The sequence below is a fragment of the Magnetospirillum sp. XM-1 genome, assembly GCF_001511835.1.
Taxonomy (GTDB): domain Bacteria; phylum Pseudomonadota; class Alphaproteobacteria; order Rhodospirillales; family Magnetospirillaceae; genus Phaeospirillum.
This window is the reverse complement of the sequence record NZ_LN997848.1, coordinates 2,260,001-2,315,888: the sequence shown is the minus strand read 5'-3', so window position 1 is coordinate 2,315,888 and position 55,888 is coordinate 2,260,001. Positions and strand designations below refer to the sequence as shown.

General features: G+C 59.6%; 53 protein-coding genes, 2 tRNA genes, 2 rRNA genes and 7 pseudogenes (1 of these 64 only partly in view). 29 read left to right on the top strand and 35 right to left on the bottom strand.

The window, feature by feature from the left end:
- Positions 1-283 precede the first annotated feature (283 nt).
- Positions 284-655, top strand: coding sequence for a tol-pal system YbgF family protein (locus tag XM1_RS23230; protein WP_082700456.1), 372 nt, complete (start codon positions 284-286; stop codon positions 653-655).
- Positions 656-942: 287 nt separating this feature from the next.
- A complete protein-coding gene (locus XM1_RS10835) occupies positions 943-1,398 on the top strand; it encodes a biotin/lipoyl-binding protein (RefSeq protein WP_231920769.1) in 456 nt (151 codons plus the stop codon).
- 22 nt (positions 1,399-1,420) lie between these two features.
- On the opposite strand, the gene XM1_RS23970 is transcribed toward XM1_RS10835, so the two are convergent.
- Together XM1_RS23970 and XM1_RS10830 are read right to left on the bottom strand one after the other, a co-directional pair.
- Entirely contained in the window at positions 1,421-1,711 is a 291-nt protein-coding gene (locus XM1_RS23970; RefSeq protein WP_156428700.1) for a hypothetical protein, read from the bottom strand.
- Positions 1,712-2,192: 481 nt separating this feature from the next.
- Positions 2,193-2,543 carry an MbcA/ParS/Xre antitoxin family protein gene (locus XM1_RS10830; RefSeq protein WP_068433398.1) on the bottom strand — a complete coding sequence of 117 codons (351 nt, stop codon included), beginning with the start codon at positions 2,541-2,543 and terminating at the stop codon, positions 2,193-2,195.
- Positions 2,544-2,637: 94 nt separating this feature from the next.
- Here XM1_RS10830 and XM1_RS25275 point away from each other — a divergent pair, with 94 nt between their 5' ends.
- Positions 2,638-3,114, top strand: a complete 477-nt coding sequence (locus tag XM1_RS25275) for a hypothetical protein (protein ID WP_172821912.1) — start codon at positions 2,638-2,640, stop codon at positions 3,112-3,114.
- Between the two features lie 23 nt (positions 3,115-3,137).
- Here the strand turns inward: XM1_RS25275 and XM1_RS25270 are convergent.
- Positions 3,138-3,428: pseudogene (locus XM1_RS25270) on the bottom strand (transposase); the annotation flags it as partial.
- A gap of 248 nt (positions 3,429-3,676) precedes the next feature.
- Between XM1_RS25270 and XM1_RS23215 the strand changes: the two are divergent.
- Positions 3,677-3,963: pseudogene (locus XM1_RS23215) on the top strand (transposase); the annotation flags it as partial.
- On the opposite strand, the pseudogene XM1_RS10815 reads toward XM1_RS23215, so the two are convergent.
- The 3 genes and pseudogenes from XM1_RS10815 to XM1_RS10810 all read right to left on the bottom strand — a co-directional run.
- A pseudogene (locus XM1_RS10815) lies at positions 3,934-4,376 on the bottom strand (IS5 family transposase); the annotation flags it as partial. The pseudogenes XM1_RS23215 and XM1_RS10815 overlap by 30 nt on opposite strands.
- Before the next feature lie 154 nt (positions 4,377-4,530).
- A complete protein-coding gene (locus tag XM1_RS23965) occupies positions 4,531-4,779 on the bottom strand; it encodes a hypothetical protein (protein ID WP_011383368.1) in 249 nt (82 codons plus the stop codon).
- Between the two features lie 59 nt (positions 4,780-4,838).
- Positions 4,839-5,342: pseudogene (locus XM1_RS10810) on the bottom strand (transposase); the annotation flags it as partial.
- Between the two features lie 115 nt (positions 5,343-5,457).
- On the opposite strand from XM1_RS10810, the pseudogene istA reads away from it, so the two are divergent.
- A pseudogene (istA, locus tag XM1_RS10805) lies at positions 5,458-6,177 on the top strand (IS21 family transposase); the annotation flags it as partial.
- Positions 6,158-7,216 carry an HD domain-containing phosphohydrolase gene (locus tag XM1_RS23210; RefSeq protein ID WP_082700453.1) on the top strand — a complete coding sequence of 353 codons (1,059 nt, stop codon included), beginning with the start codon at positions 6,158-6,160 and terminating at the stop codon, positions 7,214-7,216. The pseudogene istA and the gene XM1_RS23210, both read left to right, overlap by 20 nt.
- A 46-nt stretch (positions 7,217-7,262) precedes the next feature.
- Here XM1_RS23210 and XM1_RS25220 read toward each other — a convergent pair whose 3' ends face one another.
- The 3 genes and pseudogenes from XM1_RS25220 to XM1_RS23960 form a co-directional block, all read right to left on the bottom strand.
- Complete coding sequence (locus tag XM1_RS25220; RefSeq protein ID WP_068433396.1) at positions 7,263-8,816, bottom strand: ATP-binding protein; 1,554 nt, start codon at positions 8,814-8,816, stop codon at positions 7,263-7,265.
- Between the two features lie 109 nt (positions 8,817-8,925).
- Positions 8,926-9,339, bottom strand: coding sequence for a PhnD/SsuA/transferrin family substrate-binding protein (locus XM1_RS23205; RefSeq protein WP_082700451.1), 414 nt, complete (start codon positions 9,337-9,339; stop codon positions 8,926-8,928).
- Between the two features lie 311 nt (positions 9,340-9,650).
- Positions 9,651-9,851 (bottom strand): annotated as a pseudogene (locus tag XM1_RS23960) (IS21 family transposase); the annotation flags it as partial.
- Positions 9,852-9,963: 112 nt separating this feature from the next.
- Between XM1_RS23960 and XM1_RS10785 the strand changes: the two are divergent.
- Positions 9,964-10,812 carry an ATP-binding protein gene (locus XM1_RS10785; RefSeq protein ID WP_231920768.1) on the top strand — a complete coding sequence of 283 codons (849 nt, stop codon included), beginning with the start codon at positions 9,964-9,966 and terminating at the stop codon, positions 10,810-10,812.
- Positions 10,813-11,130: 318 nt separating this feature from the next.
- On the opposite strand, the gene XM1_RS10780 is transcribed toward XM1_RS10785, so the two are convergent.
- The gene (locus XM1_RS10780) at positions 11,131-12,588 is read right to left on the bottom strand and encodes an IS4 family transposase (RefSeq protein WP_068433391.1); all 1,458 of its coding nucleotides are present in this window, start codon (positions 12,586-12,588) and stop codon (positions 11,131-11,133) included.
- A gap of 170 nt (positions 12,589-12,758) precedes the next feature.
- Between XM1_RS10780 and XM1_RS25145 the strand changes: the two genes are divergently transcribed.
- The 5 genes from XM1_RS25145 to XM1_RS10760 all read left to right on the top strand — a co-directional run bounded on the left by XM1_RS25145 (position 12,759) and on the right by XM1_RS10760 (position 14,219).
- Complete coding sequence (locus XM1_RS25145; protein WP_082700450.1) at positions 12,759-13,043, top strand: transposase; 285 nt, start codon at positions 12,759-12,761, stop codon at positions 13,041-13,043.
- Positions 12,962-13,141: a hypothetical protein gene (locus XM1_RS23955; RefSeq protein ID WP_156428698.1), complete on the top strand. Its 180-nt coding sequence runs from the start codon at positions 12,962-12,964 to the stop codon at positions 13,139-13,141. Before XM1_RS25145 ends, XM1_RS23955 begins: the two co-directional genes overlap by 82 nt.
- Complete coding sequence (gene tnpB, locus XM1_RS10770; RefSeq protein WP_156428697.1) at positions 13,138-13,395, top strand: IS66 family insertion sequence element accessory protein TnpB; 258 nt, start codon at positions 13,138-13,140, stop codon at positions 13,393-13,395. Before XM1_RS23955 ends, tnpB begins: the two co-directional genes overlap by 4 nt.
- Before the next feature lie 51 nt (positions 13,396-13,446).
- Positions 13,447-13,809: a hypothetical protein gene (locus XM1_RS10765; RefSeq protein WP_068433390.1), complete on the top strand. Its 363-nt coding sequence runs from the start codon at positions 13,447-13,449 to the stop codon at positions 13,807-13,809.
- A 98-nt stretch (positions 13,810-13,907) separates the two neighbouring features.
- The gene (locus XM1_RS10760; protein ID WP_082700448.1) at positions 13,908-14,219 is read left to right on the top strand and encodes a DUF3489 domain-containing protein; all 312 of its coding nucleotides are present in this window, start codon (positions 13,908-13,910) and stop codon (positions 14,217-14,219) included.
- Here XM1_RS10760 and XM1_RS10755 read toward each other — a convergent pair.
- The gene (locus XM1_RS10755) at positions 14,195-14,386 is read right to left on the bottom strand and encodes a hypothetical protein (RefSeq protein ID WP_068433389.1); all 192 of its coding nucleotides are present in this window, start codon (positions 14,384-14,386) and stop codon (positions 14,195-14,197) included. The genes XM1_RS10760 and XM1_RS10755 overlap by 25 nt on opposite strands.
- An 8-nt stretch (positions 14,387-14,394) precedes the next feature.
- Positions 14,395-14,658, bottom strand: coding sequence for an HU family DNA-binding protein (locus XM1_RS10750; protein ID WP_068433387.1), 264 nt, complete (start codon positions 14,656-14,658; stop codon positions 14,395-14,397).
- A gap of 51 nt (positions 14,659-14,709) precedes the next feature.
- On the opposite strand from XM1_RS10750, the gene XM1_RS24520 reads away from it, so the two are divergent.
- Positions 14,710-14,847, top strand: a complete 138-nt coding sequence (locus XM1_RS24520; protein WP_172821871.1) for a hypothetical protein — start codon at positions 14,710-14,712, stop codon at positions 14,845-14,847.
- Positions 14,848-15,046: 199 nt separating this feature from the next.
- Here XM1_RS24520 and XM1_RS10745 read toward each other — a convergent pair whose 3' ends face one another.
- A complete protein-coding gene (locus XM1_RS10745; RefSeq protein ID WP_156428696.1) occupies positions 15,047-15,247 on the bottom strand; it encodes a hypothetical protein in 201 nt (66 codons plus the stop codon).
- A 306-nt stretch (positions 15,248-15,553) separates the two neighbouring features.
- Between XM1_RS10745 and XM1_RS10740 the strand changes: the two genes are divergently transcribed.
- Entirely contained in the window at positions 15,554-17,203 is a 1,650-nt protein-coding gene (locus XM1_RS10740) for a class I adenylate-forming enzyme family protein (protein WP_068433382.1), read from the top strand.
- Between the two features lie 39 nt (positions 17,204-17,242).
- Here the strand turns inward: XM1_RS10740 and XM1_RS10735 are convergent, their stop codons facing one another.
- The 3 genes from XM1_RS10735 to XM1_RS10725 all read right to left on the bottom strand — a co-directional run bounded on the left by XM1_RS10735 (position 17,243) and on the right by XM1_RS10725 (position 19,783).
- A complete protein-coding gene (locus XM1_RS10735) occupies positions 17,243-17,911 on the bottom strand; it encodes a TetR/AcrR family transcriptional regulator (protein ID WP_172821909.1) in 669 nt (222 codons plus the stop codon).
- 124 nt (positions 17,912-18,035) lie between these two features.
- Positions 18,036-19,181, bottom strand: a complete 1,146-nt coding sequence (locus XM1_RS10730) for an ABC transporter substrate-binding protein (protein WP_068433378.1) — start codon at positions 19,179-19,181, stop codon at positions 18,036-18,038.
- A gap of 134 nt (positions 19,182-19,315) precedes the next feature.
- On the bottom strand, positions 19,316-19,783 hold the full coding sequence (locus XM1_RS10725; RefSeq protein WP_068433375.1) for a MaoC family dehydratase: 468 nt from the start codon (positions 19,781-19,783) through the stop codon (positions 19,316-19,318).
- Between the two features lie 195 nt (positions 19,784-19,978).
- Between XM1_RS10725 and had the strand changes: the two genes are divergently transcribed.
- From had to XM1_RS10705, 4 genes are all read left to right on the top strand, one after another.
- Complete coding sequence (had, locus tag XM1_RS10720; protein WP_068433373.1) at positions 19,979-21,046, top strand: 6-hydroxycyclohex-1-ene-1-carbonyl-CoA dehydrogenase; 1,068 nt, start codon at positions 19,979-19,981, stop codon at positions 21,044-21,046.
- Between the two features lie 11 nt (positions 21,047-21,057).
- The gene (gene oah / locus XM1_RS10715) at positions 21,058-22,197 is read left to right on the top strand and encodes a 6-oxocyclohex-1-ene-1-carbonyl-CoA hydratase (protein WP_068433369.1); all 1,140 of its coding nucleotides are present in this window, start codon (positions 21,058-21,060) and stop codon (positions 22,195-22,197) included.
- Complete coding sequence (locus tag XM1_RS10710; protein ID WP_068433367.1) at positions 22,197-22,970, top strand: cyclohexa-1,5-dienecarbonyl-CoA hydratase; 774 nt, start codon at positions 22,197-22,199, stop codon at positions 22,968-22,970. The genes oah and XM1_RS10710 overlap by 1 nt, the downstream gene beginning before the upstream one ends.
- Before the next feature lie 211 nt (positions 22,971-23,181).
- The gene (locus XM1_RS10705; protein WP_172821908.1) at positions 23,182-24,219 is read left to right on the top strand and encodes an acetyl-CoA hydrolase/transferase family protein; all 1,038 of its coding nucleotides are present in this window, start codon (positions 23,182-23,184) and stop codon (positions 24,217-24,219) included.
- Here the strand turns inward: XM1_RS10705 and XM1_RS10700 are convergent.
- The 3 genes from XM1_RS10700 to XM1_RS10690 all read right to left on the bottom strand — a co-directional run bounded on the left by XM1_RS10700 (position 24,203) and on the right by XM1_RS10690 (position 27,063).
- Entirely contained in the window at positions 24,203-24,964 is a 762-nt protein-coding gene (locus tag XM1_RS10700) for an enoyl-CoA hydratase/isomerase family protein (protein ID WP_068433364.1), read from the bottom strand. The genes XM1_RS10705 and XM1_RS10700 overlap by 17 nt on opposite strands.
- 63 nt (positions 24,965-25,027) lie before the next feature.
- The gene (locus XM1_RS10695) at positions 25,028-25,876 is read right to left on the bottom strand and encodes a MaoC/PaaZ C-terminal domain-containing protein (protein WP_068433362.1); all 849 of its coding nucleotides are present in this window, start codon (positions 25,874-25,876) and stop codon (positions 25,028-25,030) included.
- A gap of 20 nt (positions 25,877-25,896) precedes the next feature.
- Positions 25,897-27,063, bottom strand: a complete 1,167-nt coding sequence (locus XM1_RS10690; RefSeq protein ID WP_068433360.1) for an acyl-CoA dehydrogenase family protein — start codon at positions 27,061-27,063, stop codon at positions 25,897-25,899.
- 250 nt (positions 27,064-27,313) lie between these two features.
- Between XM1_RS10690 and XM1_RS10685 the strand changes: the two genes are divergently transcribed.
- On the top strand, positions 27,314-28,015 hold the full coding sequence (locus tag XM1_RS10685; RefSeq protein ID WP_068433358.1) for a CoA transferase subunit A: 702 nt from the start codon (positions 27,314-27,316) through the stop codon (positions 28,013-28,015).
- Positions 28,016-28,031: 16 nt separating this feature from the next.
- Positions 28,032-28,709 carry a 3-oxoacid CoA-transferase subunit B gene (locus tag XM1_RS10680; protein WP_068433356.1) on the top strand — a complete coding sequence of 226 codons (678 nt, stop codon included), beginning with the start codon at positions 28,032-28,034 and terminating at the stop codon, positions 28,707-28,709.
- Between the two features lie 428 nt (positions 28,710-29,137).
- Here XM1_RS10680 and XM1_RS10675 read toward each other — a convergent pair.
- The 9 genes and pseudogenes from XM1_RS10675 to XM1_RS10640 form a co-directional block, all read right to left on the bottom strand.
- Positions 29,138-29,716: pseudogene (locus XM1_RS10675) on the bottom strand (transposase); the annotation flags it as partial.
- 146 nt (positions 29,717-29,862) lie between these two features.
- Positions 29,863-30,756, bottom strand: coding sequence for a tyrosine-type recombinase/integrase (locus tag XM1_RS10670; RefSeq protein WP_369816044.1), 894 nt, complete (start codon positions 30,754-30,756; stop codon positions 29,863-29,865).
- 118 nt (positions 30,757-30,874) lie between these two features.
- Positions 30,875-31,057 carry a transposase family protein gene (locus tag XM1_RS25265; RefSeq protein WP_082700445.1) on the bottom strand — a complete coding sequence of 61 codons (183 nt, stop codon included), beginning with the start codon at positions 31,055-31,057 and terminating at the stop codon, positions 30,875-30,877.
- A 500-nt stretch (positions 31,058-31,557) separates the two neighbouring features.
- Positions 31,558-32,019: a ferritin family protein gene (locus tag XM1_RS10665; RefSeq protein ID WP_068433354.1), complete on the bottom strand. Its 462-nt coding sequence runs from the start codon at positions 32,017-32,019 to the stop codon at positions 31,558-31,560.
- Positions 32,020-32,079: 60 nt separating this feature from the next.
- Entirely contained in the window at positions 32,080-33,213 is a 1,134-nt protein-coding gene (locus tag XM1_RS10660) for an acyl-CoA dehydrogenase family protein (RefSeq protein WP_068433352.1), read from the bottom strand.
- A 1-nt stretch (position 33,214) separates the two neighbouring features.
- On the bottom strand, positions 33,215-34,090 hold the full coding sequence (locus XM1_RS10655) for an acyl-CoA dehydratase activase (RefSeq protein WP_068433350.1): 876 nt from the start codon (positions 34,088-34,090) through the stop codon (positions 33,215-33,217).
- A gap of 3 nt (positions 34,091-34,093) precedes the next feature.
- Positions 34,094-34,903: an acyl-CoA dehydratase activase gene (locus tag XM1_RS10650; protein WP_068433348.1), complete on the bottom strand. Its 810-nt coding sequence runs from the start codon at positions 34,901-34,903 to the stop codon at positions 34,094-34,096.
- 23 nt (positions 34,904-34,926) lie between these two features.
- Positions 34,927-36,099 (bottom strand): 2-hydroxyacyl-CoA dehydratase subunit D, encoded by a 1,173-nt coding sequence (locus XM1_RS10645; RefSeq protein WP_082700444.1) that lies wholly within the window; start codon positions 36,097-36,099, stop codon positions 34,927-34,929.
- Between the two features lie 34 nt (positions 36,100-36,133).
- Positions 36,134-37,486: a 2-hydroxyacyl-CoA dehydratase subunit D gene (locus tag XM1_RS10640; RefSeq protein ID WP_172821907.1), complete on the bottom strand. Its 1,353-nt coding sequence runs from the start codon at positions 37,484-37,486 to the stop codon at positions 36,134-36,136.
- A gap of 465 nt (positions 37,487-37,951) precedes the next feature.
- On the opposite strand from XM1_RS10640, the gene XM1_RS10635 reads away from it, so the two are divergent.
- Both XM1_RS10635 and XM1_RS10630 read left to right on the top strand, forming a co-directional pair.
- Positions 37,952-38,701 carry an electron transfer flavoprotein subunit beta/FixA family protein gene (locus tag XM1_RS10635; protein WP_068433342.1) on the top strand — a complete coding sequence of 250 codons (750 nt, stop codon included), beginning with the start codon at positions 37,952-37,954 and terminating at the stop codon, positions 38,699-38,701.
- Between the two features lie 2 nt (positions 38,702-38,703).
- Positions 38,704-39,642 carry an electron transfer flavoprotein subunit alpha/FixB family protein gene (locus tag XM1_RS10630; RefSeq protein ID WP_068433340.1) on the top strand — a complete coding sequence of 313 codons (939 nt, stop codon included), beginning with the start codon at positions 38,704-38,706 and terminating at the stop codon, positions 39,640-39,642.
- 70 nt (positions 39,643-39,712) lie between these two features.
- Here the strand turns inward: XM1_RS10630 and XM1_RS10625 are convergent, their stop codons facing one another.
- Positions 39,713-40,615 (bottom strand): hydroxymethylglutaryl-CoA lyase, encoded by a 903-nt coding sequence (locus tag XM1_RS10625; protein ID WP_068433338.1) that lies wholly within the window; start codon positions 40,613-40,615, stop codon positions 39,713-39,715.
- A 390-nt stretch (positions 40,616-41,005) separates the two neighbouring features.
- On the opposite strand from XM1_RS10625, the gene XM1_RS10620 reads away from it, so the two are divergent.
- The 5 genes from XM1_RS10620 to XM1_RS10600 all read left to right on the top strand — a co-directional run bounded on the left by XM1_RS10620 (position 41,006) and on the right by XM1_RS10600 (position 45,802).
- Positions 41,006-41,776, top strand: coding sequence for an enoyl-CoA hydratase (locus tag XM1_RS10620; protein ID WP_068433336.1), 771 nt, complete (start codon positions 41,006-41,008; stop codon positions 41,774-41,776).
- A gap of 3 nt (positions 41,777-41,779) precedes the next feature.
- Positions 41,780-43,300, top strand: a complete 1,521-nt coding sequence (locus tag XM1_RS10615; RefSeq protein ID WP_068433335.1) for a 3-hydroxyacyl-CoA dehydrogenase — start codon at positions 41,780-41,782, stop codon at positions 43,298-43,300.
- A 3-nt stretch (positions 43,301-43,303) separates the two neighbouring features.
- The gene (locus tag XM1_RS10610; protein ID WP_068433334.1) at positions 43,304-44,500 is read left to right on the top strand and encodes a 3-oxoadipyl-CoA thiolase; all 1,197 of its coding nucleotides are present in this window, start codon (positions 43,304-43,306) and stop codon (positions 44,498-44,500) included.
- 5 nt (positions 44,501-44,505) lie between these two features.
- Positions 44,506-45,279, top strand: a complete 774-nt coding sequence (locus XM1_RS10605; RefSeq protein ID WP_068433333.1) for an enoyl-CoA hydratase/isomerase family protein — start codon at positions 44,506-44,508, stop codon at positions 45,277-45,279.
- A gap of 76 nt (positions 45,280-45,355) precedes the next feature.
- Positions 45,356-45,802 carry a thioesterase family protein gene (locus XM1_RS10600; protein ID WP_068433332.1) on the top strand — a complete coding sequence of 149 codons (447 nt, stop codon included), beginning with the start codon at positions 45,356-45,358 and terminating at the stop codon, positions 45,800-45,802.
- Positions 45,803-46,088: 286 nt separating this feature from the next.
- Here the strand turns inward: XM1_RS10600 and XM1_RS10595 are convergent, their stop codons facing one another.
- Both XM1_RS10595 and XM1_RS10590 read right to left on the bottom strand, forming a co-directional pair.
- Positions 46,089-46,811, bottom strand: a complete 723-nt coding sequence (locus tag XM1_RS10595) for a hypothetical protein (protein WP_156428695.1) — start codon at positions 46,809-46,811, stop codon at positions 46,089-46,091.
- Between the two features lie 279 nt (positions 46,812-47,090).
- A complete protein-coding gene (locus XM1_RS10590) occupies positions 47,091-49,361 on the bottom strand; it encodes a MobA/MobL family protein (RefSeq protein ID WP_172821906.1) in 2,271 nt (756 codons plus the stop codon).
- A gap of 332 nt (positions 49,362-49,693) precedes the next feature.
- Between XM1_RS10590 and XM1_RS10585 the strand changes: the two genes are divergently transcribed.
- Both XM1_RS10585 and XM1_RS25260 read left to right on the top strand, forming a co-directional pair.
- On the top strand, positions 49,694-50,227 hold the full coding sequence (locus tag XM1_RS10585; RefSeq protein WP_068433328.1) for a hypothetical protein: 534 nt from the start codon (positions 49,694-49,696) through the stop codon (positions 50,225-50,227).
- 597 nt (positions 50,228-50,824) lie between these two features.
- Complete coding sequence (locus XM1_RS25260; RefSeq protein ID WP_369816049.1) at positions 50,825-52,504, top strand: recombinase family protein; 1,680 nt, start codon at positions 50,825-50,827, stop codon at positions 52,502-52,504.
- On the opposite strand, the gene XM1_RS10570 is transcribed toward XM1_RS25260, so the two are convergent.
- The 4 genes from XM1_RS10570 to XM1_RS10555 all read right to left on the bottom strand — a co-directional run.
- A tRNA-Met gene (locus XM1_RS10570) sits at positions 52,461-52,537 on the bottom strand. The two genes, XM1_RS25260 and XM1_RS10570, sit on opposite strands and share 44 nt — an antisense overlap.
- Before the next feature lie 98 nt (positions 52,538-52,635).
- Positions 52,636-52,750: ribosomal RNA gene (gene rrf, locus XM1_RS10565) — 5S ribosomal RNA — on the bottom strand.
- Positions 52,751-52,837: 87 nt separating this feature from the next.
- A 23S ribosomal RNA gene (locus XM1_RS10560) occupies positions 52,838-55,579 on the bottom strand.
- Between the two features lie 242 nt (positions 55,580-55,821).
- Positions 55,822-55,888 (bottom strand) — tRNA-Ala (locus XM1_RS10555); it runs 9 nt beyond the window's last position.

Here is a 55,888-nt window from a genome sequence, read left to right as displayed (position 1 = left end):
CGTAATCGTCTGGGGCCGGCAGGGGGCCATCATTCGCGTCACCCGCCGCACCTTGCTCTACACCGAAACCGCCATGTCCAAGACACATCTCTTGATACCGGCAAAAACAGCATCGACAACAACCGCGACATGACCCGCTCCCACAGCTTCGTCCTCGACATCATACTCAAGAACGATATCTCCAAAGTGGCGCAAACTCCTTCAAAGTCACTCTCAGTCTTGATCACATCCTGGCACGCAAGGCGATCTAATCAGCGCCAAACAACCCTGGAGGACATTTGGCGTGTCGAATGACGGATTTTCGATCTCCGAAATCATAGAAATTTCCGAAAAGGCAGTTAGTGCGGGTGATTTCGTGCGTGCAATTAGACTGTACAGCGCGTGGATCGACATGAATCAATCTGATGATATGTTGTTTCTGGCGCATTTTTATCTTGGCGTTGCATATCGCAAGAATTATCAATTTGAACTTGCCGCCAGTTCGTTCAAAAACTCTTTGGACTTAAACAAAGAATTTATGAATTCTTACATTCTGATGCAATACTGTCAAATAATGGCAACCACCAACGACACACCCACTGGCGGGGTGAGCCAAGTTCCCGCATGCTCTCAAGATAAATTGTTTAAAGATATTGCTAAGTTACGGCGCAAATAAAATCAGAAGCGATAAAGCTCTGGCAGCTCCCGGCACATCGCAAGTCCTGTTAAGGGCTTGCAGCCCCCCCCCAGCCGCGATAAGACGAAGCCGTTTCCTCCCTTCCCGATGACGTCGAATCCCTGCGCCATATCATCGCCGGGCTGACCGGAAAGTTGGCGGCGGCGGCGGTCAGCACCTCTTCATCATCCCGCCCCTGTGGCTCACGTCGCTGTGTCGAGCGTGGCTGTCCCAGCACCAGGCAAGTCCGGCGCTCCTCTTTCTGTGCATTCGAGGCATTGGCGGTCATGGCTGTCCTGGTTTATCACTTCTTCATCAAGGCGGTGGGGATCTTGTTGTTTGCGGTGGAAATAGGATGGTTCGTGTTTCTGCCGTTCTGGAACGAGGCCAAGGAGTGGTGGAAACGTCGCGAAACCATCGGACGGTCACGGCGGTCCTTGCTGCCGGTGGGGTTCTTTGTTGCCACGCTTGTCCTGGCCCTGGTCCCGTGGCGCGCCCATGTCAGCGCGCCTGCCGTCATGAAAGCGGAACGCCATCTGGAGCTTTATGCCGCCAGCCCGGCCCGGATTGAACGCATCTTGATGGTGGAGGGAAGGCAGGTCGCCGAGGGTGAGTCCTTGGCGCTGCTATCCTCCCCCGATCTTGAGTATCGCCTGGCCCAGGTGGAGCGGCGAATCCTGGTCCTGGAATACGAACTGGCGTCGTTCTCATTCGATGCATCGGCCGCGGAAGCCGCAGGATAGTGCTCACCAAACACTCAGCCTATCAGCCGCGACAAATCGTAAGACTCTGGCCGATGGGCGGAAATCCGCTGAATAGCGGCACTTGATAAAATCGGGCATTGCGAACGAGGCGTGTCCAGAACGTCCATTCCATGAGCACCGAGACATTCCCGCCGAACGAGGTCTTGGGCATTATGACGCGAGCCCGCCTCACACACATCAACGCCTTGGCCTTCATGGCCACCCCGGCCGAATAGTAACGCGTTGCCGGCGGCTGCAGATGCAAGTAACGTCGTTGCCATTTGCGGGAAGCCCTGGGGGCATTCTTGGCCATGGCGCTACACAGCCCCCCGTTCCTCGGCACCACAGAAGTGGTGCGCCCTCTGCCTGAGCGTCGCGCCTCACATACAAGGCACGACGCTCGAGATTTCAGCCCGATCATGCCTCGTATGGTCAGCTCACTTTTGACGCGATCCTGGCCACGTGCAGAGTTTTTCGGCACATCACCACAGACAGCCTCATGGCGTTCCGTCTTCCATGGCCTGATGGTCGATTGCGCACTTCATTTATTGTGTGGCGGATGGACGCAATCAATGCATCCCGCAATGGCTTCAATGGTTCTCTCGAGAGAACCGCCATCAAAAGCAATTCCGTCAATTTTTCAAGCTTGTCTGGCGCCTCTATATGTGACAAATGCCTAACTGTATCTACAAAGCATTGATCAAGTGCGCTTTTGGTCTGTTGTGAGTTCGAATTCATGGTCCATTTGTTCGCATTGTTTATTTGATGAGGCCGCGTTTGGCGCGTATTTTTGGTTAATCCTTGAAAATCTGTTCCTCATGGATCCGCCGCAATGCCTCCTCAATATGATCGGCAACGGCGGGATTCTCGGCCAATTGCATCAGAGATTTGCCCCCAAACCTCTCCTGCGGCTCCGTCAACCAGATGCAGGCCTTATCCTCATCGCCGAACACATGGTTCGCCAAAAGGGTTAAACGGTGGGCTCGGCCGACACTGATCCCGGTCAGCACAGGTTGCGGCGGTTCGGGCGTGACTGTCTCAACGATGCCCTGTGGGTCATCTCCGACGAGAATCTGGCGGATCTTGGCGACGATCTCCGCCAGTTTCGCCTCTCGATCAGGTTCGCTATCCACCGTGATCATCATCGTCCAATAGGCTCCAAGCGCGTCTCAAAACCCTTGTTCGTCCAGACTTTCGCATTATCTACTGGGCCGGCCATCAACTGACAAGGTGCTAAGCGTGGACGAAATTGTTACCGCCAACGAACGGGAGGAATTGATGGCCAATTTGGCCATCCAGGTTGCTCTCAGCCACCAGCCCAAGGCCCCGACCACCTGCAGGGAAGCCTTCTTACTGGCCAGCATGCTGGCATATCCGGCGTCACCGGATGTCGGTGCGCCCAAATGGGAATTCCGCGTGGTGAGCCTCAACAAGTGGTCGGCCTCATGGGGCCGTTATAAAAGCCAGGTTCCTCACACACCGGATTTGCCGGTCGGTCACATTTCTTGGATCTCCATGCAACCCTTATCCCAGCCTCAGGTCGCGGGCTGGAATTCCTCATGGCGCCGAAGCATCGCCCATATGATCCGGGCGTTCTTGTTGGCGACGGCGACAATTGCCCGGTTCGCCCCGCGATGCTCTCGCAGCGCATTGATCCATTGGCTGAACGGATCACTCCGTCTCGCGGCCACCCGCACCACGGCTCTCGCGCCATGAACGAGCAAGGTTCGCAGGTGCTGATCGCCGCGCTTGCTGATCCCCATCAGAATCTATCGACTGCCACTGGAATGCTGTCGTGGGACAAGCCCCATCCAAGCGGAAAGGTGTCGGCCATTCTTAAACTCCTTGCCATCTCCGACCGCCGCGATCACGGCGGTGGCCGTTTTGGGGCCGACGCCACAGATGCGGGCGATCCGTTGACAAGCCGCATTCGCGCGGAAGATCTCCCCGATGCGACGGTCGAACGCTTTGATCCGCTGGTCGGTCTGACCAAGAAACTCGTGGAGTTCCGTGATGGTTTCCCGAGCCATGGTGGTCAAACCGTTGTTCGGATCGGAGATGATCTCGGGGATGGCGCGCCGGGCTCGAGTGATCGAAGCACCGATCGCGAAGCCACGGTCCAGCAGGAGGCCGCGCATCGGCATCCGCCCCGTGCAGTTGGAACACGCTCTTCTCCAGATCGATACCCATGTATGTGATCGTCATGATCTCCTCCAACATCTGATGCGCCCCTTTGCAAGCGTTGCCGCTTGGGGGGAGAGACGTCCATCCCATTAAGTGGAAGGCCAAGTATGGCGGGCTCGACGTGTCGGAAGCCCGGCGGCTGAAAGCGCTTGAGGACGAGAACGCCCAGCTGAAGAAGCTGCTGGCGGAATCCATGCTGAACGAGGCCGCGCTCCGCGATCTGCTGGGAAAAAAATGGTGAGGCCCGCCGCCAAGCGAGAAGCTGTCGCCCATCTGCGAAGCCAATTCGAGATGAGCGAGCGTCGGGCCTGTGCGGTGATCGCGGCGGATCGCACCATGATCCGCTACCGTTCGGTTTGGCCCGACGACAAAGCGCAGCGGATTGCCCAAGGCATCGACGATGGCGTGGATCTTGGTGGTCAGCCCGCCGCGCGAACGCCCGATCGCACGAGCTTCAGGCCCCCTTTTTTGCCCGCCGCATGTTGGTGCGCCCGGACGATGGTCGAGTCGATCATGACGTATTCGAAGTCGGGGTCGTCAGCCATCATGGCGAAAAGCCGATCCCATACACCGTCCTTGGACCAGCGGGAAAAACGGATGAACGCGCTGTTCCAATTGCCGAAAAAATTCGGCAGATCACGCCAAGGCGAACCCGTTCGGGCCAGCCATAGCACAGCTTCCAGGAAAAGGCGGTTATCCGCACCAGTCCTGCCGGGATCGCTGCGCTTGCCCGGCAAATGCGGCGCCATCCGATCCCACTGATGATCCTTTAAGATCAAACGGACCCCGCTCATTCAAGCCTCCTTCTCGAAAAGGAGTTTGAATCAGATTTTGGGGGCCGTGGGAATCTGGAGGGTTCTCTGAGCTCCGGCCAAGGAGGCGCCAGCCCCAAAGGAGCCGGACCTCTGAGAAGCCGGATTGAACGAAACCGCGGGACGCGGACGAGGTCTATGGGGATTTGACCATGGCGGTGGGCATGGCTGGCGCCATCCGCGCGGAGAAGCCGGCCGACGGAACGCACACGGGCGTGGTGATCGGTGCTGCAATGGCGACGGCGGTGGCCCGGAGGTGGCGATCAGCGGCAGTCGTGGTCGCCGTGATGGCCGAACGGACGTGAATTGGGCGAGCAGCGGCGACGCCGACGGCCACCGTCGGTGTAATCGCGGTCACGAGGGACGGAAGCAGAGCGACGGTCATGACGTGTCGATCCGGTGGTTGGCATGGCCGGCCGGCGATCGGGGGATGGGTGCGAGCGGCACCATGGTGCCGCCGCAGCATGGGCAGCGGCGGAGGTCGTGGCCAGTGAGACGGTGATGGCGATCACGGTAGTCATCCGGGGTGCCGGCCACCGCGATCGGCGGCGTCGGCACGGCCAGCAGGCGGCGGCAGGTTTCCAGCTTGGCGGCGCGGCGCCCATTGGCGAGAAAGCCGTAATGGCGGATGCGGTGGAAGCCGTCGGGGAGGACGTGGAGCAAGAAGCGGCGGATGAATTCTCCGGGCTTCAGCGTCATCACCTTCTGCTTGTCGTGATGGCGATAGTCCTTCCAGCGGAAGCTGACACCCCCATCCTCGATTCCGCTCAATCGGCTGTTGGCGATGGCAACCCGGTGGGTATAGCGACCGAGATAGGCCAGCACTTGCTCGGGTCCGCCGAACGGGCGCTTGGCGTAAACTACCCAGTTCGCCTTGCGCAGCGGCGCAAGGTAGCGGGTGAAACCGGCGGGTTCGGCGAGGGCAGCGAGGTCGGAGAAGAAGGCGAGTGTGCGCGCCGGAGAGAAAGTAGGCCACGGATCGGCGCCGTTGTGGTGCTGAGGGCGGCGTAAAAGTCGGCCAGTGATATGCCCTTCGTTTCTGATGATGACGAAGGGCGGGAGCATGAAGCCCGTGGATCTTTATCTGTTGGTGCGGCAATCGGTCTTCGTTGAAGGCCGGTCCCGGCGAGAGACTGCGCGTTTATTCGGCATTGCGCGCAAGACGGTAGACAAGATGTGCGCGTTTTCGGTGCCGCCGGGGTATCGGCGGAAGGAGCCAGCCGCACGGCCGAAGCTGGACAGGTTCACCGGGATCATCGACCAAATTCTGGCCAATGACCCCAAGATGCCGGTGAAGCAGCGACATACGGCAAAGCGGATCTTCGAGCGTCTCAAGGCCGAGCACGGGTTCACCGGCGGCTACACCATCATCAAGGAATATGTGGCCGAGCAGCGGCTTCGATCGAAGGAGATGTTCGTGCCGCTATACCATCCGCCCGGCCATGCGCAGGTGGATTTCGGCGAGGCGCTGGCCGTAATCGGCGGGGTGGAGTGCAAGATCCACTTCTTCTGCATGGACCTGCCGCACTCTGATGCGACCTTCGTAAAGGCGTATCCGGCGGAGACCACCGAGGCGTTTCTGGATGGTCACGTGGCCGCGTTCGACCGTTTCGGCGGCCTGCCGGTGTCGATCCTCTACGACAACACGACGCTGGCGGTGGCCAAGATTCTCGGCGACGGCAAGCGGAAGCGGACGAGGGCCTTCACCGAGCTGCAGTCCCACTACCTGTTCACGGATCGCTTCGGCCGTCCCGGCAAGGGCAATGACAAAGGCAAGGTCGAAGCTGACCTCTGATGGCCAGTTCCCCCGTCACTGGCAGTTGGAAATTGCAGCGTCCCTTGCATTGATCGGCCAGCTATCGCTCCCAGTCGAATTGGTTCAAAAGCGGCACGCTGGCCGATCCATGAGCGTTGATGAACAATCAACGTTGGCCAGTGCCCCGGAAATAGCCAGCAACCTCATCACCAATATTCCGCGCTTGGGGAAGGTAGCCGAATCCATTTACCTCCAGGATCGTGGATTTGACGGTAGCGGCTTCCCTGACGGCGGCCCTGTTGGAGCGGATATTCCTCGGGATGCACGGATCCTCAAGGTGCTTAAAGACCTCAGCGAGGCCGTCGATGAGATTGGCGCGCCCAACGAAAAATCTTTTGCCCTTCTAGAGGGCAAGAAGGCGCAATACGACCCCGATATCTTTGATAAAATCCGTAAATGTCTTGAAGTGCCTCTGGCGGAGGGCCAAAACTCTTCCGATGACGATCGCAATCCGACTGCCGATGGCATAGACAGACCGGTAGATGAAGGCTCCGGATCTTCCTTACCAATCAAAAATAAAGCTGCCCGCAATATATCCGGAATCAGCTCTTTTCCCACGACAGAGACCGGCCGCAAAGCCTCATTATCTAGAAAGCGTCGGCGCCACCGCATAATCGCCGTCACTATTGCTTCTATTTTTCTTACCGCCATAGGAAGCATAGCAATCTTGTACGACAAGAGATCATCACCGCCGCTCAACGAGGTCAGTGCATCCGAATTAATCTTGCAAATGCAAATGGCTGCGAAAGGTGATGTTGCTGCTGCGAGCAATGTTTACGGTGGAAAGTTGTTGGTCAAGGACGGCCATATCCAAGTAGATAGTATTCCGCGATCAGCCTGTATTCAGGTCAGTTGGAAGCTTATTAAGACCGGAATGCTTAGCATCAACGGGCTGGTTGCCCAGCGAGTTACAGGCACTTCCATATCAAAGCAGTGCGACTCCCAGAACGCGAACATTTTAGCGTGGACTCCCTACCAGGCCAACGAGAAAGCCGAGGAGGAATGAGGACAAGCCCCCGTCTTTCAATCATTGATTTTCCAACGGTGGAAATCTATGCCACCGGGAGCCGGATTGTGAATACGGCTCCTTCCTCCTTCGAATCTCCGACGATAATTTGGCCGCCGTGCTTAACGACAACTACGTCATAGCAAATTGCCAGCCCCTGACCTGTACCCTTTCCCACGTCCTTGGTGGTGAAGAAAGGGTCAAAAATCCGGTCCTTGATGTCGTCCGGTACACCCGTACCACTGTCGGAAATGCGGACTTCGACAAAATCCCCGAGACTAAGAGTTTCGACGGTAATTTTGCCTGGTTTAAGCCTTCCTGATTCATCGATGGCGTGGGCCGCATTGATGATGAGATTTAAAAACACCTGATTCATCTCGCCGGGATGACAATTAACTCTTGGCAGTTTAGGGTCAAGTCTGGTCTCTAGGTCTGCAATATGTTTCCACGTGTTCCGTGAAACCGTTACGGTATTTTCTAAGGCACGATTGAGATCGACCACTGATTTTTGGGTCGTTCCTGGGTGGGAAAACTCTTTCATGGACAATACGATTCTTGCAACCTGCGCCACTCCCTCCAACGACTGGGAAATTGCGGGGGGCAGCTCATTTATCAAAAAGTCTAGATTGGCCTGTTTAACGCGCTCAAAATACTCCAGGACAAGCGCATCCCGGCTGGAGTAACGCTCCAAATCACTGGCCACTTTCCGTGCCTCGTCCAGAAGGGGGAGAATGTTTTTGGAGGCGTCTTGAATGAAGCTGAGATTGTCGCCGATATACTGGATCGGGGTGTTGATCTCGTGAGCAATACCTGCCGCCAATTGTCCGACACTGGCTAGGCGAGACGCCTGCAAAGCCTCACGCTGGGCTTCCTTGAGAGCGGCAGTCCGTTCCGTTACCAGATGCTCCAGCTCGGCATGCTGGTCGGCCCGGATACGTTCATATTGGCGTCGCTGGGTTAGATCGCCGACGGTTGCCACCACCATCGTCAGACCATCCACCGCCACCCGACTGGCAGTAATCAAGGCGGGAAAGCGGCTCGCATCAAAACGAACAGCCTCGATCTCCACACCTCCCGCCCCCACTATGCCTTCGAACGGGACCAACTGATTTACATCAGACCCAATAGCTCTGCTGGCCGGAACACCGAAAATGCGTTCGGCGGCATTATTGAACGATACAATTCTGCCTTGATCATCCAGCGACAAGATAGCTTCCGCCGAATTGTCGATGACCGCTTCCAACCGCCGCTCGCTTTGCCGAAGCGCTGCTTCGCGACTGCCGACGGCGTCACGCATGATCTGAAAGGCGCGAACCAACTTTCCGACCTCGTCGCCGGACGACATGGGTAAGGCGACATCGTAACTGCCTTCCGAAAGAAGGTGGCTGGCCTTGGCCAGCTTTTTCATCGGCCGGACTACCGAGTTGTTTTGAAGCCACACCACGGCCAAGGTTCCAAGCAACAAGATCAGCGCGACCATAAGTTCAAGCTGCTGCAAAACGGCAAAGGCAGGGGCCACTAGGCTATTTTCCTCAAGATCGACCGTGAGCATTCCCAGTGACCGCCCCGCCCAATCCAGCGGAACGCTAAGCCGGGTCATCGCCTCACTCCGCTCTGGCCTACCCAGGGGATAGAGCTGCCTTCCCGCTGGGGTCGTCAGGGTTAATGACCTCCACCAGGGATGGTTTTGCCTAACTTCGGAGAGCGTCTCATAAATCTTGGCCAGATCGCTGGCTAGAAGGTCCGGAACGATGGCCAGTGCCTTTCGCCACAACAACGACACCATACAGATCGTTTTCCACATCGCGGACAATTGGCTGATATCCCTGGAGGCGATGGGCGACCACGTAATGATAGGGGTTCATATAGGCGAAGTCATAAGCCCCGGCATTGAGGGCTTTTTCAAAGGCAGGTATGGTCGGCTCCATCACTAGTTGAAAGTGAAACCCGGTCATGGGTTCAAGCCGTTCGATAATTGGACGCCAAATGGCCTCGATGCGCCGATGATCGAACTGAGGCACGATCGAGATACTGTATGTCGGAGTATCGCCTGCCCGAGCTTCCGAATACCAGGCCGTCACGGCGAACATCAAGATGGCAACTGCTTTGCGATAACCCGGCATAACCCTCTCCTGACTTAGTTAGCCCTGGGCCTCGAGGCAAAGCGGCGCACCATGATGGGCTCCTTCAGCCGCGCCATCGCGTTGATGTTTTGCAGTCTCAGAAACAGCAGATCACTGATGGTTTCACCGGCGGCAAGTACCAGCCGTCCACTCTCGAGCGTCAGATCGCTTACCAAGACATCACCAGCGCAAATGCCAGTTGCTGGAACGGCAATGCGGATTTCAGCCCCGTCATCAGACTGACCGCTAGGGGTTAAAAGACAGGCCCCAACTGCGGCAAGAACAGCGAGATCATATCCGCCCTCTTTTTCGAGCGCGACAAGGGCCTCCTTGGACGGATTCACCAGCACCTCGCGGTGACCGAACTGGGTCGGCACCGAATAGTCGTTACAGCGGTAGCGCACCAGGCTGAGCGAACTGACCCGGCCGGGGCGTTTGTCGCACGGCTCGAAGGGGGCGGCAGGCAATGGACGGAAGACAGCAAGATCAGCGGCCAGCCGCTCACCTACAGCCCCCAGCGAGGTTATCGCGAATTCAATCACCGCCAAGATTTCTCCAGATGATCTCAGGCTGGCGGTGAGGAGCGGTCAGGATGCCGACAGTGCGATCCGCCGCCTCATCGCCATGATTGCCAAGCGGCAGGTTGTGCCCGATATCACACTTGCCGACCTGGGCGGGATGGAAGAGGCCGTGACCTGGGGAATCTCCTTGGCCAAAGACCTCGCCGAGTATCGCGACGGCATTTTGTCTTGGTCCGAGGTGGATCGTGGGGTGTTGCTGTCTGGCCCGCCTGGGTGCGGCAAGACGACCTTTGCCAGAGCTCTCGCCGGCAGTTGCGGAACGCCGCTGATTGCCTCCAGTCTCGGCGAGTGGCAAGCCGCAGGCCACCTTGGAGATCTCCTTAAGGCTATGCGTCATACGTTTGAACAGGCTCGTGCAGCAGCCCCGGCGATCCTCCTTGTCGATGAAATCGATGGCTTTGGCGATCGGGCAAATCTTAGTTCTGGTCACAAGGACTATTCGGTGCAGGTCATCAATGGGTTCCTTGAACTCCTCGACGGCGTGGTAGCACGGGACGGCATCGTGGTGATTGGCGCAACAAATCACCCCAGTCGCCTTGACCCAGCAATCACCCGTTCGGGGAGGCTGGATCGTCACATTACGATCGGGCTACCCGACGAGAGTGGCCTGACCAAAATCTTGCGCCATCACCTTGGCGATGATCTTCCCGGCGTAGACTTGTCTGCCGCGGCCAAACTCGCACTCGGTGGCACCGGCGCAGATGTGGCCCGCTGGGTCCGAGGCGCAAAACGTCGTGGTCGACAAGGAGCCCGGTCCATGGGCATGGCAGATCTTATTACTGAAATCCGCGGCAATGCACCGGACGTGTGGGCGCCATTTCAAACGGACACGGTACGGACACAGATTTTCACGGACACGGGATCGAGACTCAAAAAGCCCGTAACTTATTGAAGTTACGGGCTTGTTTGGTTGCGGGGGCCTGAATCGCCAGATGGTTGATCTTCCAGAGCCCGCAGAAGTCCTAGACATCACTCTCTAAGGCCACGCCCATCGCATCTCGCCAACGATGTGGGTAATTGGAAGCCGGTGACGGCCGCCTTCTCCGGCTGACGGGAATCGGTGAGACTGGCCCCTCAAATGGCATTGAGCGGGGAGAATGTTTCCACAGATCCAGTTATGGACACAAATTTGAGGGGCGTCGGCTGTAGCTATGCCCATCCGGGATGGCCATGACCTGAAGGGCCATTATCCGTCCGGTGATGCTTCCAATTACCCACATCGTTGGCGAGATGCGACAGAGAAGCCGAAGGTGATGTCCTGGAGGCGGGTGATACCGCGCCAGATGACCATGTTGCCGGGCGGCGGGTCGTGTGCGCGGGCAAGATAGCCGCCGAGCATGGCGATCTGATGGACGTATGCGGCCAGGGTTCGATTGGCGAGGCGGGGAGGTCTGGACCGTGCTGCGTTAATCTGGTCGAGAGCGGCGATTTCGGCCAGGGTCAGGACGGTTTCCGGCTCCGCATCGGGATGGGCGCGTGCGGACATGGTGATCCAGAAGATGCGCCAGACCACCACGGTCATCAGGGCCAACAACTTCACCAATCGTTCGGCGGTGCGTAGTTTGGCATTTTCGGCGCAGAGTCCAGACTTCATGATTTTGTGGAAGACTTCAATTTTCCAGCGGAGGGCATACCAGCCGAGCTTCTCCACTGCCCCGGCGAGATCATCGACCGGCAAGTTGGTGACGAGTTTCCAGTCGATCCGCTCCCGATCAGGGGGGATGGCGTCTTCCTGGGCATGGATGTAGGTCAAGGTTTGCGGACGATACCGCTTTTGCTTGCCGATGGGCGGCAAGGTTTCAATGGAGGCGAATTTCACCTGAAGAGATGCGAACTTTCCGTCTTCCCCATCGACCAAGACCTCATGGCTGCCCGCCCAAGGCACCGTTGCAAGCTGGTTGAATACCCGATGAGCGCCATCGGCGGGCACGGGCTCGGCCCGTGGAGGCTCAGCCAGTCGGTTGGTCTGAACCCGCACGAGAAAGCGCGTTCCAAGGTCCTGGGCGAGACAGAATAACTCATAGATGTCGCTTTCCCGATCCCCGACGTGAACGCAACGCTCTGGTGATCCCAAAAGGTCGATAGATTGGCGCAAATTCTCCAGCCAGCGGTGACTTTCCTTGGTCTCGATCGGCATGCGCGTCTGATTGATCCGCCGCTTGAGCGCGGCAGTGCCCTTAAACTTGGCGCGGGTCCATAATTTGACAGCCGACAAACCCAGAGGGAGGCCTGAAGTGGTAACCGCCACGCTCGAGTGCATCAGCAGCCCGCATAGAGTGCGCATGTTGGGCTGTCCCGCCTTGTACCTGCCGCCATTGATGGTTTTGATAAAGCCAATCTTCTCAGGGGCAGCACGTTGATAGTGGAACTCGGTTGTGTCCTGCAGGAGGAGGATCGGCCCCTCGACACGGCCAAACCGGACCTGTGTCGCAGCGAAATGCCCCGCCAAAACCGCGTGCTCCGTTACCCGGGGATTGTCAAAAAAGCGGTAAGCCGCCTTCGTCGCAGCCCAATCCCCACAGGCGGCCGGGACCGGCTGCCCAGGCGCCGATGAAAATCGATCCAACAACCGGCGCAAGCGCGCGGCCAGACGCTTGTCACGAAGGCCCTGGGCGGCAAGTTCGTCATCCAGCCAAGTGCCCTCGCCAGCCTCCACCCAATCGTTCATTCCCGCCGCTCCTCTGATTCGGAGCCACAGACAGAATCACAGACGATTCAAACCGTTCAAGCCAAATCCTCCAGATGTGGGTAATTGGAAGCCGGTGATGGCCGCCTTGGCGGCATAGGCCTGGGGGCAGACGATGCGACCTTTAGTTCGGACTAAAGGTCGGAGAGTTCATGAAGGTCGAGGTTCTGGCTGGGGTTGAGCACCGTCGCCGCTGGCATTGGGAGGAGAAGACTCGGCTGGTCGAGGAGACTCTGGCGCCGGGAGCGACAGTGGCAGAGGTCGCGCGCCGGCACGGCGTTGCGCCAAGTCTCCTGTTCTACTGGCGGCGCCAGGCACGGGATGGGCTGTGCTTGAGCACCGGATGTCGGCGCCGGTGCTGGTCCCTGTGGAGGTCGCCGACACCGCGCCGTCGGTGGCGATTGCCACCGACAGTCCGGCCCAGCGGCGCGGGCTGATCGAGATCGAGCTTGGTGGTGGCCGGTGCATCCGGGTTGATGCCGACGTCGATGCCGCAGCTTTGCGCCGGGTTCTCGGCGTCCTGGAGCAGCGATGATCCCCATTCCGAGCGGCGTGCGGGTGTGGCTGGCGACCGGGCACACCGACATGCGCAAGGGCTTCGACGGCCTGGCGCTGCTGGTGCAGGAGCGGTTGTCGCGCGATCCCCATTCCGGCCACCTGTTCGTGTTCCGCGGCCGGCGCGGCGACCTGGTCAAGGTGCTGTGGTACGACGGTCAGGGCCTGTGCCTGTTCTGCACCCCCATGATCGAAGCCTTAAAACGAAAGGAAATGATCCGCTATTTCAATTGATGTGCCGGGCCGACAGAGCGATGGATGGTTCCACGAACAGAGGAGATCGCCATGCCCAACACCATCCTCCCCACCGCCAATATTGATTGGGGCTTTTTCGGCACCATGGGCGATCACGCCGACCAGACCGAAGCCTGGAATTTGGCGATGCCTGCGATCCAACTCGCCACCGGCTGCCCCGACACGGCGGTACGCGATTTCCTCGACAGCACCCATGGTCGCCACTTCGCCGACGACGTCGCCAACGGATTATTTCGCGGTCTCGGGCTGGCGGCGGCGATCGATGCGGCGGTGGCCCGCTGGATGGCCTGGACCATCAGCCGCCAGACGGCGCGGGAAACCGGCATCCCGCACGGGCTGCCCTACCTCACCGGCTTCGTTACCCATTTCGAGGTCATGGCCGACATCGCCTGATCAACGGTTCTCCCTCACTGCCCCGACCGGCTCAGCTGGCGGGGCCCAGGGTGGTACAGGCGCGGGATGTCCGCGCCACCAAAACCGAGGGAACCACCATGGCCACGATCCAGCTTTCCGATACCCAGTCCGTCATCCTGTCCGCTGCCTGCGCCCGCGAGGGCGGGCTGGTCCTGCCGATCACCGCATCCTTGAAGCCCCGCGAAGGCACCAAGCAAGAGGCCCTGATCGCCATGCTGAAACGGCCCGAAGGCGCCAGCATTGTCGAGATCATGGAGGCGACGGCATGGCAGGCCCACAGCATTCGGGGCTTCATCGCCGGGGCCTTGAAAAAGAAGCTGGGGCTCAACGTCACCAGCGAGAAGATCGAAGGCCGGGGCCGGGATTACAAATTGGATTCTGCAGTCTGACGGCGCTCGATTTCGCTCAGCACCATCAGCGCCAGATCGAGGGCCGGCATATCACCGGCCCTCGACGCACGTTCAACCTGCTGGCGGGCGACTTCGAGAGCGGTTTGACCGTAGTGATCGATCAGATCGTCCGCGCTGCGCGCCACCTGCACTGGGTCCACCGCCATTCTTCAGCCTACTTCTTCAGTGACGACGACGCCTTGAACTTGATGGTCGAGGACGCCGCGATCTCAATGGTCTTGCCGGTCTGGGGATTGCGGCCCTGCCGGGCCGGGCGCTCGGACTTCGAGAAGGTCCCAAATCCAATCATCCGGAACCGGCCTTCAGTCTTCACGCCATCCAGAATGGTGGACACCAAGGCATCGACAGCTTCGTCGGCCTGGGCAGCGGTGCAGCCGGTGGCAGTGCGAATGGCTTTGGAAATCGCGGTCTTGCTCATGTTTACCCCTCCCGGAAAACTCGGGGGACATACTATGGGCAGGAGCCAAATTTGTCACCGGAGCTGTTCAAAGACCCGCCGCAGGATGAAACCCCGAGCCAAGGACACCACGGCGAACACCAAGCCGATCGCCAGATCATCGGCCAGGGTGACCGCTGGAAGAATCGGCTGAACTTTGAAACCGCATGAAGATAGGATCGTTGGGTCGCTGGCGACAGATTACGGACACTCATGTCCTCGGTCATGCGGCGACGCAGAGGGCTCATATCGGCCATCGGGGCCTCCTGTCCGAAGGGTGGTCGGGAAACCAACCCTGTCAGACGGGAGCCTTCGACGTCACTTCACACACCAATACCGCCGTAGCGGTTTCGTTCAATCCCTTGCCGAGTCAATTCAAGCGGCGAACGGTATTAGCGGCCTGATCCAGACCTTCGCTGGAGCAGCGCGCCACCGCGCTGATGCGATGTTCTTCGCTTTGGGCGAAGAGCTCCGTCAGACGCCCGCCAAAGCGCGACATCAAATCGAGGGCGATTTCAATCCGCGCCTGAGCCCGCGTGGAGCCATCGACGTGAACAAGGATGTCTTTCATGCGCCCCCGTTCGAAGATGAATTGACTGACCAGTCGCTTACCTTGCAATAGGGTATTCCGCACTTCCCCGTTCTGTCAACAGGGAAGAGACAGAACCTATAGCGAGCCCCTTAAAGCCCAAAAGCTACCACCCTCTCTCCCGGATATTTGGCACTCTCGGCGCCACGCGTTCTGCCAGCCCAGCAAACCATCATACTGCCTAGGGAGTTATGGTCTCTTGACGAAAAGGCATCACTCCCCCTAATCTCCGAGCAAAAGTGACCATACAGTCATTTTTCCCGTAAGAAAAAGCTGGGGAGGACATCCATGAACGCACACACCGTAAAGCCGGGGGCACTCAACCTAAGGCCTTCTATTGCCATCGATCCTGCAGAACGCAGAGCCCTCGAGGCCAAAGGAATTTGGGGGGACGACACCCTGTCAGGCTGGATCGCCGATAACGTCACCCGCTCCGGCAACGCTCCCGCCGTGGTAACGAATGATCACACGGCGACGTACCTCAATCTCGCCAACGACATCGAGCGCTTCGCCCGTGGCCTCTACGATCTCGGGGTGCGCACCGGCGACGTCGTATCGGTACAGCTCCCCAATTCGTACGAATTCATCGTCGCGTATTTCGCCATCGCTAGGCTGGGGGGAGTGCTGTCGACGGTCCACATGCCCTATCGCACGGCCGAAATCACGACCTTATTGCGACATGCGGGCAGCGTGGCATTCATCTGCTACGGCGCCGTAAAGGACTTCGCCCCTGCCCACGAGGTCCTAGTGCGAAGAGGCGAACTCCCGGCCCTGGAGCATGTGATTGCCGTGGGAGAACCCGTTGCCGGCACCAGCTCCTTTTCCGAATTGCTGCAGTCCAAAGCTGCTCTGCCTGCCGACATCACCCCGGCGGCGGCCAATCCCTTCCTGTTGCTGTTCACGTCTGGAACCAGCGCCAGCCCGAAAGCGGTCCCCCTCACCTACCAGATGACTCTGGGTAACGCTCGGGCGGGAGCCGTTGAACACGGGCTGTGCCAGGGCGATAAGGTGTTGTCGGTGGCGCCTTTTACTCACCTGCTTGGCCTTTACGCCCTTCACCTGACCACAAAAGTCGCCGGATCGAGCATCCTCTTCCCCGCCTTCACTCCGCCGGATCTCGCCCAAGCCATCACCAAGCATCGCCCCACCGTCCTGGTGTGTGCGCCAGCCCATCTCAACGGCTTGATGATCAGCGGCCTGCTGGAGAACCTCGACCTGTCCTCCATTCGTCTGATCATCACCGCCGGAAGCGCTTTGTCGCCTGACGTTGCCAAAGCCGTCTCCAAGCGCCTCCCCGCCGGCTTCCTGACCAATCTGTGGGGGATGACGGAACTGCAGGCGGGCCTCTATACCAGACCGACCGATTCGTTCGAGATTGCCACCACAACATCAGGCCGCGCCGCGCCGGGGGCCGAGGTCCGCATCGCCGACCACGATGATCATCCCGTCCCCCAAGGCGAGGAGGGAGAACTTCAAATTCGTGGAGGGTTGCTCTTTCGGGGGTATTATAACAATGAAGATGCTACGCGGCAGGCATTCAGCCCAGACCGCTGGTTCCGGACTGGTGACCTGGCCGTAATGGACAAGAGTGGCAACGTCCGCATTACCGGCCGCAAAACCGAGATCATCAACCGAGGAGGCATCAAGTATAATCCGCTCGATATCGAGATCATGCTTGGCAACCATCCGAAGGTGATGGAAGTGGCCATCGTTCCCTATGAGGACACCGTCCTTGGGCAAAAGGCCTGCTGTTTTGTGGTGCCGACAGATGCCTACAAGCCCCCGACGCTCGAGGAATTGTGCGCCCATTTAATCGAAGGCGGTGTATCGAAGGTGAAGCTTCCGGAACGGCTCGAGGTTATCGATGAGATGCCGATCACCCCGACCCGTAAGATCATCAGGGGGCGACTGAAAGCACTACTTGCCCAGAAGCTGTAGCCGCTTCGCCATCGACGAGCGCCGCCAGACCCTCTGCGGTCAGGCGGCGCCGTCGTGAATTTTCTCAAACTCTCGGCGCCCCAAATCGGTCAGAAACGGACGAATTAGTATCTTCTCACCTTCCGCCATGTATTCATCAGGAGAATAGCGATCCCGAAAGGCCCAATTCTTTAGGGCCCACGAATGCCCGAACATAATATACTGAAACGCCATGATATCGGTATTCAGCTCTGACATCATCCCGCCATGAATGCACGCCTCGAGGCACTGACGGATGACTCTGGCAATTTTCGACTCGAGAATCTTAATCTGGCGCCGCTGCTCGGGAAGGAGATCCTTCGTTGAGCAATAAGCCAAGGTGACTTCCTGCGTATGCTCGGTCGCCAATCGACAATGCATTCCCAGGACCTTGATGAGAACATCAAGCGCATTCCCCTTGGGAAGCAATCCTTGAATTTCCTCGAAATTATATTTTTCAATTACGTGACGCAGAACAAAGAATAAAAGATCGTTCTTGTCCTTGAAATACCGATAAACCAGCCCTTTGCTGATGGGAACCGCATTGGCCACATCCTCAATGGTGGTTTGAAAATAGCCCCGCTCGGAAAACAGCCGGATGGCAGCTGCGACAATCTGAGCCCGGCGCTTTTCCGCAACCGTCTGGGGCTCCCAATCTCCATCGTCCTCGACAGCAACCACCTCAGCCACTTCATTCACCTTTACAACCGAACCACCCCGAGATGACCAATGGTCCATCGATATATTTTGGCGGCCTCGGTCTGTCAAGGGTGGCGACCCTGGCGGCCAAGGGCCAACCAGGGTCGCCACCACCTCAGTCGAGCAGAACAAAGTCGCCGTTTTTGACCTCGAACATTTTCAGGCTGTCGATGCTTAGCCCCAAATGGTCGTTAGCGCTCATGTTGAACGTTCCGGCCGTTGCCACCAAGCCTCTGATCCCTTCAATGGCGTCGCGCACCGCCACCCTATCCGCGGAGCCGGCACGCCTGATCCCCTCGAGAGCAACCATCAGCCCATCATAGGCGAGACCCACGAAAACCGAAGCTTCCGCCTTGTGCGCCTCTTCGTAAAATTTTTTGATCTTGCTGACCACCGGCTTTTGCGGATCCGAGGCCGGAATCTGCTCGGCGACCTGCAGAGCGATCCCGGGAAGACGGAAGCCTTCCGCCGCGGGACCAACCAGCTTGAGGAAGTCCTTCGATGAGACACCATGGGATTGGTAGATGGGCAGATTAATCCCCAGCTGGCGAATATTCTTGGTCGCCACGGCCGGGCCGGCGCCCGTCCCGAATACGAACAGCGCCTGAACGCCCGGAGCCCCCCGAATCTTGGTCAACTGGGTGGTGACGTCGGAATCCTTGGGTGAATAGTTCTCATCGGCGACGATCTCGATCCCGTATTTGGGAGCCACCATCAGTGTCTGCTCGCGCCCCGACTTGCCAAAGCCCACATCTTCGGACAGCAGCGCCACCTTGGTGATACCGCGCTTCTTCATATCCATGAAGATACGTTCAGCCACCATACGATCAGTATGAGGAGCCTTGAACACCCACTTCTTGACCGGATCGACAATCGCCACGCCGCCACCGAAGGAGACGTAAGGAATCTCCGCCCTCTCGACGATCGGAATGACGCCCATGCTGGTCGGCGTGCCGCTCCCTCCCATGATAAGATCGACCTTATCCACCTCGATCAGTCGCTTGGCAAAGCCTATGGCCTTGGCCGTGTCGCTCTGGTCGTCATAGATGATCAGCTTGACCGGGCGGCCGAGCACGCCACCTTCCTTGTTTACGACATCAATATAGCTCTCCAGGAATTTCTTCTCCGGATCCCCATTGATGCTCAACCCTCCGGTTGCCGACAGAAACACCCCGATCTTGACGTCTTCCACGGCATACGCCGCACTCGACGCCAGGGTTACGACGGCGAGTGCCGCACACCTCCAAATCCTCCTGAACATGGCTTTCCCTCCACTAAGCTTATCCGTTATTTTATGCCACTTTACGGCACAGGACTGACTAGTCAGTCATCTAAACGCTAAGCCCTGTCGAGATAGAAGTCAACACCACGCCCGCACGGACCGCCCCACCCTGCCTATGGCCGCCGCCTCAACATATTCGCAGCCTTCATACTCATGACCACCTCATCGCTCTGATTCAACACCTCGATGAACGAAGTGACGACGCCGCGATCAGGCTTGGAGCGCGACGGGGTCACGGCAGCTACGGTGACACGAAGGGACAGGCAATTTCCTGGACGAACCGGCCGCGGCCACCGCACCTCATCCAGCCCCGGCGAACCCAAACTGGCTACTTTCGACAGGTAGTGCTCGCAAAACATCCGCATCATAAGCGCAGCTGTATACCACCCGCTCGCGATCAGACCGCCGAATATCGTCTCACGCGCCGCCTCAGGATCCATGTGGAAGACCTGAGGGTCATACCGCGAGGCGAATGCAATCACCTCATCGAACTCGACCGTGATCGCCCCGAACCGATAAACGGCCCCCTGAGGGTAATCCTCGAAATAGCGATCATCGATAGCGCGGCTGAAAACGTCCACATCACCCCCCCACTAACCATAACAATGACCATAAGGTCACCACGATATGCAAACACTACCCCCACCTAACCAGATACGTCAAGCGGCGATAATATATTTCATTATCAATGAGTTATCATGATGCCAAGTTTACTGTTGACACGACGCTGAGAATCGTAGACTGAATGTACGGTCATGTTATTGAAGGTGACTGAAATGACCAGTTCGCATTATCGCTGGCAAATGACCGAAGTCGGCAAACCGATGTCCAAGGTACCCTTTGACCCACAGCCGCTGAGGGATGACGAGGTGCTGGTTCGCGTTGCCGGCTGCGGCATCTGCCATACCGACCTCGGATTTTTCTTCGATGGGGTACGGACCAACAGGGATCTGCCCCTGACCCTTGGGCACGAGATCAGCGGCTATGTCGAAATCGCCGGCGCCGGAGCCACGGCGTGGCTCGGCAAGGCGGTCCTCGTCATCGCTTCGATTCCATGCGGAGAGTGCGATCTCTGCCGCCGTGGCAAGGGAACGATCTGCCGCAATCAGATATTCCTGGGCAGCGATACGGATGGCGGCTTTGCCTCACACATCAAGGTCCCGGCCCGCGGTCTGTGCGCGGTCGATGAACGCGCGCTGAATCTGGCGGGCTTGACGCTTCCGCAGGTGTCGGTGGTCGCCGATGCGGTCACCAGCCCCTTCGAGGCGGTACATCAGTCGGGGCTAGGCGCCGGTGACTTGGCCATCGTCAACGGTGTCGGAGGTGTCGGTGGCTATTGCGCTCAGATCGCCCACGCTTTCGGAGCCGCCGTGGTGGCCATTGACGTGGATCAGGCCAAGCTCGACATGATCGCCGGGTATGGTGCCGATCTGACCATCAATGCCAGAACGGCGGACGGCCGCGAGCAGAAGAAGCTCATCGCGGCCTTCGCCAGGGAACGCGGCCTGCGCTCGACCGAATGGTTCGTTTTCGAATGCTCCGGTACCAAGGCTGGGCAGGAGAACGCCTTCGGCCTGATGGTTCACGGTTCTACCCTGGGTACCGTCGGCTTCACCATGGACAAGGCTGAAGTTCGGCTGTCCAACCTGATGGCGCTGCACGCCCGCGCACTCGGAAACTGGGGCTGCCTACCCGAAAAATACCCCCTGGCTCTCGAACTGGTGCTGTCCGGCAAGGTCAACCTCAAAGACTTCGTCGAGACCCACCCGCTCGAGAACATCAATGAGGTTTTCCACGATATCCACGAACGCCGCCTGACCCGGCGCGCGATCTTGATTCCCTAGGAGTTCGCTCAATGACTACGACTACCGCTTCCATCATCGAGACAACCCGCCCCCACGAACTGCACGACCACAATCTGGTGCCGGAACAGATCGTTCCCGGCATCATCGTCGAGAAGAAGCCGGCCAGGACACCCGACGGCAAGATCGCCGAGGGGCTCTACAATTACTGGATTACTTTCGACAATCAGAAGCAGTTTAATTCGTACACCACCGAGATGGTCAAGGGGGCTATCCTGGCCTTTCGTGCCGCATCGGTGGCACGCGACGTCGTTGCGGTGGTGTTCACCGGCGCCGGCGACAAGGCGTTCTGCTCGGGCGGCAACACCAAGGAATACGCCGAATACTACGCCGGCAATCCGCAGGAATACCGCCAGTATGTGCGACTGTTCAACGATATGGTCTCGGCCATTCTGGGCTGTGACAAGCCGGTGATCTGCCGCGTCAACGGCATGCGCATTGGCGGCGGACAGGAAATCGGCATGGCTGCGGATTTCTCGGTCACCCAGGATCTGGCCCGCTTCGGCCAAGCCGGCCCCAAGCACGGCTCGGCCCCCATCGGCGGCGCCACCGACTTCCTGCCGGTGCTGATCGGCTGCGAGCAGGCGATGATTTCCGGCAGCCTGTGCGAGCCGTGGTCGGCCCACAAGGCCTACCGCCTGGGCATGCTCACCGATATCGTGCCCGCACTCAAGGTGGACGGCAAGTTCGTCGCCAATCCGCTGGTGATCACCGACCGCTATCTCGACGAATATGGCAAAATCATTCACGGCGAGCCGAAAACCGGTGACGAATTGGCCGCCGGTAAGGCTCTGATGGCCAAGGGCACCATCGATCTGTCGCTGCTCGACGCCAAGGTCGAGGAACTGTGCAGCAAGATTCTGCTGACCTTCCCCGAATGTTTCCTCAAGACCATCGAGGAACTCAGGAAGCCCAAGCTGAACGCCTGGAACGCCAACAAGGAGAACAGTCGCGATTGGCTGGCGCTCAACATGATGACGGAGGCCCGCCTCGGCTTCCAGGCCTTCAACGAAGGCACCAAGGACGATCGCGAGGCGGATTTCGTGGGACTGCGCCAAGCTCTGGCCAAAGGGACGCCATGGTCGCCGGAACTGGGACAAAGCCTGATGCCGGCCGCGCGGAGGGGCCAGTAATGACCGCCGCCTCTCCCCTCCGGGTGTGGCGGGAATGCGACGGCAAGCTGCTGCGGCTGCGGCTATCGCGCCCTAAGGCCAACATCGTCGATGCCGAGATGATAGCGGCACTTGACGATGCCCTGGCCGAGGGCATTGCGGATCGCCATTTGTGCGCCGTGCTGCTCGATGCCGAAGGATCGCATTTCAGTTTCGGAGCCTCGGTCCCCGAGCATCTGCCGGAGACCTGCGCTGCCATGATCCGGTCCTTGGACAGGCTTATCCTACGAATGGTCCGCAGCCCCGTCCCGATCCTGGTGGCGGTTCGGGGACAGTGCCTGGGTGGCGGTCTGGAGGTGGCCTGCGGCGGCCACCTCATCTTCGCCACACCTGACAGCCGCTTTGGCCAGCCGGAAATCCAGCTGGGTGTCTTCGCGGCAGCGGCGTCCTGCCTGCTGCCCGAACGCATCGGAAGGCCTCAGGCGGAAGACCTGCTGATCTCCGGACGCTCCATAACCGGTCAGGAAGCGGCGGCGATGCAATTGGTCAACACGGTATCTGATGATCCCGAGGCCGCCGCGCTGGCCTATTTCAACCAGCATATCGCCCCCCGCAGCGCCAGTTCGCTTCGCTTCGCCGTCCGCGCTGCCCGCGTTGGCATGGTCAAGCGGGTCGAGGTCAATTTGGCGGCGGTCGAAGAACTGTATCTGGACGGCCTGATGTCTACCCATGATGCGGTCGAGGGGCTGCGGGCGTTCATCGACAAGCGCCCCCCCCAGTGGCACGACGAGTAGCCCCATGCCGCAGCGGATAGAGCCCAAGGACGTTTGTCGCTACGTCCGCGCCGGAAGCCGGGTCTTCGTACAGGGTGGGGCGGGCGAGCCCACCTCGCTCCTGTCGGCCTTGTGCGAAGCCGGAGGCAGCTGCAGCGATGCTCACTATGTCGGGGTGTTCCCGCCGGGGATCAACCGGTGGGACCCGGCCTCCTTTGCCTTGGGGGCAAGGATGACAGCGTTCTTCGGGACGCCGGAACTGGCTCCTTCCCTGGCGACGGGAGCGACTCGCCTGTTACCGCTCCACTATAGCGGCATCGTCTCATACCTTGAAACCTTCGGGGATTTCGATGTTGCCCTGATCCAAGTATCGCCACCCGATGGTTCGGGAACCTGCAGCCTGGGATTATCGGTGGATTTCGTACCCGCCGCACTGTCGCGGACCAAATGCGTCATCGCTGAAATCAATCATTCGATGCCAGCCCCTCCGGGTAGCCCCAGAATTCCCCTCGATATCATTGACTACATCGCCGAGGTCGATCATCCGCTGGTCGAGCCGTCGGCCGATTCCGAGGATGAGGTCAGCCGCAGGCTGGGGGAGATCGTCGCTTCGCTGGTTCATGACGGCGACACCATACAGATGGGAATGGGGCGTATTCCGACGGCGGTACTGACCGCCCTGCGCACCCGGAACGACCTAGGTTTTCATTCCGGCCTGCTGACCGAACCCGTGCTGGGATTGATCAAGAACGGCAACATCAACGGCGCCAGGAAACCGACGGATACCGGAATCGCCGTCACCGGTATCGCCTTCGGATCACAGCCGTTCTATCAGTCTCTGGGCCAGGAGCCTTGCGTTGCGTTCCGCCCCGCATCCTATACCCACGACCTCGACGTGATTCGCAGCCTCGAAAACTTCGTTGCGATCAATTCGGCCATCGAGATAGACCTCGACGGACAGATCAACGCCGAGTTCATCAGTGGCCGCCAGGTGAGCGGTATCGGCGGCCTGGGAGACTTCATGCGAGGGGCCGGCCTTGCCCGCAACGGCAGGTCGATCATCGCCCTGCCGTCGCGGGCGGGAAAGGGACGGTCGAGAATCGTTTCCCGGGTGGAAAAGGTAACCTGCGCCAGGGTCGATGCCGATATCATCGTCACAGAATACGGTATCGCCGAGCTTCGCAACAAAGCCCCCAACGAGAGAGCTGAGGCACTGACGGCTATCGCAGCACCGGAATTCCGCGATCAATTGATCAAGAGCGTGATTTGATCGCCATGATTCGATCAACAAATTCTGGACGGTCAGCGCAAATCTTGAAGGCTGCCAATTCGGCATCCAATTGCTGATCGAAGGTCCGATCCCAACCTCCGGAAAACAGAGTCTTGGCCTTGCCGACGGCAAGCGGATCCAACCTCGCTAATTGCTCCGCGAACCGAGACGTTTCCGCTTCCAGCGCATCGGCGGATACCACGCGATTGACAAGCCCCAGCCGCAAGGCTTCGGCCGCACCGATCGGGGCATCAACCAGGGCGATCTCAAGAGTCTTTCGCATCCCCACCAGGCGTGGAAGCCGGTAGGACAGGCCACCATCGCAGCTGACGCCAAGCTTTGAATAGGCAAAAATCATCCGGGTATTCTCGGCCGCCACGGCGAGATCACATGCCAAGGCAATCCCCAGGCCGCCACCGGCCACGGCACCGTGCAGGCTGGCGACCACCGGCTTACGCATGGCGGTCAGCGCCCGCATGGTATTCTGGAACCGTTCGACCATGACCGGCACCCGCGAGGGATCAGCGATGAACTCGTCCAGATCACCGCCAGCCGCGAAACTGGGGCCAGCTCCCCGAATAACCACCACCCTCACGTGCTGATCGGCGTCCAGGCTAATCAATGCCTCCTCCAGGCAGAGTGTGAGGTCGTCGTCGATGGCATTCAACTTTGCCGGTCGGTTCAGGACCACCGTGGCCACCGCGTTGGCATGAGACACCAGAACTGGAGGAATGTTTCTCGTCATGGCTCAATGTCCTATTTCTGTTAAGCCGTATTGGCACTTCTCGACCGGCGCCCCAAAGGCTTTTCAGCAAACCGTCGCCTTGCCGTGGTCGAGCACGACCACGGACCGTTCCATGGAATGGGCACGAAAAGCGACATGGCTGCCATCCTTCCACATCTCCATGCGGATGGTCTCACCGGGATAGACGGGGGCTGTAAAGCGGCACTGAAGCGACGCGAGCCGTTCCGGCCAGTTGTCGCAATAGCCAGCCAAAATTCCACGCGCAGCGATTCCGAAGGTACACAACCCATGCAGAATCGGGCCGGAAAACCCTGCCGCCGCCGCCACACGAGGGTCCACATGCAGTGGGTTTTTATCTCCCGACAGTCGGTAGATCAGGGCGGAGCGTGCCGAAGTATGAAAGATGCCGATGGTATCAGCCTTCCGCAAGGGAATGTCGGCCGGTGCCACCGCCATTTCCGAAGGACCGCCGAAACCACCGTCGTCGCGCAAGAGATAGGTGGAATCCATACGGCACAGCACCTCGCCATTCTCGGCATCGCTGACCTCTCGGGTAACGGAAAGCAATGCCCCCCGCCCCACTCCTCGGTCTGCCAAACCGCTGACCCAGGTCCGTCCCTTAACGGTCGCCGCCGGCGGCAGCGGACGAAACATCGTCAGACTTTGATCCCGATGCAGCAGCCTCCGCCAGGTGATGCCGGTGCCGGAATCACGCATCCAGAACCCGGGATGGGCCAGGACCACGGCCATGGTTGGCACCGCCCGCAAGCCGTCCTCGTAAACGAAGGGCAATTCCTCGTCCGTGCCCCCCATCCCGATTCCCAGGGCATAGAGGATCGTGTCATCGGGACTGTAGGCATGTACCCGGTCAGGGAACGGCCATGCCATCAGTGTGTCGTAATTGATTGGCACGGCCGCTCTCCCTCATTCACTCAATACGACTTCGGCAGTCCCAGAACCTTTTCCGCAAGGAACGATAGAACCAGCTCCCGGCTGATGGGGGCCAGCCGCGGGATCATCACCTCGCGAAGATAGCGTTCAACATGATATTCCTTGGCGTACCCCATACCGCCGTGGGTCATGACGGCGGTTTCGCAGGCGCGAAAACCAGCCTCCGCAGCCAGGAACTTAGCCGCATTGGCCTCGGCGCCACAGGGCTTGCCGGCGTCGTAGAGGGCGGCAGCCTTGAAGATCATCAGATTGGCGGCCTCCAGTTCGGCCCAACAGCGTGCCAGAGGATGCTGGATTGCCTGGTTCTGACCGATGGGGCGACCGAACACCACCCGCTCCTTGGCGTACTGGGTAGCCCGCCGGAGAGCGGCCCGGCCAAGCCCAACTGCCTCGGCGGCGATGAGAATCCGTTCGGGGTTGAACCCTTCGAGCAGATAGCGGAAGCCTTTGCCCTCCTGGCCGATACGATGCTCGACAGGCACGCGCAGGTTGTCGATGAACACCATGTTGGAATCCACCGCCTTGCGGCCCATCTTCTCGATCTCCTTGACCTCCATACAACTACGGTCGAGATCGGTATAGAATAGGGTCAGGCCATCGATGGGATTGGGGGTAGTCTCGATGGGAGCAGTCCGTGCCAGCAGCAGTATTTTGTTGGCGGTCTGGGCGGTCGAGGTCCAGATCTTGCCGCCATTCACCACATAAACATCCCCTTGGCGCTCGGCCCGGGTCTGGATATGCGCGGTGTCGAGACCGGCATTGGCCTCGGTGACACCGAAGCAGGCTCTGTCCTTGGCCTGAATGATTGGCGGCAGCCAAGCTTGCTTCTGCTCCTCGGTGCCATGAACCGCAACCGGCTTCAGGCCAAAGATGTTGATATGCACCGAAGAGGCGCCGGTAAAGCCTGCCCCCGATTCGGCGATGGTCATCATCATGATCGACGCCTCTGTGACGCCTAATCCCGCGCCGCCATAGGCTTCCGGAAGCGCGATTCCAAGCCACCCGGCCTCGGCCACGTCCTTGGCGAAATCGTCGGGAAAGCCGCCATGACGGTCCCGCTCGAGCCAGTACTCATCCGGATATTTGCTGCAAATCCGCTGCAGCGACTCTCGGATCTGTGACTGCGTCTCGTCAAAATCGAACTCCATGACGCCTCCTCGTCGTGATTGCCCCCTATTCAAAGAGAGCGACTTCGACCCCAAGGCATTTAAAATGACTTGTTGGTCACTATTGCCGTCGAAAGTACGGCTCGAGCCACCCCGTGTCAAGCGCCAACATTTTAGGCTACTCATGGATTCAATGGGATTGACGGCAGCGCCATTGACAATGTAAATGGTTAGTCAGTCATTTAAAAGAAACGGGTTACACTAGACCCGGCGACAGGGCAGGGGCATCGCAATGGACAAGGTCTGTAAAAGCGCCGCCGAGGCGCTTGAGGGAGTGCTGTTCGACGGGATGACGATCATGGCCGGCGGATTCGGCTTGTGCGGCATCCCCGAGAACCTGATCGCCGCGCTCAAGGAGAGCGGCGTTCAAAATCTCACCGTCATCAGCAACAATGCCGGCATCGACGGTTTTGGCCTGGGAACGCTGCTCGAGACCCGCCAGATCAGGAAGATGGTCTCTTCCTATGTCGGCGAGAACAAGCTGTTCGCCCAGCAATACCTTTCGGGGGAACTAGAACTCGAATTCAATCCGCAGGGAACCCTGGCCGAACGCATCCGGGCGGGCGGAGCTGGTATTCCGGCATTCTTCACCAAGACCGGTGTCGGTACCCAGGTGGCCAATGGCAAGGAAATCAGGGTGTTCAACGGCGAGGCCTATGTGATGGAACTGGCGCTGCAGGCCGATCTGTCAATCGTCAAGGCTTGCCGGGGCGATGCCGAAGGAAACCTGATTTTCCGCAAGACGAGCCGCAACTTCAACCCGATGATGGCGACCGCAGGGAAGGTGACCATCGCCGAAGTCGAGGAATTGGTCCCGAACGGCCAGATCGATCCCGATCATGTGCATACCCCCGGCATCTTCGTGCAGAAGATTCTACAGGGGCACGAATACGAAAAGCGGATCGAGCAACGCACCGTACGCGCACGGACTTGAAGGGAGAGAAAAGAGCATGCCTTGGACTCGCAACCAGATGGCGGAACGTGCCGCCCGTGAACTCCGCGACGGTTTCTACGTCAATCTCGGCATCGGCATTCCAACCCTGGTGGCCAATTACATCCCGCCGGGTGTCAAGGTTGTCCTGCAAAGCGAGAACGGCATGCTGGGCATGGGCCCCTTCCCTCTCGATGGCGACGAGGACCCCGACCTGATCAATGCCGGAAAGCAGACCGTCACCGAGCTTCCGACCACCAGCTATTTCTCGTCGGCGGACAGCTTCGCCATGATCCGGGGCGGCCATATCGACCTCTCCATTCTTGGCGCCATGCAGGTCAGCGGTACCGGAGACCTGGCCAACTGGATGGTTCCCGGCAAGATGGTCAAGGGAATGGGCGGGGCCATGGATCTGGTGGCCGGTGTCAAGAAGGTCGTCGTCGTCATGGAGCACACCGCCAAGGATGGTGAACACAAGATCCTCGAATGGTGCTCTCTGCCGCTGACGGGAGTGGGGGTGGTCGATATGATCATCACCGATCTGGCGGTATTCACCATCGACAAGCAAGGCGGCGGCCTGACGCTGATCGAACTCGCCCCCGACGTCGATATGCACGAGATCACGCAATTGACCGGAGTGGCCTTCGATATCGCACTGGCCGACGGTACCGTGGGGTCGTTCGCGCCATCGGCATGATGGAAGCCCCGGAGAGAGACATGTCAGGTACCGGCTATTGTCGATTGAGCCCGTCCTGAGATTCGCTCATTCTGGCTGGAGGGGAAGGTTCACCGCTTCGAAAGCAGGATCCGTTCCATGCGCGTGTCCCGCATGATCATGGGAATTGTCTGTGGCGCGGTCATAGCTGTTGAAAGGACAGCATGTGGATGACCTACAAGGGGGAAAGACTCTATGGGTAGGCAGATTCTCTTCATCGAGACCTCGAGGCGAAGCCCCGGAGCATTTCTGCTCCGGCTGAAGGACGCGGAGGCGATGGTCATACACGATCCCCACCAAACTTTTAAGGTTCTTCGACGTTCGAAGTGGAATTTGCCGGAATTCTCCGGCCGACCTTGATCAAGGGTGCCACCGTTCTCAGTCCTTTCAAGGGCATGTCGGTGCTGGCGCACCTCGCGGCGACCGGCGGCATTGGCGCCGACCGCGATGATCACCGCCACGCTGACGATACGCCCGTCCTGGCGGACCTTTACATAGGTGGCATCCAGCCAGAGATAGGGCCAGTCACCCTCCAGCGGGCGTTCCAGGAAGGTGGCGATCTTGCCGTCGATCTCGGCGCACAGGCGCGAGACCTGGCTCCTGGAGATGCCGCTCATCCCCATGGCCTTGACCAGGTCATCGACCGAGCGGGTCGAGATACCCTGGACATAGGCCTCCTGGATGACGGCGGTCAAAGCCTTCTCGGCCATGCGGCGCGGCTCCAGGAAGCCGGGGAAATAGCTGCCCTTCCGCAGCTTGGGGATGCGCAGTTCCACCGTCCCGGCCCGGGTCTCCCAGTCTCGCTCGCGGTAGCCGTTGCGCTGGGCCTGCCGGTTGGCAGGACTGCGCTCGCCAAAGCCTGCGCCGGTCAGTGTCGCGACTTCCAATTCCATCAGCCGCTCGGCGGCAAACCCGATCATCTCGCGCAGCAGATCGGCATCGGCGCTCTTTTCCAGCAGCCCGCGAAGGCTCATCATCTCGTTGGTCATCGGTTTGATCCTTGGTTCGGTTGATAAGGTTTGGCGACCAAACCCTACCGAAGATCACCGATGACCTCCCGCGCATCGCGGGCGCGCCGGGGGATGACGCCTTCGGTCGCTACGCTCCCTACGACGTCATCCCCCGGCAAGAACTCCTACACCACTCGGCGGGACACGACCGCTCCGACTGCCGCCGTCATAGATCGCCGCCAGCGCCAACAGACGACGCGTCTGATCGGCATCATCCGAGGCGCGGGCAAGACGGCGAAGAACAGAACCATCAAAGTCCGGACGAAGCGGTATCGGGGCAGCACCTGGATGATGCGGATGTCGGTGCCCGCCTCCAGCAGATGGGTGGCAAAGCTATGGCGCAGGGTATGGACGGTAACGCGCTTGTCGATGCCGGCGGCAGCACAGGCCGAACGGCAGGCGCAATTCAGCACATTCGGCTCGATCGGCTTGTCTTCGCGGCCGGGAAACAGCCAATGCCGGGGGCGTGCCAGCCGCCAATAGGTGCGCAGGATGCCGAGCAACTGCGCTGACAACATAACGTAGCGGTCCTTGCGCCCTTTGCCCTGCTCGACCCGGATCACCATCCGGCTGCTATCGATGTCGGCAAGCTTGAGCGCCACCACTTCCGACACCCGCAGCCCGGTGGCATAGGCCGTAGTCAGTGCCGTGCGATTCTTCAGACTGGGGACCGCTTCCAGGAAGCGCACCACCTCGTCGGCGCTCAGTACCACCGGTAATCGCCGCGGCTGGCGGGCATAGGTGATTCGCTCCGGGATCTCCGGACACCGCATTGTCACCCCGTAGAAGAATCGCAGCGCCGCGACGAACTGGTTGAGGCTGGCCCACGAGATCCCCTGCGACACCAAGTGAACCTGCCAGGTGCGCACGTCGTCAGGATCGAGATGGTCGGGTGACCGCTGGAAGAATCGGCTGAACTTTGAAACCGCATGAAGGTAGGATCGTTGGGTCGCCGGCGACAGATTACGGACACTCATGTCCTCGATCATGCGGCGACGCAGAGGGCTCATCTCGGCCATCGGGGGCCTCCTGTCTGAAAGGGTGGTCGGGAAACCAACCCTGTCAGACGGGAGCCTTCGACGTCACTTCACACACCAATACCGCCGTAGCGGTTTCGTTCAATCCCCCACGTGAGTCTCAATCAGCGCAGGTTGGTATCAGATGGGGCCGTATGAAGCTGTGGACCTGACGATACGAACGTGCCCCGGCCAGCATAGCCAGCACCGTGAACAGCAGGATTGGGGCCAAGGGGTAAATCTTCCCCTGGCCGCGACGAGGATCAGAAACCTGGGAAAAGAGCGACAGCAGCGTGCTCGGCATCGGGGCAACCCTCCAAGGTGGGTGCCCCTTGGCGCTTCAATCACGACCACTTTATGGCACCTTGATGCCGGTGGGTGGCGGTCGTCCACACCATCAGACAAATGCCATCAGGGGAATCGGCAATTTTTCATCCGCCATAACGCCGCGATCGATCAGGCGATCGCAGCGTTGAACAGCCCTGGGATTACCAGCCTCCGCCAGGCTACAGAATCAAGAAGGCGGTACAGAATAGTCATGATATACTGAACAGCCGCCGACATCCGCAATGATACTACCTGCAATTATATGGCAAATATCAGATTCAGAGCACATGCCCGTAAACCTACACAAAATCGTATTCATAGATATATAAATTGCTTTTTTATTATTAGAATCGCCAGACGTATCCATGGCAGACATCAATCTTGCGAAGCACTCCTCCGGCATTTACAACCTCCTTTGGTTCATAGCGGGAAGCATTGGTAATGCTATCCCCTTAAAACCCAACGTTACCTATCTATCTAAGGAGAAGAGTTGTTGGCGATCCAGCGATCCAAGGCGGCAACATGTTCCCCCTCCTCATCGGCGCACCGACTGGCGAATCGCTGTACATCCTCATTTTGAGCATGCTCTGCAGCCGTCCGATAGAACTCCATGCCACGCACTTCGTTGGCGCGGGCATAGGTCATGGCATGAAGCGGTGTCATCAGGTAATCGGTTCCGTCTTGAGCATAGTCGCCGACTTCTGGAGGCAACCGCCAGCGGAACTCCCATGACTTCAGCTTTGCGATCTCCAGATTCTTGGTACGGTTGGATATCTCGTGCGCGTGCAGCTTGGAAAAGCGCGCCATCTCACGGAAGACCTTTGCCGTGTCGCGGTTGGCGTGGGCCTCCATCATTTCAGCCAGCTCGGTGTAGCGTTCCTCAGCCTCCCGTTCGAGAGCAACGGCATGGGCGAGGAATTCCGGCAGGGAATATTTCATGAAACGACTCCTTGACTAGCGCAAAACATAGCCACCGCGGCCAATTCGGCGGCGACAGCGCTATTTCCGCATTTCCCGCAAAATGATGTTGCGTTGGATTTCGCTGGTTCCTTCGTAGATCTGCAGAATCTTGGCGTCCCGGAACAATTTCTCGACCGGAAACTCGGTGGAGTAGCCCATTCCACCGTGAATCTGGACGGCTTCAGTGGCGGCCCACATGGCTGCGTCGCAGGCGAATGCCTTGGCGCAAGACGCCTCCAGGGTATTGGACTGGCCCATGTCGGCCAGCCAGGCAGATTGGAGAGTCAGGAGACGCGACGCCTCCAGCTTGATCCGCATGTCCGCCAGTCGGTGCCCGATCACCTGATGGTCGATAATGGCGCATCCCATGGTGCGCCGCTCACGGGCATACCCCATGGATTCGTCCAGGCAGCGCCGAATCAACCCAACTGCGAATGCTCCCACCATGGGGCGCGACTTGTCGAACGACTTCATGGCTAGGCGAAAACCGTCATTTTCATTACCGAGAATGTTGGCGGCCGGTACCACGACATCGCTGAAATGAATCTCGCAGGTGGGGGACGCCTTCTGTCCCATCTTGGACAGTGGCTGGCTGACCTCGACTCCGAGCGTGTCGCGCTCGATCAGGAAGGCTGTCATCCCCTTGTGGCCGGCGTCGGGATCGGTCTTGGCGAAAGCCAGGATGAAGCTGGCCAGCGAGGCGTTGGTGATCCATACTTTTCCGCCGTTGATGACGTAGTCGCCCCCGACCCGGCGGGCGCGGGTGGTGATCCCGGCCACGTCGGAGCCAGCGGCGGGTTCGGTCAGCCCCCAGCAGGCGAAGCCGCCATCGGCCATGCGCCCGAGATAAGTCCGTTTTTGCCGCTCGGTGCCGGCGAGCACCAATGCTTCCGTGACCAGAGGATTGAGCCCGAGAGAAGTCGCCACTCCGACGCAACCGTGGGCAAAAGCCTCGCTGATCAAGACCAGTTCGGTTGTCCCCAACCCGTGCCCGCCATACTCCTGCGGAATTGTTACGCCGATCAGCCCAAGTTCATGGGCCTTACGATGAACCTCCATGGGAAAGGTCGCCTCGCGATCCATCCTGGCGGCGATGGGAGCGATCTCGTCGCGGGAAAATGCCTCGGCGAGATCGCATACCATCCTTTGCTCTTGGCTAAGAGCGAACTGCATCCTAGGCAGTCCCGCAGGCCGAACAGCTTTTCTGCGAGTTCCGCAGAGCAACCGCCTGCATGGACAGAGCCTCGGGGGAACGCCCCGTGGAGGTCTTCAGTCGCAGATGGCCAAGGATGGCACACCCCAGTGCGGCGGTGTATTGCGGCATGTCGCCGTCGGCGACATTGACCTCCATCTTGAGTTCCTCGGAGATGGCTTGGGCGATACGCCCCCAACGCAGGATCCCCCCGACCAGGGTCAACTCTTCCTCAATCTTGACTCGCTTGAGAAGCTGACCTGCACGCCCCGTGAGCGACATACCCGCACCGAACATGATATTTTCCGGCGACACGCTGTTGCTGAGATGATTGATGACTTCGGACTCGGCAAACACCGTGCAGACCCCCGAAATGGAGGCCGGTTCGGTGGCGCTTTCCAGCAGACCGTCGATATCCTCGGTGTCGAATCCCATGTAGCGGACGGTCTTCTCCAGGAACATCCCCGTCCCCGACGCGCACTTATCGTTGAGGCGGAATGTCCGGACCTTCCGGGCGTCGTCCAGACGGCTGGCCTTCATGGTCTGGCCGCCGATATCGAGCACGGTTCGGGTGCGGGGAAACAGGAACGAGGCACCCCGGGCATTCGCGGTCAGGTCAGTGACTTGGATGTCGCGATCATCGAACTGATGCCGACCGTAGCCGGTGGTGATGACATAGGCGACCTCCTCCCGTGCCAAGCCGGCGAGGTCCAAAGTCTCTGCCATCACAGCCTGAGCCGCCTCCTGCAGTCGCGAACCGGTCTGTTTGACGGTACGGGCGACGATCATGTCGGAATCGTCCAGAATAATGCCCTTGGTATAAGTGGACCCGATGTCCAATCCCATCGTGTAGCGCATGGTTCACGCCTCCTTGCGGGCCGGGGCTTCGCCGGCGATCAGATAATCCATGGCGAACAGGGCCGCCCCGAGGGCTCCCATATAGTGGCTGTCGTCGCTGACGTTGAGCGGCTTGCCCAATGCCTCCTCCAGCGCTTTAACCATGCCGGGGTTCTTGGCGACACCACCAGTGAAGGTGATCTCGCCGGTGATGCCGGTCCGGCGCAACAGGCCGTAGGACCGCGAGGCGATCGACTTGTGAACGCCCCACAGGATGTCTTCGACCGCCTTGCCCTTGCCCAACCAGGACAGAACCTCGGCCTCTGCGAACACCGTGCAGGTGGTGCTGATCTTGACCGGCTTTGTTGACTTCAAGGATACCGGCCCAAGGTCACCGAGACTCATGCCCAGTGCCATGGCGGCGGCACCCAGGAAACGTCCCGTACCGGCTGCGCACTTGTCGTTCATGCAAAAGTCGATGATCTCGCCGTCCGGCTTGACCCGGATAGCCTTACTGTCCTGGCCACCCATGTCGATGACCGTGCCGGTGCCCGGAAACATATGGGCGGCACCACGGCCGTGGCAGCTGATCTCAGTCACCTGCTTGTCGCCGAAAGTAACCTTGTAGCGACCGTAACCGGTGCCGATCACGTATCCCACCGACTTTGGGTCGATGCCGCCGTCGGCACAGGCGAGATCGAATGCATTCTGTGCCGCCTGGGTAACGTTGGCGCCGGTATCGGTCAAAGCGCGGGCAACGATGGACTTGCTCTCGTCGATGATCACGGCCTTGGTCTGCGTCGAACCCACGTCGACGCCTGCTGTATACTTCATGGCATCATCTCTCCGTGTTGCCTTCAGTCGAACATGATGTTTTCGACGAAGGTCTCCATCTGGATGGAAATGTCGTCAAAGGTGTTCTGGTTTTCCTCGAATTCCGTGATGAAGTACGGGATTTTCTTGGCATCCAGTTCCTTCGAATACGCCACCACCTCGTCGAGACCGGGTTCGCACATCTTGGCGGAAGCGATGATCACCGCTTCGGCATTGGCGTGCTTGATCCGCTTCAGCAGCATCTTCTCGTTGGGCTTGTCGTTATCGTGCTGGACGGCGCTATAGGACGACTTCGAGATATAGGCCGAAGCCAAGTTGGCCCAGGGATCGCCTGCGGTATTGATGTCCTCGAGAATCCAGCGCAGACCGATGAACAGGTCGTCATCCACCACATGGCAGGATCGCGATACCGCCTGCAGCAAGTCGAACGGCGGGGTCTCGCAGAAACCGCCTTCCAACACCACCCGCATTTTGTCCTGCTGGCGAACCGGCCGTTCCCGGATCATCGGCAGCACGGTCTCAAGCAGGGTGTTGAACTCCTCGCGGGGCAGGAAACCAGCCAGCCCAATCAAGGCGAAGGATTCGTCGGCCGCCAGCTTCCACGGCGTGGAGCGACGGATATCATAGAGATCACGCATCAGCTTGCGCGAATGGTTATAGAGCTCCAGGGAGTGCCGCAAAGCATCCTCGGTGACCGGTTGACCGCCGGCGGCCACGATATCGTCAGCCAATCTCAGATATTCGTAGCGCAGGAATTCCGCAGCGCCCTCGGAATTGACGTTCTGCGGCAGATGCAGAATCTGAGCCTTGTAGGGAAAATTACGGCCCCAGATTCCGGCCAAATTGCGGGCGCCGTCACAGATAGGATGGGTGACGAACAGGTCGAGTTCGATGTGCTTCTCGATGGCCAACTCAAGCGATGTCTTGAGGATGGAACAGAGGAACGATCCGAAATGCTGGCTGATCGAAACCCCTTCGGTTCGCCCACCCTTGATCTTGACCGGCAACATACCGGCGGCATGCGCGATCTCCTCGGGGAAATAGACCTGGAAGTGACCGAGCACGCGTCCGCCGCTCTGGCGCCACGCCTTGACGGTCGGATAGGTCTCATCCTCGACCAATTCCCGGCAACGGGTGAAGACTTCATCCAGCGGCCGACCCTGCCATCCGGTGAACAAAGGAACTGAGGCTGTCATGCTGAATCTCCTGCTTTCAATGGGCAGCACGGCCTCAATGGCCCGCCACCGCCTCTTTCTGCCTGCGGGCAATCATTCCTTCGAAGAAGGCATCGGCGCGATTCTTCATCTGTGCCTTGGAAACCGCTCGAGGATCGACGATGTCGGATTCGAGCAACAGGGTCGGTAGCCCCAGGGATTCCGATGTGTGGAAGCGGCGGTCGGCCAAACCCGACGAGGCGGTGCGACAGCTTTTGACTCCGTGATAAACAATGCCGTCGAGCTTGTAGGGCGAATACTTGTCCTCGACGTCGGAGAAATTAAACAGCAGCCCCTGCTGGGTTTCGCGGACCGTCAGCAGAATTCCCTCCGCATAGCTTTCGATGGGGTTGTCGAGATCGAATTCGAAGCCCAGAGCCGTGCCGCCAGAAGCGAACTTCAGGTAGCTCGAAATAACGAACACGCCGCCCCAATCGGAGAAGAACTCGGCAAAACCACGGAAGTGGGAGTAGCAGGGCACTCCCAACAGACCGAGTCGGAACTTCTGTTCGACAGGAACATCTTTGCCGTCCTTGCGGGTCACTGAACCGATGTTGTTCGCCGAGCGATACTCCATCTCCTCGTAGAGTTCCTTGAAGAAAGTGGCACCTTCCTCCGTCGCCCGGAAACAGTTGGCCATACCGAGAAAAGCCAACCCGTCGGTCAGAGCATTGAACACCGCCGGCGTCCGCTCATTCAGCGCCAACAGTTGCTTCCAGTAGCGGCTCATGGTGTTGGCGTGGCGCAGATGCTCGCGAAACTTGTCGATGTCGAACTTCTTGCCGGTCACCCGCTCGCACTCGGAGATCAGTTCCTTGATCTGGGCAACCACGTAGGCGAGCTCGTGCTTGAAATCCTTGTCACCCGGCATGGTCCGGGATCCGCAGGACCGGTCATTGGGCACATCGACGGTGACGACGGGCGCATCATACAGCCGCTCCCAGATCTCGCCCCACTTGAAGTAGGTGTTGCAGGCGTTGGTAGCCACCACCAGGCCCGGCTTCGGAATCAGCCCCATGGGATGACCGCCGCCACGCAGGTGCATGGCGATGTCCGCCTTCACATAGCCGCAGACGTCGGGTGAGAACCCATAATCCTCGGCTTCCTTAAGGTACTCCTCCGATGTGCCGCGCACTGCGGTCTGCAACGCGGTGATCTCGGGAAACACGATCGGCATGTCGAAGGTCCGCAACACCTCGTTCATGTTCCCCATCACGAACACGAAAGCCGCCTTCTTGTCGTGACGGGCCGCCTCGGTGAGCGACGCAAACCATTTGCGCATCAGCCGCGCTGATTCGCGTGAACCACGCCCCACAATCTCATGGCCGACCGGGGCATGGCCGGGCCGCTCTCCACTGGTAGCGCTCATTATCGGCTCTCCAATCTCTCTCAAAAAAGATGACTGACTAACCATTTACCTCCCAGACCCACTGACGTCAATAAGATTCGAATCACTTTTTTCCTGGCTTTCCCGCGTTTTCCGAAAATACCCAGGAAACAACACGCCCCATAAATTGGCTCGATGGTCATTTTACGGCTTTCAAGAACCATTGGAGCATCTACACCGCCCCGTCCGAACGGATTAGGGGCACGCCGGATCTGCAGAAATCTAAAATAAGACATAACCGGATGGTCACATTAGCTCCGCTGGAGCCAACGATCCGGGGACAAACACCGATTGTTTCTGGGCATATAAAAATTTTTGTCGCTAAAAAATTAGTTGACCGGACAGTCATTCTGAAAGTATCCCTACTGCCGAGCCATCGCATCAACCGAGCGATTCGGCCACAAGCCAACGTTTCAAGGGCACGGCTTCTAGAGGGAGTCGCCAACAATGAGAGTTCTGGCCGCGATTAAGCGGGTGATCGACTACAACGTGAAAATCCGGGTGAAGTCAGATGGGTCTGGTGTGGAGACCCAGAACGTGAAGTTCTCCATGAATCCGTTCGACGAGATCGCGGTTGAAGAGGCCGTGCGGCTGAAGGAAGCGGGCAAGGCCGCCGAGGTGGTGGTGGTGTCGGTTGGCCCGGCCGCCGCGTCGGAGACCCTGCGCACCGCCCTGGCCATGGGCGCCGACCGCGGCATCCTGGTGTCCTCCGACGACGAGGTCCAGCCGCTGGCCGTCGCCAAGGTGCTGAAGGCCCTGGTGGACAAGGAGGCCCCCGGCCTGATCATCCTGGGCAAGCAGGCCATCGACGACGATAGCAACCAGACCGGCCAGATGCTGGCGGCGCTGCTGGGCCGTCCCCAGGGCACCTTCGCCTCCAAGCTGGAGATCGTGGGCGAGTCCATCACCGTCACCCGCGAGGTGGACGGCGGCCTGGAGACGGTGAGCCTGAAGCTGCCGGCGGTGGTGACCACCGATTTGCGCCTCAACGAGCCGCGCTACGCTTCGCTGCCCAACATCATGAAGGCCAAGAAGAAGCCCATCGACACGGTCTCGCCGGCCGATCTGGGCGTCGACGTGGCGCCGCGCCTGGTGACCCTCAAGGTCGAGGAGCCGCCCAAGCGCAAGGCCGGCATCAAGGTGGCCGACGTGGCCGCCCTGGTGGACAAGCTGAAGACCGAAGCGAAGGTGATCTGATCATGACCGTTCTCGTCATTGCCGAGCACGAGGGCGGCGCGCTGAAGGCCGCCACCCTGAACACCGTCACCGCTGCCGCCAAGATCGGCGGTGACATCCATGTGCTGGTGGCCGGTTCCGGCATCGCCGCCGTGGCCGAGGCCGCGTCCAAGGTGGCGGGCGTCACCAAGGTGCTCGCCGCCGATGCGGGCCTCTACGCCAACCATCTGGCCGAGCCCCTGGCCGCCCTGGTGGTCTCCCTGGCCAGCGGCTACAGCCACATCCTGGCCCCCGCCACCACGGGGGGCAAGAACGTCGCCCCGCGCGTCGCGGCGCTCTTGGACGTGGCTCAGGTGTCGGAAATCACCGGCGTGGTGTCGGCCGACACCTTCGTGCGGCCCATCTATGCCGGCAACGCCCTGGCCACCGTGCAGTCCAAGGACGCTCTCAAGGTGATCACCGTCCGCGGCACCGGCTTCGAGGCCGCCAAGGCCGAGGGCGGCTCCGCCGCCGTGGAGAGCGTCGCCGCCGCCGCCGATCCGGCCCTGTCGGCCTATGTGGGCAGCCAGCTCAGCAAGTCCGAGCGTCCCGAGCTGACCAGCGCCCGCATCATCATCTCGGGCGGTCGCGGCATGCAGTCGGGCGACAACTTCCACCTCCTGGAAGCGGTGGCCGACAAGCTGGGCGCCGCCGTGGGCGCGTCCCGCGCCGCCGTCGACGCCGGCTTCGTGCCCAACGACTTCCAGGTGGGGCAGACCGGCAAGATCGTCGCCCCCGACCTCTACATCGCCGTCGGCATCTCGGGCGCCATCCAGCACCTGGCCGGCATGAAGGATTCCAAGGTCATCGTCGCCATCAACAAGGACGAAGAGGCCCCCATCTTCCAGGTCGCCGATTACGGCCTGGTGGCGGACCTGTTCAAGATATTGCCCGAACTCACCGCGGCCCTCCAGTCTCCCTGAGGCCGCAGCCTGGCGGGGGCGGGCCAAGTATGGCCCGCCCCCGCTTTTTTCATTCCTACAGCGGAAGTATCTATCCCCCCCCCGCCAGCGCCATAGCCACCTTCGAACCTGTCGGACGCCCCAGTACACCGCAGATAAAGGACCCTGCGTCTATCAAGCGGTCCAAATTCACGCCCGTTTCGACGTCCAGGCCATTCAGCATGTACAGTACGTCCTCAGAGGCCACGTTACCCGATGCCCCTTTGGCGTAAGGACACCCCCCCAAACCGGAGATAGAACAATCCACGACCGTAACGCCAATATCCAAGGCGGCGAGAATATTGACCAACGCCTGTCCATAAGTATCATGGAAGTGAACAGCCAGCTTATCGATGGGGACGTATACAGCGACCGCCCGCAGCATTTTCTGCGTCTCGCCGGGAGTACCAACACCTATGGTATCACCCAGGGAGATCTCGTAGCAGCCGAAATCCACCAAGCGAGCCGCGACATCGGCGACGACCCCGGCTGAAACGGCTCCTTCGTAGGGGCATCCCAGGACGCAGGATACGTAGCCGCGCACCTGTAGGCCTTTCCTGCAAGCGCCCGCCACCACCGGAGCCAATCGGTCCAGGCTTTCTCCGATGGAGCAGTTGATGTTTTTGCGGGAAAAGCTCTCCGACGCGGCGGCAAAGACGGCGATCTCGTCGGCGCGAGCCGCCACCGCCGCCTCCAATCCCTGAAGATTGGGCACCAGGACGGGATATGAAATGCCCGGCTTACGGACGATAAGATCCATCACTGCAGCGGTATCGGCCATCTGCGGGACCCATTTGGGGCTGACGAAACTACCCGCTTCGATGACGGCCATCCCAGCCTCACCCAGACGGTTGATCAACTCCGCCTTGACCGCCGGCAATACCGGCCTTCGTTCGTTCTGTAGCCCGTCACGGGGACCGACTTCCACCAGCTTGACGTGTTTGGGAACTCTCATGGGTAGATCCACTTCGGCTCAACGGGACTCTTGTTGCGACGTCACTCACCTCGCGATTTTCGGCGATTAAAAGGCGCCAGGTGATCTCCGGGAACGAGTAAGAGGCCTCCATAACGGCGCCCCGCCCCCAGCAACGGAAAGCGCTCACCAATCGAGATGGGAATTATGAAAATGACCGGTCAGTCTCTACCCATGACCATACATTTCATGAACCACCTCGTCAACAAAGTGTGATCATAGTGGCGAATGATGCGGCTCATAGAGTTGAATATTGACACCCCTCCAAATGGCAGCTACCAATAAACTGACCATACGGTCAATTTTACGGCGCGGCAAATCGCTAGCCGATGCCGTTCATGATCAATTTGAACCTGCGACAAGGAGGCACTGGTGGCGGAAGTCCCTTTGAGCCATCCCTTGGACCGCGTGGCGCTTCTGCGCATCAACCGGCCCGAGGCAAAGAACGCACTCAATTTGGAGGTCCGCCGCCAGTTGGCCGAGCACATGACCACCCTGGGCGCCGACGCTTCCGTTCGCGCCATCGTGATCACTGGAAACCATGAGGCTTTCGCCGCCGGAGCCGATATCAAGGATATGGCAGCAGTTGGCGCCATCGAGCTGATGCAGCGCAACAACCACCTCCTGTGGCGAACCATCGCCCAATGTCCGAAGCCGGTAATTGCTGGGGTCCAGGGCTACGCCTGGGGCGGCGGCTGCGAGTTGGCCATGCACGCCGACATCATCGTAGCGGGCGAGAATGCCAGTTTCTCCCAGCCCGAGGTCAAGGTCGGCATCATGCCCGGTGCCGGAGGTACCCAGCGCCTCGTGCGCGCCGTGGGCAAATACAGGGCCATGTTCCTGACCATGACCGGCCAAGCCTTCAGTGGCGCCGAGGCCGGGCAGATGGGCCTTGCCAGTCTGGTGGTCCCCGATGCCGAGGTTCTGGACAAGGCGCTCGACATCGCCAAGACCATCTCGCGCATGCCGCCGCTCGCTATCGCCCAGATTAAGGAGGTGCTGCTGGCCGGCCAGGACGCTTCTCTGGACACCGCCCTGATGCTGGAGCGCAAGGCTTTCCAGCTCCTATTTGCCAGCTGGGATCAGAAAGAGGGCATGGCCGCCTTCCTGGAAAAACGTAAACCAGCCTACGAGGGGGTTTAAATCATGAGCCTGGATGCAGCACGCCCCGACCTCGTCATGGGGGTTGTCGGTACAGGTGCCATGGGACGCGGCATCGCCCAGATCGCTGCGATCGCTGGCTGCGCCGTCATCTTGATGGATGCTCGGGATGGAGCTGCCGCCGAGGCTCGAATTTTCATAGCGAAAATGCTGAATAAACTGGCCGAGAGAGGCACACTGAGCACTTCGGCTACCGAAGCAGCCCTTGATCGCCTCGTCATCGCTGAAACTATCGCCGATCTCGCGCCCTGCCACGTGGTGGTGGAGGCCATTGTCGAAGACATCACGGTCAAGCAGTCCCTGATGAAGGATCTGGAGGCCATCGTCTCCTCCGACTGCCTGATCGCCAGCAATACCTCGTCGCTGTCGGTGACCTCCATCGCTGCCGCCTGCAAGCATCCTGAGCGGGTGGGCGGCTTTCATTTCTTCAATCCCGTTCCGCTGATGAAGGTGGTGGAGGTCATCGATGGCGTCATGACGGCACCCTGGGTCGTCGAGGCGTTGACCGCCCTGGCCCGGCGCATGGGACATACGCCGGTCAAGGCCAAGGATACTCCCGGTTTCATTGTCAATCACGCCGGGCGCGGCTATGGCACCGAGGCGCTGAAGCTGGTGGGCGAGGGGGTGACAGATGTCTTCACCGCCGACCGCATCCTGAAGGGCGCGGCCGGCTTCCGCATGGGGCCGTTCGAGCTGCTCGACCTCACCGGTCTGGATGTCTCCCATCCGGTAATGGAAAGCATCTACGACCAGTATTACCAGGAGCCGCGCTTCCGCCCGTCCCCCATTGGCCGCCAGCGTGTCACCGCCGGACTGCTGGGGCGCAAGACCGGACGTGGCTTCTATGCCTACAAGGACGACAAGGCCGTGGTCCCGCCAGCGCCCGTGGTCCCCGCCGCCTGGACCGGCCCGGTGTGGGTGGCGCCGGGCGAAGGCTCTCTGGCCGTCACCGCCTTGGTGACCAAGCTGGACGCCATACTGGAGAGGGGCGAGAAGCCGACCAAAGCCGCCCTGATCCTGATCCCGGTGCTGGGCGAGGACTGTACGACCGCCTGCGTCCGCCTCGGCCTCGACGCGACCCGCACAATCGCCATCGATCCGCTGTTCGGTCTGGACAGCCACCACACCCTGATGACCAATCCGGTGACGGTGGCTGAGATTCGCGACGGCGCTTTCGGCCTGCTGGCCAGCGGCAATGTCGCCGTCTCGGTGATCCATGACAGCCCCGGCCTGGTGGCGCAACGGGTGGTGGCGACCGTCATCAATATCGGCTGCGACATCGCCCAGCAGGGCATCGCCACGCCCGAGGATATCGACAAGGCGGTAACGCTGGGTCTCGGCTACCCCGCCGGGCCGCTCTCCTGGGGCGACCGCATCGGCGCCGACAAGGTGGTCGCCATCCTCGACACCATGCTGGCCATCACCGGTGATCCCCGTTACCGCGCCTCGCTCTGGCTGCGCCGCCGCGCGAGCCTCGGCGTCTCCCTGCTGACTTCGGAGTCCTGATCCATGCTCGACGCTTATCTTTATGATGGCCTGCGTTCCCCCATCGGCCGCCATGCCGGCGGCCTGGCCCCGGTGCGCCCCGACGATCTGGCCGCCGAGGTGATCCGCGCCCTGGTGGCCCGCTCCGCCTTCCGGTCCGAGGATATCGAGGACGTGATTCTCGGTTGCACCAATCAGGCAGGCGAAGATTGCCGCAACGTGGCCCGTCACGCCGCCCTGCTGTCCGGCCTGCCGGTCGAGGTGGCGGGGCAAACCGTCAACCGCCTGTGCGCCTCGGGGCTGGCCGCCGTGCTGGACGCGGCGCGCTCGGTCACCTGCGGTGAAGGCGACCTGTTCATCGCCGGCGGTGTCGAGAGCATGAGCCGCGCCCCTTTTGCACTGTCCAAAGCGGAAAGTGCCTATTCCCGCGACGCCAGGATTTTCGACACCACCATCGGTGCACGCTTTCCAAACCCCAAGGTGGTGAAGGGCTTCGGCAATCATTCCATGCCCGAGACCGCCGACAACATCGCCCGCGATCTGGGGCTGTCGCGTGACGCCTCGGACGCCTTCGCCGCCGCCTCCCAGGCCAAGTACGCCCGGGCCAAAGCAGATGGGTTCTACGAGGGTGAGATTCATCCCATCACCATAGCGGGTCGCAAGGGCGACACCGTGGTGAGCGAGGACGAGCACCCACGTCCCCAGACTGATCTGGCCGCGCTGGCCAAGCTGAAGCCGCTGTTCGAGGGCGGCGTGGTCACCGCCGGCAATGCCTCGGGCATCAATGACGGCGCGGCGGCCCTGTTCATCGGCTCGCGCACGGCGGGCGAGAAGGCCGGCGTCGCGCCCATCGCCCGCATCGTCGCTGGGGCGGCGGCCGGCGTAGCGCCCCGCGTCATGGGACTGGGACCGGTGCCGGCCTCCAGAAAAGCCCTGGGGCGCGCCGGCCTGACCGTCCAGGACATGGATGTGATCGAGATCAACGAAGCCTTCGCCGTGCAGGTATTGGGCTGTGTCACCCAGCTGGGGATCGCCCCGGATGATTCGCGCCTCAATCCCAATGGGGGGGCAATCGCACTTGGTCACCCACTGGGATGTTCCGGGGCACGGCTTGTCCTCACCGCCGCACGGCAGCTACAGCGCACCGGAGGACGGTACGCTCTGGTGTCCTTGTGCATCGGCGTCGGCCAGGGGCTCACCGCCATCATCGAGAGGATTTAGGAATCGTGAGCGCAATCCTGACCGAAATCCGCGACCATGTCCGTTTCATCACCCTCAACCGCCCGGAACGTCATAACGCCTTCGACGACGCTGTGATCCAAGAACTAACGGCCACGTTCGAGACGGCAGCGACTGAATCGAATTTATGCGCCGTGGTTCTCGACTCCCTGGGGCGCAGCTTTTCGGCCGGCGCCGACATCAATTGGATGAGGCGGATGGCCGATTACGACCGTGATCGCAATCTGAGCGATGCCCGTGCCTTGGCCAGACTGATGCAAGCGATCGACACATGTCCGCGCCCGGTCGTCGGTGTCGTGCAGGGCGCGGCCTATGGTGGCGGCGTCGGGCTAGCAGCTTGCTGTGATCTGGTCGTCGCCGCCGAGGAATCGGTATTTTGCCTGTCGGAAGTCAAGATCGGCATTATCCCCGCCGTCATCTCCCCCTACGTAATGCGCTCCATCGGCGTCCCCGCTGCCCGACGATATTTTCTGACCGCCGAGGCAATTCCCGCCGTCACGGCCAAAGAGATCGGACTGGTGCATGAGGTTGTTCCGACCGAAGACTTGGTGACGACACGAGACCGCTGGCTATCGGCGCTCAAGGCCAACAGCCCGCATGCCGTAACCGCCGCCAAGGGACTGGTCGCCCGCCTTGCCCCCATTGATCCCACCATGATCGAGTGGACCGCCGAGCGGATCGCCGATTTGCGGGCCTCGGAACAGGGACAGGAGGGACTGAAAGCATTCCTCGAGCGACGCAAGCCGTTCTGGACCATCTGATTTTTAGAAACAGAGAAATTTACATCATTGTTACTTTAGCTGTAAATCGGCAACAAAAACCAATTTAGGATTAGCGATGGGCATCTATACGGTTAAGCGGCAGGTTAGTTGGGGAGATTGTGATCCCGCCGGAATCCTCTATACCCCGCGCGTATTCGATTACTGCACCCAGACAATCGAAGGCTGGTACACCGAGGTTGTCAAGGTGGATTGGATGACGATGATCCGCAACAAACAAGGATCGCCTACCGTTCACGCATCCTGCGACTACTTGAAGCCAATGGAGCCGGGCCTGGAGGTTGCGGTCACCCTTCGCATCGACAAGTTGGGCGACACCAGCATGACCTTCCGCCTGGAGGGCGAGGATGAGGGAGGTGCCATCTATTTCAGGGCTAAATACGTCTCGTGCGTCATTGATTTTACCCGAAACCAAGCTATGGAAATTCCGGCCGATTGGCGTTCCAAGATACAAGCCTATATGTCTAAATGTGCGGCACAGGGAGATTGCCCCCACCCGATCTGAACCGAAAGAGCTGAAGTTGTCCTTCTCGGAAAAATGGGCTCCAGGTCATGCTGCGGCATTTTGGCCAATTTGGTCTGCTCTTAGGGAGGATTCTCCGATATCGGGATTATTGGTCATGGGCGTCCCCCCCCATCGGTAAGAGCCATACCGATGTAATCGATCAGGGCCGTAGGTGAAGGATTTCATCCAGCGTGGCTTCATGCCGAAAACTGGAATCGGAGGCCGACGGCGTCGGCAGACGCCTTGCCGGCACCGCCCAGAAGGCGGCACCGGCAGAACGTCAAGATCAGGCAATGCCGGGCATGGCTCCCTGGTAAAGCGGGTTGGCCACACTGATCAGCAATTCGATACGTGATGTGTGCTGCAGCAGCCAGTCACGGTTATCGACCTGCCAGCGGTGGCAGGCGGAGAAAATCTCCATTGCCCGATCACGATCAGTGTCGGTCATGGTGGGGTAGCCTCCCAGCGGGGTGGCTCCCTCGTTACCACCATCCGACCCCAGGATGATGTCCAGATAGGGCCGGTGGAGCAAGGATCCGCCGCCAAAGGCCACGTCGCCGATGTAGTCGATCAGGGCGGTGATATCCTCGACCGGCAGCGGGTCAATGAGATCGCCTCTCCATTGTGTGGGGATCGATGCGTGTAGACGCATGAGGTGTAGGCCGTAATTGCCGAGATCGGCAGCCCAGGCCCGGATCGCCTGCTGGGCAGGCAGGCAAGTGACGGGGCCCGAGATACTGTGCAGCCACAGATTGGCGCGATGCTGGTATTGGGTCGATGGGCCATAATCCACGGCGATCTTGCCAGCTGGGGCTGGAAAAGCGTCACGGACGATGGTGGTGAGATTGGGAATGGTATGCATGTTTCCTCTTTCTTGTTTTTGACTTTGGGGCGGCGCCGGCCGATCCGGCGCCCACATTGAGGCGCGTCCGGATCGGCGGCATGCCGCCCAGTTGTTGTAGGTTGATTGATAGGCGCGCTCGGCCGGATCATCGGCGGCGCAAGACACGGGTGCCGCCTCGGCACCACCAACGACGCAGGCGGACCTGACGACGACTGAGGCGCAATGTCCTTGCCGGACACAACCGGACAATGGCGTGAGGTCGCCACGATTCTGAAGTGGGATGAGATATCTGTAGGGTGTATTTCATTTTTAGTGCTCCGAAAATGCGCCGGACCATCCAGCGCGCCATGGCGATGGGCTGGATGGGGCGAGCATGTCGGAGATTGGGTAGGTTGAATTGTAGGCTGTAATAATTCGCCCATCATCGGCTGGGATGGGCGCGGCCTATCGCACCGGAGGCTTATACCCAGTTGGCGGCTTGGCTTGCGGCAGTTGGGCCGCCGACGGTATCGCGGGTTTGGGCTGTGGGGCCTGACTCGAGGCGGGGTTGGATGCAGGGCGGGGAGCGACAACCGAGGCTGGGGCTGGGCGGTTTGTCGTGGGACCCGACAATGGTCGATCCATGGAAACCGTTGGCCTCTTTGCTGGTATGTCTACCTTTTGGGCCGAGGGTTCGGAATCAAAGCTGATAGCCCCTAAATGCTTATTGAGCTGGCGTAGGGCGTGGTGATAGGGGCTGTCGAGTTCGCCTCGTCGTTCCGCCTCATCGGCCGCTGCTTCTGTGGCTTCGTAGTGCCCCCAGAATGTGTCGTTCTCCTCCGCGATGACGAGCTTTTCGTAGAAAGCCCGAACATCATGTTTTGTGGCATTTGGCGGCAGGACGAGGGCGCCAGGCTTCGCCATCTCGGACGACACCGGCTCCTTCTGGCTATGTTGCACCAGAGACTGTGCCGGTGCCCTGACTGCCACCGTCACCGGCTGGGCGGGAGCGGCAGTGGGTTGATTTGTCGGGGCCCCCGACAAATCAGGGAGCTCGATATCCAAACTCGTGGGAAGCAGATCCGCAACCAAAGGCGCATCACCTCGGACAGCCTCGACAAGGTGATTCCATCCTTTGACCAGCCAATTTACGACTTTGGCTGGCAGCAATTGCGCCGCCGAGCGGAGCAGACGGGAAACCCCACTGGCTAAGTGCTTGATTGCCGATTCGGCCTGCCGGAGCCGTTTACCCTGCTCCTCGGCATGGGTCAGCAAGCGGCCAATGGCGGTCGCATCATCGGCAATCCGGGGGCGATCTATGTGCACTCCTGTGACGTAATCGGCCATGTTGTCCAGCAGGATATTCTGCTCTCGCAGTGCCGATTGGGCGTGGGTCCGGGCCATTTCCTCGTCGCAGAGCGCCTGCTCTGCTGCCTCGGCTTGGCGACGGGCCGCATCCAGATCCGTTCTAATGCGGCTCACTTCAGAGGCCTGCTCGGCACAGGTCCGCTCCAGAGCCTGGACTCGTTGTTTCTGCTTGCTGGCGTCCTGGAGCAGGTCACCAGCTCTCTTGAGCTCGGTCTCCATCGTTTCCGCGCGTGCGATGGCTTGGTCGTGCTTGGCCTCCACAGCAACAAGCTGGTTCGCCAGTTGCTCATTCTGGGCTTTGGCTTTATCGGCCTCAGTCTTGCTGCTCTGCAGATCGCACAAAAGCTCGAATTCGGCTGCCTCGTACACCTCATCCCGGCCCTGCAATGCGCGCTGTGTCTTCACTTTTTGTTCCGAAATTGCTTTGTTAAAATCCATAGGTGTCATCTCCTTAAATTGCTTGGGATTATGGGGTGGCCGCCCCTCAAGGGCGGCGTAATAGCCCCCGCCGGCATCGACCGTGCGGGGTGTAAATGTCTGGCTCAGCCGCTCGGCCTCCGCCTCGTCGCCGGCATCGTGGGCGGCATCCAATTCGCGCTTCCAAGTGGCCTTGGAACTGAGGATATCGGCACTGCCATGGGCAGCCAGCAGGGCGTTGTAAGCCTCCTCCCAGCCTTGCCTCCATGCATACAACTGGGCATGCCGATTCCAGGCCCTCTCCTTGTTGCCAAAGCCGTCCTTGGTCAGGGATCGCATGGTCAGCATCACATGGGCATGGGGCTGATAGACACGCTGCATGCCGTTGGGATAGCGCAGGATATGGGGACCTTCGGGGATCTTGTCCGGGGTCATGCCATTGGTTGGCATGTCATAGATCGGCCAGGTACGATCGACAATCTCCCGCAGCCGTCGCGCCTGCTCCGGCTTGTGCGGATCAAGGGCCGTGCCGTAGGCGTGCACGCAGATATCGGCGACCATGCCCAGGGCAACGACATTCTCCGCCACCCAGTCCTTAAAGGCCGTAACGGCAGCCTCCAGGGGCAACTCGCGCGGCAAGGTCGCCAGCAGCTCGCGCGCGTATTGGGCGTCCTTGCGGGTCTCCGTGCCATCGACCGCCGACCACAGGCGCTGGCGATCACGCATCCACTCAGGCGCGCCGGCCGGGATCATGATCTCAGACCACGCCAAGCCGGTCTTGCTGCGGTAATCCCAGGTGTGGGCGCGCCGGAGTCCATCCGCCGCCCTGGTGCCAACCAAGCGGTCACAGGCACGATAGGCGGCGGCCGCGAGCGCCGATGTCATCGCGCTGGTCGAGCGGTAAGCCGCCGCCCCCGTGGCCGATCTGCCACCAATGATACGCACCTCCATCCTATATAACGCCATCCCCCCTATCGCTCATAAATCCAGACATCGCGCCAGCGATGTATAACCGAGCCCTTTCAACGCCTTAGTTTCATTCCTGTCCTATTTTGTATATTGGTTCGCATCCCCCTAATTTAACTAGGTATATATTCCTTTTTCATTCGTGGGCCATTCGCGCGTGCCAATTTGGCCTGACTGGCGTCACTGCCTCAGACATGGGGGCGGACCGCTTTGCGCTGCGAAATCCACGCAGACGACAAAAATCTGAGCTCGCCGAAAAATCGAACCAATATCATTGATACGGCGATTTTGCCGGGATTTCAAAACGAGGACACCATATGGAATATACGACTACTAATAAGGAAGGCGCGGTTGACGGCGCGTTGGCACAATTGGATACACCAGATTTGCTGGATGGCCACGACAGGGGCGATGCCCAGGAATTAATGCTAGGGGCAGGCAATGCCGAAGAGACGGTTCAGTCCGCATTTGGCCTGAGCGACTCATGGCTGGACGGTCTCGACTGGGCGCTATCGATCCCCCAAGGTGATGTGCCCCCAACGGCTATCATCGATGAGATCGATGACCTCAGAGGCAAGGCCAAGCGTCATCAAGCCATGGTTGGACGGACGCATCAGGGATTGATTCAGATTCTCGCCGATACCTACACCCTGGCCCACCACCACCGCCACGACATGAGTCCGGTCCTGCTCGCACTGCGAGCGTACAATATCCGAATCACAGCGGCCACGACGGCCAATCCCATGCTGCCGATCATCCGTCTGGCCATGCCTAACATTGATCGCCGTGCGCAAAGCTACTGCGCCAGGGCACTCTGCCATTTGGCCGCCGAGGGCGTGGATCCGGGCTAGGCGATCAACAGCATCTCCGAGGCTGGCGGCGTCGATGCCTGCGCCAAGGCCTGGGCCAAAAGGCAGCGACTGAAAAAATCAGCTTCGGCCCAACATATTGAGGCCGATGCTCCGGACGCTCCGATGGTCAGCTTGCCAAGCGAAACCCCTTCTCCCGATGCGGACGGCGTGTACCTGATCCTTGCCCGCCGCTCGGCAAATGGCGAGATTTCGGCCCTCGGCCACGTAGTGGATCCAAGCCTCACGGCCCGGGCCCGCCGAAAGCTGGTGCCGGCCACTCGCTGATTGCGTCCTGGCGTCGCCATTAGCCGACGCCAGAAAATCCATTTTTCCCTTCAAAGTTATTTTTTCGAGGCATACCATGACAACATCACCTGCAATTCGTACCACCAAGACCGAGCGCTCCCTGAATGAGGAGGCTAAGTCTCACCCTGCCATCACTGATTTGGTCAAACTGCTCGCTCGGCAAACGGTTGCCGCATGGGTGGCCAATCCAGAGTCTGGTGACATCACAAAACGGCTGATGATGGCCATCGCCATCGTGTCGGCCGCCCTCCTCCTCCGCTGAGCCATAACAACAAGAAAAGGATTGAACATATGAAATGTGTAATTTATGCCAGATATTCCAGCGACAATCAGCGCGAGGCCAGTATCAACGACCAGCTGGCCTCCTGCCGCGCCTATGCTGCGCGCCTGGGTTGGATTGTGGTGGACACCTACTCGGACTCCGAAGTGACCGGCCGCACGGCTTTTCGCAGCGAATATCAACGCCTGCTTGGCGATGCCGCGCGACATCGCTTTGACGTCCTGTTGGCCGAAAGCATCGACCGCATCAGCCGTCGCCTCGCTGATCTCGCAGACATGTACGACACCTTATCCGCCGACGGGATCAAGATGCATACGGTCCAGACCGGTGAGATCAGCGACCTCCACATCTCCATGCTGGGCTTGGTCGCCCAACAATTTTCGAAGGACCTTGGGCACAAGACCAAGCGCGGCCAGGCCGGGCGCATCGATCAAGGCAAACTGGCCGGCGGCATCGCCTATGGATACCGCGCCCTGCCGCCGATCAAGACGGGCAAGACCACTGAGGCGGGCGACCGAGAGATCATCGAGCAAGAGGCCGATGTCGTCCGGCGCATCTTTACCCTCTACGCCGCCGGCCATACCCCCGAGGTGATCGTCGCCACGCTCAACAGCGAAGGTGTTCCAGGTCCTGGTGGCCGCCTCTGGCGCAACACCACTATCCGTGGCCAGGGCAAGCGCGGCACCGGCATCCTGCGGAACGAGCTTTATATTGGGCGTCTGGTGTGGAACCGGTGCCGCTTCATCCGCCTGCCAAAGACCGGCAAGCGGGTAGCTAAAATCAACGATCCCGCCGATATCAAAACCGCCGAGGTGCCGCACCTGCGCATTATCGACCAGGACCTATGGGAGATTGTTCAGGCCCGGCTCGTAGCTATCGGCCATAAGGCCAAGGCCCATTCCAAAAGCGATACCATTCCCGACCTCAACGCCACCCATCGGCCCAGATACCTGCTGGCACATCTACTCAAATGCTCGTGCTGTGGCGGCAATTACATCATCCTGGGCAAGGACAGATATGGCTGCGCCAACCACCGGCGCGGCACCGGCATGTGTACCAATGGCAAGACCATCACCCGCCAGAAAGTTGAGGACCGCGTTCTCGCATGCCTCAAGCACAAATTGTTGGAGCCGGATCGGGTCGAAGCGTATGTGGCCGAGGTCCAGCGCCAGTTGGCGTCCGCGCGTAAAAACGCCGCCAAAACTCAATCCCAGCTCGCGAAGCGGCTGGCTGATGCCAAGGCTGCCATCAAGGGGATGGTGGACATGGTCGAATCCGGCAAGGCACCAAAATCGATTCTGGATCGCCTGATCGAGCGCGAGCGCGAGCAGGCGCAAATTGAAGCGGAGATGGCAGCGCAGCCGGCCGATGACGGGGTAATCACCATGATGCCCAATCTCGCCCAGGTCTATGCCCGCAAGGTGGCCGAGCTCGCCGACGCACTCAACGATCCCGAGATCAAGATCGAGGCGACGGAGTTGATCCGCCAGTTGATCACCAAGGTGGAGATGATCCCGGATCCCGACGCACCGGACGGGATGCGCATGGATGTCCATGGAGTTCTGGCCGAACTCCTGGCCCTTGCGGCTGGGAGGAGCTCCAAAAGCAAACTCCCCGGCCTTTTGGGACCGGGGAGTCAACTGTCTGTGGTTGCGGGGGCAGGATTTGAACCTGCGACCTTCAGGTTATGAGCCTGACGAGCTACCGGGCTGCTCCACCCCGCGGCAAGGTGTTGGCCGATGGATTGGCCGTAAAACGTTTACACCGGCCTTTATGGGGCCGGTGTATTCATCGTGTTAGGTTTTGTTCGTTTCCTTTGAAGACCAGGCAGCGTCCTACTCTCCCGTGCCTTAAGACACAGTACCATCGGCGCAGAGGGGTTTCACGTCCGAGTTCGGGATGGGATCGGGTGGAGGGCCCTCGCTATGACCACCTGGTCGTCGAAGGAAACGAAGATCTGATCTGGGATTAGTACCTGTGCACGTTTCAAGTGTTTCTTGTGTCGGGCTTGCCGCTACGCATGGGCGATCAAGCCGATCGAGCGATTAGTACAGCTTAGCTTCACGTGTTACCACGCTTCCACATGCTGCCTATCAACGTGGTGGTCTTCCACGGCTCTGATAGGGAAACCTAGTTTTGAGGGGAGCTTCCCGCTTAGATGCATTCAGCGGTTATCTCGTCCGCACATGGCTACCCGGCGATGCCGCTGGCGCGACAACCGGTACACTAGAGGTGCGTCCATCCCGGTCCTCTCGTACTAGGGACAGGTCCTCTCAAGTTTCCAACACCCATGGTAGATAGGGACCGAACTGTCTCACGACGTTCTAAACCCAGCTCACGTACCACTTTAATCGGCGAACAGCCGAACCCTTGGGACCTGCTCCAGCCCCAGGATGTGATGAGCCGACATCGAGGTGCCAAACCTCCCCGTCGATGTGGACTCTTGGGGGAGATCAGCCTGTTATCCCCGGCGTACCTTTTATCCGTTGAGCGATGGCCCTTCCACGCGGGACCACCGGATCACTATGACCGACTTTCGTCTCTGCTCGACTTGTTTGTCTCGCAGTCAGGCGGGCTTATGCCATTGCACTCGACAGCTGATTTCCGACCAGCCTGAGCCCACCATCGCGCGCCTCCGTTACTCTTTGGGAGGCGACCGCCCCAGTCAAACTACCCGCCATGCAGGGTCCCGGCCCCGGGTTCACGGGGCGCGGTTAGATACCAGGAAGCAGAAGGGTGGTATTTCAAGGTTGCCTCCACACCGGCTGGCGCCAGTGCTTCATAGGCTCCCACCTATCCTACACATCCACATCCTAGTACCACTGCAAAGCTGTAGTAAAGGTGCACGGGGTCTTTCCGTCTAGCCACGGGTACTCCGCATCTTCACGGAGAATTCAATTTCGCTGAGTCGATGTTGGAGACAGCGGGGAAGTCGTTACGCCATTCGTGCAGGTCGGAACTTACCCGACAAGGAATTTCGCTACCTTAGGACCGTTATAGTTACGGCCGCCGTTTACCGGGGCTTCAATTCAGAGCTTGCACCCCTCCTTTTAACCTTCCGGCACCGGGCAGGCGTCAGACCCTATACGTCGTCTTTCGACTTCGCAGAGCCCTGTGTTTTTAGTAAACAGTCGCCACCCCCTGGTCTGTGCCACCCCCCTCTGCTTGCGCAAAGAGAGGTACCCCTTATCCCGAAGTTACGGGGTCAATTTGCCTAGTTCCTTCAACATCGTTCTCTCAAGCGCCTTGGTATACTCTACCAGTCCACCTGTGTCGGTTTAGGGTACGGTCTATACGCTGGAGTTATTTCCTGGACCCCCTTCACCGCACCCTCAATCCGATAAGAGGATACGATACACGGAGGCCGTCACTTCCAGCAGGCCCACGAATATTAACGTGGTTCCCATCGACTACGGCTTTCGCCCTCGCCTTAGGGGCCGGCTTACCCTGCGCGGATTAGCCTTGCGCAGGAACCCTTGGACTTTCGGCGACAGTGTTTCTCACACTGTTTGTCGCTACTCATGTCAGCATTCTCACTTCCGATACCTCCAGCGCCTCTCACGATGACGCCTTCGCAGGCTTACGGAACGCTCCGCTACCGCGTGCATTGCTGCACACCCGCAGCTTCGGTGCATGGCTTGAGCCCCGGTACATTTTCGGCGCGAGACAGCTATTAGACCAGTGAGCTATTACGCTTTCTTTAAAGGATGGCTGCTTCTAAGCCAACCTCCTGGTTGTTTTGGCCGTCTTACATCCTTTCCCACTTAGCCATGACTTGGGGACCTTAGCTGGCGGTCTGGGCTGTTTCCCTTTTGACGATGGACCTTAGCACCCACCGTCTGTCTCCCGGATAGTACTCTACGGTATTCGGAGTTTGGTTAGGTTTGGTAGGTCTTTGGGACCCCCTAGCCCATCCAGTGCTCTACCCCCGTAGGTATTCGTCCGAGGCGCTACCTAAATAGCTTTCGCGGAGAACCAGCTATTTCCGAGTTTGATTGGCCTTTCACCCCTAACCACAGGTCATCTCCGTCTTTTTCAACAGACGTGAGTTCGGTCCTCCAGTGGGTGTTACCCCACCTTCAACCTGCCCATGGCTAGATCACCCGGTTTCGGGTCTAATGCATGCAACTCGTCGCCCTATTCAGACTCGCTTTCGCTGCGCCTACGCCTACCGGCTTAAGCTTGCTGCATACACTAACTCGCTGACCCATTATACAAAAGGTACGCCGTCACCCCTCAAGGGGGCTCCGACTGCTTGTAGGCATTCCGTTTCAGGTACTATTTCACTCCCCTTGTCGGGGTGCTTTTCACCTTTCCCTCACGGTACTAGTTCGCTATCGGTCACTGAGGAGTACTTAGCCTTGGAGGGTGGTCCCCCCATGTTCAGACAGGATTTCACGTGTCCCGCCTTACTCGAGGATGCTGTGCGGTTTACTCTTAAGCGGCTATCACGCTCTATGGCCCGACTTTCCAGACGGTTCAGATTATGTACACAACATCACTGGGCTGGTCCGCGTTCGCTCGCCACTACTAGCGGAGTCTCGGTTGATGTCCTTTCCTCGGGCTACTTAGATGTTTCAGTTCGCCCGGTTCGCCTCCCACACCTATGTATTCAGTGTGGGATCACCTTACGGTGGGGTTTCCCCATTCGGATATCCACGGATCAAAGCCTGCTCTCGGCTCCCCGTGGCTTTTCGCAGAGTGCCACGTCCTTCATCGCCTCTCAGTGCCAAGGCATCCACGAAATGCCCTTTTGACGCTTGATCGCTCCATACGCAGGGACAAGCCCGACGCATGAAACACTTGATGTTCAGCGAAGATACTAATTCAGTGTGCGCTTTCACGCTGCCTTGACTAGCAGCATCCGGCGCACGCCAGATCAGAAAAACCTATTCACGATGAGATAGAGCAGGCGAAACCCGTAAAGGGTTCGGCCAGGCCAGAAGATCGGCTTCCGGCGTATCTGAGACAACCTCGAATGAATTCCCTAAGCTCGACACCAAGGTAATGGTGGAGCCAGACGGGATCGAACCGACGACCTCATGCTTGCAAAGCACGCGCTCTCCCAACTGAGC

Bases quoted from the DNA above. Each gene is read 5' to 3' on its own strand.
- XM1_RS10835 (WP_231920769.1), top strand. From the start codon at position 943: ATGGCTGTCCTGGTTTATCACTTCTTCATCAAGGCGGTGGGGATCTTG.
- XM1_RS23970 (WP_156428700.1), bottom strand. From the start codon at position 1,711: ATGGCCAAGAATGCCCCCAGGGCTTCCCGCAAATGGCAACGACGTTAC.
- XM1_RS10830 (WP_068433398.1), bottom strand. From the start codon at position 2,543: ATGATGATCACGGTGGATAGCGAACCTGATCGAGAGGCGAAACTGGCG.
- XM1_RS23965 (WP_011383368.1), bottom strand. From the start codon at position 4,779: ATGACCGTCGCTCTGCTTCCGTCCCTCGTGACCGCGATTACACCGACG.
- XM1_RS23210 (WP_082700453.1), top strand. From the start codon at position 6,158: ATGACAAAGGCAAGGTCGAAGCTGACCTCTGATGGCCAGTTCCCCCGT.
- XM1_RS25220 (WP_068433396.1), bottom strand. From the start codon at position 8,816: ATGACCCGGCTTAGCGTTCCGCTGGATTGGGCGGGGCGGTCACTGGGA.
- XM1_RS23205 (WP_082700451.1), bottom strand. From the start codon at position 9,339: ATGCCGGGTTATCGCAAAGCAGTTGCCATCTTGATGTTCGCCGTGACG.
- XM1_RS10785 (WP_231920768.1), top strand. From the start codon at position 9,964: ATGATTGCCAAGCGGCAGGTTGTGCCCGATATCACACTTGCCGACCTG.
- XM1_RS10780 (WP_068433391.1), bottom strand. From the start codon at position 12,588: ATGAACGATTGGGTGGAGGCTGGCGAGGGCACTTGGCTGGATGACGAA.
- XM1_RS25145 (WP_082700450.1), top strand. From the start codon at position 12,759: ATGAAGGTCGAGGTTCTGGCTGGGGTTGAGCACCGTCGCCGCTGGCAT.
- tnpB (WP_156428697.1), top strand. From the start codon at position 13,138: ATGATCCCCATTCCGAGCGGCGTGCGGGTGTGGCTGGCGACCGGGCAC.
- XM1_RS10765 (WP_068433390.1), top strand. From the start codon at position 13,447: ATGCCCAACACCATCCTCCCCACCGCCAATATTGATTGGGGCTTTTTC.
- XM1_RS10760 (WP_082700448.1), top strand. From the start codon at position 13,908: ATGGCCACGATCCAGCTTTCCGATACCCAGTCCGTCATCCTGTCCGCT.
- XM1_RS10755 (WP_068433389.1), bottom strand. From the start codon at position 14,386: ATGGCGGTGGACCCAGTGCAGGTGGCGCGCAGCGCGGACGATCTGATC.
- XM1_RS10750 (WP_068433387.1), bottom strand. From the start codon at position 14,658: ATGAGCAAGACCGCGATTTCCAAAGCCATTCGCACTGCCACCGGCTGC.
- XM1_RS10745 (WP_156428696.1), bottom strand. From the start codon at position 15,247: ATGAAAGACATCCTTGTTCACGTCGATGGCTCCACGCGGGCTCAGGCG.
- XM1_RS10740 (WP_068433382.1), top strand. From the start codon at position 15,554: ATGAACGCACACACCGTAAAGCCGGGGGCACTCAACCTAAGGCCTTCT.
- XM1_RS10730 (WP_068433378.1), bottom strand. From the start codon at position 19,181: ATGTTCAGGAGGATTTGGAGGTGTGCGGCACTCGCCGTCGTAACCCTG.
- had (WP_068433373.1), top strand. From the start codon at position 19,979: ATGACCAGTTCGCATTATCGCTGGCAAATGACCGAAGTCGGCAAACCG.
- oah (WP_068433369.1), top strand. From the start codon at position 21,058: ATGACTACGACTACCGCTTCCATCATCGAGACAACCCGCCCCCACGAA.
- XM1_RS10710 (WP_068433367.1), top strand. From the start codon at position 22,197: ATGACCGCCGCCTCTCCCCTCCGGGTGTGGCGGGAATGCGACGGCAAG.
- XM1_RS10705 (WP_172821908.1), top strand. From the start codon at position 23,182: ATGACAGCGTTCTTCGGGACGCCGGAACTGGCTCCTTCCCTGGCGACG.
- XM1_RS10700 (WP_068433364.1), bottom strand. From the start codon at position 24,964: ATGACGAGAAACATTCCTCCAGTTCTGGTGTCTCATGCCAACGCGGTG.
- XM1_RS10690 (WP_068433360.1), bottom strand. From the start codon at position 27,063: ATGGAGTTCGATTTTGACGAGACGCAGTCACAGATCCGAGAGTCGCTG.
- XM1_RS10685 (WP_068433358.1), top strand. From the start codon at position 27,314: ATGGACAAGGTCTGTAAAAGCGCCGCCGAGGCGCTTGAGGGAGTGCTG.
- XM1_RS10680 (WP_068433356.1), top strand. From the start codon at position 28,032: ATGCCTTGGACTCGCAACCAGATGGCGGAACGTGCCGCCCGTGAACTC.
- XM1_RS10670 (WP_369816044.1), bottom strand. From the start codon at position 30,756: ATGGCCGAGATGAGCCCTCTGCGTCGCCGCATGATCGAGGACATGAGT.
- XM1_RS25265 (WP_082700445.1), bottom strand. From the start codon at position 31,057: ATGCCGAGCACGCTGCTGTCGCTCTTTTCCCAGGTTTCTGATCCTCGT.
- XM1_RS10665 (WP_068433354.1), bottom strand. From the start codon at position 32,019: ATGAAATATTCCCTGCCGGAATTCCTCGCCCATGCCGTTGCTCTCGAA.
- XM1_RS10660 (WP_068433352.1), bottom strand. From the start codon at position 33,213: ATGCAGTTCGCTCTTAGCCAAGAGCAAAGGATGGTATGCGATCTCGCC.
- XM1_RS10655 (WP_068433350.1), bottom strand. From the start codon at position 34,090: ATGCGCTACACGATGGGATTGGACATCGGGTCCACTTATACCAAGGGC.
- XM1_RS10650 (WP_068433348.1), bottom strand. From the start codon at position 34,903: ATGAAGTATACAGCAGGCGTCGACGTGGGTTCGACGCAGACCAAGGCC.
- XM1_RS10645 (WP_082700444.1), bottom strand. From the start codon at position 36,099: ATGACAGCCTCAGTTCCTTTGTTCACCGGATGGCAGGGTCGGCCGCTG.
- XM1_RS10640 (WP_172821907.1), bottom strand. From the start codon at position 37,486: ATGAGCGCTACCAGTGGAGAGCGGCCCGGCCATGCCCCGGTCGGCCAT.
- XM1_RS10635 (WP_068433342.1), top strand. From the start codon at position 37,952: ATGAGAGTTCTGGCCGCGATTAAGCGGGTGATCGACTACAACGTGAAA.
- XM1_RS10630 (WP_068433340.1), top strand. From the start codon at position 38,704: ATGACCGTTCTCGTCATTGCCGAGCACGAGGGCGGCGCGCTGAAGGCC.
- XM1_RS10625 (WP_068433338.1), bottom strand. From the start codon at position 40,615: ATGAGAGTTCCCAAACACGTCAAGCTGGTGGAAGTCGGTCCCCGTGAC.
- XM1_RS10615 (WP_068433335.1), top strand. From the start codon at position 41,780: ATGAGCCTGGATGCAGCACGCCCCGACCTCGTCATGGGGGTTGTCGGT.
- XM1_RS10610 (WP_068433334.1), top strand. From the start codon at position 43,304: ATGCTCGACGCTTATCTTTATGATGGCCTGCGTTCCCCCATCGGCCGC.
- XM1_RS10600 (WP_068433332.1), top strand. From the start codon at position 45,356: ATGGGCATCTATACGGTTAAGCGGCAGGTTAGTTGGGGAGATTGTGAT.
- XM1_RS10590 (WP_172821906.1), bottom strand. From the start codon at position 49,361: ATGGAGGTGCGTATCATTGGTGGCAGATCGGCCACGGGGGCGGCGGCT.
- XM1_RS10585 (WP_068433328.1), top strand. From the start codon at position 49,694: ATGGAATATACGACTACTAATAAGGAAGGCGCGGTTGACGGCGCGTTG.
- XM1_RS25260 (WP_369816049.1), top strand. From the start codon at position 50,825: ATGAAATGTGTAATTTATGCCAGATATTCCAGCGACAATCAGCGCGAG.